General features: G+C 72.0%; 54 protein-coding genes (1 of these 54 only partly in view). 26 read left to right on the plus strand and 28 right to left on the minus strand.

Annotated features, from left to right (window positions below):
- The 5 genes from FJ658_RS08920 to msuE form a co-directional block, all read left to right on the plus strand.
- Positions 1-446: iron-containing alcohol dehydrogenase (locus FJ658_RS08920; RefSeq protein WP_141145046.1), on the plus strand; the 446-nt coding region annotated here is incomplete at its 5' end.
- Between the two features lie 241 nt (positions 447-687).
- Entirely contained in the window at positions 688-1,893 is a 1,206-nt protein-coding gene (locus FJ658_RS08925) for a methyltransferase domain-containing protein (protein ID WP_141145047.1), read from the plus strand.
- Between the two features lie 122 nt (positions 1,894-2,015).
- Positions 2,016-4,046, plus strand: a complete 2,031-nt coding sequence (gene acs, locus FJ658_RS08930; protein WP_141145048.1) for an acetate--CoA ligase — start codon at positions 2,016-2,018, stop codon at positions 4,044-4,046.
- Positions 4,047-4,148: 102 nt separating this feature from the next.
- Positions 4,149-5,564, plus strand: a complete 1,416-nt coding sequence (locus tag FJ658_RS08935) for an LLM class flavin-dependent oxidoreductase (RefSeq protein ID WP_141145049.1) — start codon at positions 4,149-4,151, stop codon at positions 5,562-5,564.
- A 56-nt stretch (positions 5,565-5,620) separates the two neighbouring features.
- Positions 5,621-6,205 carry an FMN reductase gene (msuE, locus tag FJ658_RS08940; RefSeq protein ID WP_141145050.1) on the plus strand — a complete coding sequence of 195 codons (585 nt, stop codon included), beginning with the start codon at positions 5,621-5,623 and terminating at the stop codon, positions 6,203-6,205.
- 259 nt (positions 6,206-6,464) lie between these two features.
- On the opposite strand, the gene FJ658_RS08945 is transcribed toward msuE, so the two are convergent.
- Positions 6,465-7,193 (minus strand): glutamine amidotransferase, encoded by a 729-nt coding sequence (locus FJ658_RS08945; protein ID WP_141145051.1) that lies wholly within the window; start codon positions 7,191-7,193, stop codon positions 6,465-6,467.
- A gap of 153 nt (positions 7,194-7,346) precedes the next feature.
- Between FJ658_RS08945 and FJ658_RS08950 the strand changes: the two genes are divergently transcribed.
- Entirely contained in the window at positions 7,347-7,946 is a 600-nt protein-coding gene (locus tag FJ658_RS08950; protein WP_141145052.1) for a hypothetical protein, read from the plus strand.
- A 213-nt stretch (positions 7,947-8,159) separates the two neighbouring features.
- Here the strand turns inward: FJ658_RS08950 and FJ658_RS08955 are convergent, their stop codons facing one another.
- Genes FJ658_RS08955 through FJ658_RS16835 form a run of 3 tightly spaced genes read right to left on the minus strand, consistent with a single transcriptional unit; the run spans position 8,160 to position 12,194 of the window.
- On the minus strand, positions 8,160-9,002 hold the full coding sequence (locus FJ658_RS08955) for a ferritin-like domain-containing protein (RefSeq protein WP_141145053.1): 843 nt from the start codon (positions 9,000-9,002) through the stop codon (positions 8,160-8,162).
- Between the two features lie 16 nt (positions 9,003-9,018).
- Positions 9,019-11,376, minus strand: coding sequence for an SDR family oxidoreductase (locus FJ658_RS08960; RefSeq protein WP_141145054.1), 2,358 nt, complete (start codon positions 11,374-11,376; stop codon positions 9,019-9,021).
- Positions 11,373-12,194, minus strand: a complete 822-nt coding sequence (locus FJ658_RS16835) for a hypothetical protein (protein ID WP_141145055.1) — start codon at positions 12,192-12,194, stop codon at positions 11,373-11,375. Before FJ658_RS16835 ends, FJ658_RS08960 begins: the two co-directional genes overlap by 4 nt.
- A 68-nt stretch (positions 12,195-12,262) precedes the next feature.
- On the opposite strand from FJ658_RS16835, the gene FJ658_RS08970 reads away from it, so the two are divergent.
- The 5 genes from FJ658_RS08970 to FJ658_RS08990 all read left to right on the plus strand — a co-directional run bounded on the left by FJ658_RS08970 (position 12,263) and on the right by FJ658_RS08990 (position 18,712).
- Positions 12,263-13,042: an SDR family oxidoreductase gene (locus tag FJ658_RS08970; protein WP_141145056.1), complete on the plus strand. Its 780-nt coding sequence runs from the start codon at positions 12,263-12,265 to the stop codon at positions 13,040-13,042.
- Between the two features lie 38 nt (positions 13,043-13,080).
- Positions 13,081-13,944, plus strand: coding sequence for a 1-acyl-sn-glycerol-3-phosphate acyltransferase (locus FJ658_RS08975; protein WP_141145057.1), 864 nt, complete (start codon positions 13,081-13,083; stop codon positions 13,942-13,944).
- Complete coding sequence (locus FJ658_RS08980) at positions 13,941-15,605, plus strand: FAD-binding oxidoreductase (protein WP_141145058.1); 1,665 nt, start codon at positions 13,941-13,943, stop codon at positions 15,603-15,605. Before FJ658_RS08975 ends, FJ658_RS08980 begins: the two co-directional genes overlap by 4 nt.
- 198 nt (positions 15,606-15,803) lie before the next feature.
- Positions 15,804-16,694: a carbohydrate kinase family protein gene (locus tag FJ658_RS08985; protein ID WP_141145059.1), complete on the plus strand. Its 891-nt coding sequence runs from the start codon at positions 15,804-15,806 to the stop codon at positions 16,692-16,694.
- A gap of 239 nt (positions 16,695-16,933) precedes the next feature.
- On the plus strand, positions 16,934-18,712 hold the full coding sequence (locus FJ658_RS08990) for a hypothetical protein (protein ID WP_141145060.1): 1,779 nt from the start codon (positions 16,934-16,936) through the stop codon (positions 18,710-18,712).
- Positions 18,713-18,799: 87 nt separating this feature from the next.
- Here FJ658_RS08990 and FJ658_RS08995 read toward each other — a convergent pair whose 3' ends face one another.
- The 3 genes from FJ658_RS08995 to FJ658_RS09005 all read right to left on the minus strand — a co-directional run bounded on the left by FJ658_RS08995 (position 18,800) and on the right by FJ658_RS09005 (position 21,685).
- On the minus strand, positions 18,800-20,155 hold the full coding sequence (locus FJ658_RS08995; RefSeq protein WP_141145061.1) for a deoxyribodipyrimidine photo-lyase: 1,356 nt from the start codon (positions 20,153-20,155) through the stop codon (positions 18,800-18,802).
- A complete protein-coding gene (locus FJ658_RS16990; protein WP_141145062.1) occupies positions 20,152-20,757 on the minus strand; it encodes a MarR family winged helix-turn-helix transcriptional regulator in 606 nt (201 codons plus the stop codon). The genes FJ658_RS08995 and FJ658_RS16990 overlap by 4 nt, the downstream gene beginning before the upstream one ends.
- 253 nt (positions 20,758-21,010) lie before the next feature.
- Positions 21,011-21,685 carry a TetR/AcrR family transcriptional regulator gene (locus FJ658_RS09005; protein WP_141145063.1) on the minus strand — a complete coding sequence of 225 codons (675 nt, stop codon included), beginning with the start codon at positions 21,683-21,685 and terminating at the stop codon, positions 21,011-21,013.
- A 132-nt stretch (positions 21,686-21,817) separates the two neighbouring features.
- On the opposite strand from FJ658_RS09005, the gene FJ658_RS09010 reads away from it, so the two are divergent.
- Positions 21,818-22,420 carry a hypothetical protein gene (locus FJ658_RS09010; protein WP_141145064.1) on the plus strand — a complete coding sequence of 201 codons (603 nt, stop codon included), beginning with the start codon at positions 21,818-21,820 and terminating at the stop codon, positions 22,418-22,420.
- A 79-nt stretch (positions 22,421-22,499) separates the two neighbouring features.
- On the opposite strand, the gene FJ658_RS09015 is transcribed toward FJ658_RS09010, so the two are convergent.
- The gene (locus FJ658_RS09015; RefSeq protein WP_141145065.1) at positions 22,500-22,916 is read right to left on the minus strand and encodes a pyridoxamine 5'-phosphate oxidase family protein; all 417 of its coding nucleotides are present in this window, start codon (positions 22,914-22,916) and stop codon (positions 22,500-22,502) included.
- A 119-nt stretch (positions 22,917-23,035) separates the two neighbouring features.
- Here FJ658_RS09015 and FJ658_RS09020 point away from each other — a divergent pair, with 119 nt between their 5' ends.
- On the plus strand, positions 23,036-25,198 hold the full coding sequence (locus tag FJ658_RS09020; RefSeq protein ID WP_141145066.1) for an ATP-dependent DNA helicase RecQ: 2,163 nt from the start codon (positions 23,036-23,038) through the stop codon (positions 25,196-25,198).
- A gap of 290 nt (positions 25,199-25,488) precedes the next feature.
- Here FJ658_RS09020 and FJ658_RS09025 read toward each other — a convergent pair whose 3' ends face one another.
- The 10 genes from FJ658_RS09025 to upp all read right to left on the minus strand — a co-directional run bounded on the left by FJ658_RS09025 (position 25,489) and on the right by upp (position 35,125).
- On the minus strand, positions 25,489-26,691 hold the full coding sequence (locus tag FJ658_RS09025) for a hydroxymethylglutaryl-CoA synthase (RefSeq protein ID WP_255447648.1): 1,203 nt from the start codon (positions 26,689-26,691) through the stop codon (positions 25,489-25,491).
- 20 nt (positions 26,692-26,711) lie between these two features.
- Positions 26,712-27,845: a hydroxymethylglutaryl-CoA reductase gene (locus FJ658_RS09030; RefSeq protein ID WP_141145067.1), complete on the minus strand. Its 1,134-nt coding sequence runs from the start codon at positions 27,843-27,845 to the stop codon at positions 26,712-26,714.
- Positions 27,838-28,926 (minus strand): phosphomevalonate kinase, encoded by a 1,089-nt coding sequence (locus FJ658_RS09035; protein ID WP_141145068.1) that lies wholly within the window; start codon positions 28,924-28,926, stop codon positions 27,838-27,840. Before FJ658_RS09035 ends, FJ658_RS09030 begins: the two co-directional genes overlap by 8 nt.
- Positions 28,923-29,978, minus strand: coding sequence for a diphosphomevalonate decarboxylase (mvaD, locus tag FJ658_RS09040; RefSeq protein WP_141145069.1), 1,056 nt, complete (start codon positions 29,976-29,978; stop codon positions 28,923-28,925). Before mvaD ends, FJ658_RS09035 begins: the two co-directional genes overlap by 4 nt.
- The gene (mvk, locus tag FJ658_RS09045; RefSeq protein WP_141145070.1) at positions 29,975-31,105 is read right to left on the minus strand and encodes a mevalonate kinase; all 1,131 of its coding nucleotides are present in this window, start codon (positions 31,103-31,105) and stop codon (positions 29,975-29,977) included. The genes mvaD and mvk overlap by 4 nt, the downstream gene beginning before the upstream one ends.
- Before the next feature lie 168 nt (positions 31,106-31,273).
- A complete protein-coding gene (locus FJ658_RS09050) occupies positions 31,274-31,759 on the minus strand; it encodes a hypothetical protein (protein ID WP_141145071.1) in 486 nt (161 codons plus the stop codon).
- Between the two features lie 109 nt (positions 31,760-31,868).
- Positions 31,869-32,816 carry an NADP-dependent oxidoreductase gene (locus tag FJ658_RS09055; protein WP_141145072.1) on the minus strand — a complete coding sequence of 316 codons (948 nt, stop codon included), beginning with the start codon at positions 32,814-32,816 and terminating at the stop codon, positions 31,869-31,871.
- A gap of 60 nt (positions 32,817-32,876) precedes the next feature.
- On the minus strand, positions 32,877-33,215 hold the full coding sequence (locus tag FJ658_RS09060) for a hypothetical protein (protein ID WP_141145073.1): 339 nt from the start codon (positions 33,213-33,215) through the stop codon (positions 32,877-32,879).
- Between the two features lie 83 nt (positions 33,216-33,298).
- Entirely contained in the window at positions 33,299-34,042 is a 744-nt protein-coding gene (locus FJ658_RS09065; RefSeq protein WP_141145074.1) for a winged helix-turn-helix domain-containing protein, read from the minus strand.
- A gap of 450 nt (positions 34,043-34,492) precedes the next feature.
- Positions 34,493-35,125, minus strand: a complete 633-nt coding sequence (upp, locus tag FJ658_RS09070; RefSeq protein WP_141145075.1) for a uracil phosphoribosyltransferase — start codon at positions 35,123-35,125, stop codon at positions 34,493-34,495.
- Positions 35,126-35,286: 161 nt separating this feature from the next.
- On the opposite strand from upp, the gene tadA reads away from it, so the two are divergent.
- Positions 35,287-35,718: a tRNA adenosine(34) deaminase TadA gene (tadA, locus tag FJ658_RS09075; protein ID WP_219995759.1), complete on the plus strand. Its 432-nt coding sequence runs from the start codon at positions 35,287-35,289 to the stop codon at positions 35,716-35,718.
- 77 nt (positions 35,719-35,795) lie between these two features.
- Here tadA and FJ658_RS09080 read toward each other — a convergent pair whose 3' ends face one another.
- Both FJ658_RS09080 and FJ658_RS09085 read right to left on the minus strand, forming a co-directional pair.
- On the minus strand, positions 35,796-37,046 hold the full coding sequence (locus FJ658_RS09080) for an LCP family protein (RefSeq protein WP_255447649.1): 1,251 nt from the start codon (positions 37,044-37,046) through the stop codon (positions 35,796-35,798).
- A gap of 81 nt (positions 37,047-37,127) precedes the next feature.
- Positions 37,128-38,090 (minus strand): cation diffusion facilitator family transporter, encoded by a 963-nt coding sequence (locus tag FJ658_RS09085; protein ID WP_141145077.1) that lies wholly within the window; start codon positions 38,088-38,090, stop codon positions 37,128-37,130.
- Between the two features lie 52 nt (positions 38,091-38,142).
- On the opposite strand from FJ658_RS09085, the gene proC reads away from it, so the two are divergent.
- Positions 38,143-38,976, plus strand: a complete 834-nt coding sequence (proC, locus tag FJ658_RS09090; RefSeq protein ID WP_255447650.1) for a pyrroline-5-carboxylate reductase — start codon at positions 38,143-38,145, stop codon at positions 38,974-38,976.
- Between the two features lie 27 nt (positions 38,977-39,003).
- On the opposite strand, the gene FJ658_RS09095 is transcribed toward proC, so the two are convergent.
- Both FJ658_RS09095 and FJ658_RS09100 read right to left on the minus strand, forming a co-directional pair.
- Complete coding sequence (locus FJ658_RS09095; protein ID WP_141145078.1) at positions 39,004-39,672, minus strand: TrkA family potassium uptake protein; 669 nt, start codon at positions 39,670-39,672, stop codon at positions 39,004-39,006.
- Positions 39,665-41,092: a TrkH family potassium uptake protein gene (locus FJ658_RS09100; protein WP_141145367.1), complete on the minus strand. Its 1,428-nt coding sequence runs from the start codon at positions 41,090-41,092 to the stop codon at positions 39,665-39,667. Before FJ658_RS09100 ends, FJ658_RS09095 begins: the two co-directional genes overlap by 8 nt.
- 86 nt (positions 41,093-41,178) lie before the next feature.
- Here FJ658_RS09100 and FJ658_RS16115 point away from each other — a divergent pair, with 86 nt between their 5' ends.
- The 3 genes from FJ658_RS16115 to FJ658_RS09115 all read left to right on the plus strand — a co-directional run bounded on the left by FJ658_RS16115 (position 41,179) and on the right by FJ658_RS09115 (position 42,414).
- Positions 41,179-41,652: a helix-turn-helix transcriptional regulator gene (locus tag FJ658_RS16115; protein WP_181408395.1), complete on the plus strand. Its 474-nt coding sequence runs from the start codon at positions 41,179-41,181 to the stop codon at positions 41,650-41,652.
- 308 nt (positions 41,653-41,960) lie between these two features.
- Positions 41,961-42,155: a helix-turn-helix domain-containing protein gene (locus tag FJ658_RS09110; protein ID WP_141145079.1), complete on the plus strand. Its 195-nt coding sequence runs from the start codon at positions 41,961-41,963 to the stop codon at positions 42,153-42,155.
- A 160-nt stretch (positions 42,156-42,315) separates the two neighbouring features.
- Complete coding sequence (locus tag FJ658_RS09115) at positions 42,316-42,414, plus strand: 30S ribosomal protein bS22 (RefSeq protein ID WP_003792170.1); 99 nt, start codon at positions 42,316-42,318, stop codon at positions 42,412-42,414.
- 68 nt (positions 42,415-42,482) lie between these two features.
- Here FJ658_RS09115 and FJ658_RS09120 read toward each other — a convergent pair whose 3' ends face one another.
- On the minus strand, positions 42,483-43,340 hold the full coding sequence (locus FJ658_RS09120) for an HAD family phosphatase (protein WP_141145080.1): 858 nt from the start codon (positions 43,338-43,340) through the stop codon (positions 42,483-42,485).
- A gap of 20 nt (positions 43,341-43,360) precedes the next feature.
- On the opposite strand from FJ658_RS09120, the gene FJ658_RS09125 reads away from it, so the two are divergent.
- Positions 43,361-43,612 carry a glutaredoxin family protein gene (locus tag FJ658_RS09125; protein WP_141145081.1) on the plus strand — a complete coding sequence of 84 codons (252 nt, stop codon included), beginning with the start codon at positions 43,361-43,363 and terminating at the stop codon, positions 43,610-43,612.
- A 429-nt stretch (positions 43,613-44,041) separates the two neighbouring features.
- On the opposite strand, the gene FJ658_RS09130 is transcribed toward FJ658_RS09125, so the two are convergent.
- Entirely contained in the window at positions 44,042-44,758 is a 717-nt protein-coding gene (locus FJ658_RS09130; RefSeq protein WP_141145082.1) for a DUF1345 domain-containing protein, read from the minus strand.
- Between the two features lie 83 nt (positions 44,759-44,841).
- Here FJ658_RS09130 and FJ658_RS09135 point away from each other — a divergent pair, with 83 nt between their 5' ends.
- Positions 44,842-46,125, plus strand: coding sequence for an amidohydrolase (locus FJ658_RS09135; protein ID WP_141145083.1), 1,284 nt, complete (start codon positions 44,842-44,844; stop codon positions 46,123-46,125).
- 220 nt (positions 46,126-46,345) lie between these two features.
- Here the strand turns inward: FJ658_RS09135 and aspS are convergent, their stop codons facing one another.
- Together aspS and FJ658_RS09145 are read right to left on the minus strand one after the other, a co-directional pair.
- On the minus strand, positions 46,346-47,671 hold the full coding sequence (gene aspS / locus FJ658_RS09140) for an aspartate--tRNA(Asn) ligase (protein WP_141145084.1): 1,326 nt from the start codon (positions 47,669-47,671) through the stop codon (positions 46,346-46,348).
- Positions 47,672-47,742: 71 nt separating this feature from the next.
- Positions 47,743-48,162, minus strand: a complete 420-nt coding sequence (locus FJ658_RS09145; RefSeq protein WP_141145085.1) for a MerR family transcriptional regulator — start codon at positions 48,160-48,162, stop codon at positions 47,743-47,745.
- A 34-nt stretch (positions 48,163-48,196) separates the two neighbouring features.
- On the opposite strand from FJ658_RS09145, the gene FJ658_RS09150 reads away from it, so the two are divergent.
- From FJ658_RS09150 to ccsB, 6 genes are all read left to right on the plus strand, one after another.
- On the plus strand, positions 48,197-49,771 hold the full coding sequence (locus FJ658_RS09150; protein WP_141145086.1) for a SulP family inorganic anion transporter: 1,575 nt from the start codon (positions 48,197-48,199) through the stop codon (positions 49,769-49,771).
- A gap of 69 nt (positions 49,772-49,840) precedes the next feature.
- Entirely contained in the window at positions 49,841-50,470 is a 630-nt protein-coding gene (locus FJ658_RS09155; protein ID WP_141145087.1) for a histidine phosphatase family protein, read from the plus strand.
- Entirely contained in the window at positions 50,467-51,084 is a 618-nt protein-coding gene (locus FJ658_RS09160) for a TlpA disulfide reductase family protein (RefSeq protein ID WP_255447652.1), read from the plus strand. Before FJ658_RS09155 ends, FJ658_RS09160 begins: the two co-directional genes overlap by 4 nt.
- Complete coding sequence (locus tag FJ658_RS09165; RefSeq protein WP_141145088.1) at positions 51,084-51,821, plus strand: cytochrome c biogenesis CcdA family protein; 738 nt, start codon at positions 51,084-51,086, stop codon at positions 51,819-51,821. Before FJ658_RS09160 ends, FJ658_RS09165 begins: the two co-directional genes overlap by 1 nt.
- Positions 51,805-53,544: a cytochrome c biogenesis protein ResB gene (locus FJ658_RS09170; RefSeq protein WP_141145089.1), complete on the plus strand. Its 1,740-nt coding sequence runs from the start codon at positions 51,805-51,807 to the stop codon at positions 53,542-53,544. The genes FJ658_RS09165 and FJ658_RS09170 overlap by 17 nt, the downstream gene beginning before the upstream one ends.
- Before the next feature lie 176 nt (positions 53,545-53,720).
- Positions 53,721-54,833: a c-type cytochrome biogenesis protein CcsB gene (gene ccsB / locus FJ658_RS09175; protein ID WP_181408396.1), complete on the plus strand. Its 1,113-nt coding sequence runs from the start codon at positions 53,721-53,723 to the stop codon at positions 54,831-54,833.
- A 27-nt stretch (positions 54,834-54,860) separates the two neighbouring features.
- On the opposite strand, the gene FJ658_RS09180 is transcribed toward ccsB, so the two are convergent.
- Both FJ658_RS09180 and FJ658_RS09185 read right to left on the minus strand, forming a co-directional pair.
- Positions 54,861-55,085: a hypothetical protein gene (locus tag FJ658_RS09180; RefSeq protein ID WP_141145091.1), complete on the minus strand. Its 225-nt coding sequence runs from the start codon at positions 55,083-55,085 to the stop codon at positions 54,861-54,863.
- On the minus strand, positions 55,082-55,674 hold the 3' portion of the coding sequence (locus FJ658_RS09185) for an o-succinylbenzoate synthase (RefSeq protein ID WP_141145092.1). 529 nt of this gene lie beyond the right edge of the window; only the last 593 of its 1,122 coding nucleotides appear in the window; the start codon falls outside the window, past its right edge; the stop codon is at positions 55,082-55,084. The genes FJ658_RS09180 and FJ658_RS09185 overlap by 4 nt, the downstream gene beginning before the upstream one ends.

Here is a 55,674-nt window from a genome sequence, read left to right on the forward strand (position 1 = left end):
AGAAGGTCGTCGAGGCGAACACGCTGCTCTCGGGGCTCGGCTTCGAGTCGGGCGGTCTCGCCGCCGCGCACGCGATCCACAACGGACTCACCGCCGTGCCGCAGACCCACGGACTCGCGCACGGCCAGAAGGTCAACATCGGCTCGCTCACCCAGCTCGTGCTCGAGGGCGCGCCGACCAGCGAGATCCGCGACTTCGTCGAGTTCACGACCCGCGTCGGGCTGCCGACGACCCTCACCGAGGTCGGGCTCAAGCCGAGCGACGCCGACGAGCTCGCCGCGGTCGCGGCCGCCGCGACCGTGCCGACCGAGACCATCCACTCGATGCCGTTCGAGGTGCGCGCCGCGGACGTCGCGAGCGCCCTCGCGTCGATCGAGGGCTTCGCGCGCCGCGTGCGCGCCGAGGCGGGGCTGCCCGAGCCGGTGGAGTTCCACGCGAAGCACTGAGCGCGCATCCACCTGCGAGGGTGGCCACGAACGCACGCGACACGCCGCGGCAGGCGCGCATTCGTGGCCACCCTCGGGCCCGTGGGTTTCGGGGGTGGCCAGAGATGCCCGCGACGCGCCGGTGGCGGTGTGCATTCGTGGCCACCCTCGGGAGGTTGACGTGGGCGACGGCCGCGCGAGGGGCGGGCGGCATGAGCCGGCGGATGCGGGCGCGGCGGGCATCCCCGCGTAGCCTTCCGGGGTGCGGTGCGACTACTTCGATGCGGGGCTGTGCCGCGCGTGCTCGCTCATGGGCGTGCCCTACGCGCAGCAGCTCGCCGACAAGCAGCGCGCCGCCGAGTCGACCCTCGCCGAGCACACCGGCCTCGCCTGGCTCGACCCGGTCGCGAGCCCCGAGAGCGGCTACCGCAACAAGGCCAAGATGGTCGTCGGCGGCAGCGTCGCGAAGCCGACCCTCGGCATCCTGGATGCGGCGCAGCGCGGCATCGACCTGCGCGGCTGCGGGCTGCACGACGCGAGGCTGACCGGCGTCATGCCGGTGCTGGCGGACTTCGTGGGAACCGCGCGCCTCGAGCCCTACGACGTCGTCGCCCGCCGCGGCGAGCTGAAGCTGCTGCTCGCCACCGTCTCGCCCGACGGCGAGCTGCTGCTGCGATTCGTGCTGCGTTCGCAGGAGTCGGTGGCGCGCATCCGCAAGCACCTGCCCGCCCTGCGCACCGCGCTGCCGCAGCTGCGCGTCGTGTCGGCGAACCTGCTGCCCGAGCACCGCGCCGCGATCGAGGGCGAGACCGAGATCCTGCTCGGCGACGAGCAGGTGCTGCCGATGCGCCTCGGATCGCTCGAGCTGCATCTGCGCCCGCAGGGCTTCTTCCAGACCAACTCGCACGTGGCCGAGCGCCTCTACGCGCACGCGGGGGAGTGGATCGCCGAGCTCGACCCGGCGAGCGTGTGGGACCTCTACTGCGGCGTCGGCGGCTTCGCGCTCAGCGCGGCGGCCCCGGGGCGCGACGTCGTCGGCATCGAGCTCAGCGGCGAAGCGATCGCGGCGGCGCAGTCGGCGGCCCGGGCGAGCGGCGTCGACGGGGTGCGCTTCGAGGCGGCGGATGCGACCACCTGGGCCCCGGGAACCGCGGGGAGCGGCGTGGGCGCGCGCGCCGGCGCCGGCGCGGGCGTGGGCGCGCACGGCGACGCGGGCACCCGCGCATCCACCGCCCTCACCCTGCCCGAGACGGTGATCGTGAACCCGCCGCGGCGGGGGATCGGCCCGCTCGCCGACTGGCTGGAGCGCACGCCCGAGGTGCGCTCGGTCGTCTACTCGAGCTGCAACGTCGACTCGCTCGCCCGCGACCTGCGCGCGATGCCGTCGTTCACGGCGCGCGCGGCGCGGGTGCTCGACATGTTCCCGCAGACCCCGCACAGCGAGGTGCTCGTGCGACTCGAGCGCTGAGGCGGCGCTGCGCGCGCTCGCCGATCGCCCCGACGCCCGAACCGTGGATGCGCGTCCACCGCTGTTACGCCCGGTTGCGCCCCCGACCGGCCGCATCGCCGGTCGCGGCTAGCGTCGAGGCGATGCCCACGCCCGACAGCACCGCAGCGCCCGACAGCACCGCCGCGCCCGCCCGCGCCCACGACGACACGATCGTCGGCCTCGCGACCGAGACCCGCCGTTTCGCGCCGAGCCCCGAGTTCGCCGCGGCCGCCAACGTGACCGCCGCCGACGCCGCGGCGCTGCGCGCGTTCCACGCCGCCGATCCGGTCGGGTTCTGGGAGCAGCACGCCGCCCGCCTCGACTGGCACACGCCGTGGACGACCGCACACCGTCACGAGCCGACCGATGGCACGAGCATCCCGAGCACGACCTGGTTCGAGGGCGGGCGGCTCAATGTCGCCGTGAACGCGGTCGACCGCCACGTGGATGCCGGCCACGGAGACCGCGTCGCCTTCCACTTCGAGGGCGAGCCGGGCGACCGCCGCAGCCTCACCTACGCCGAGCTGCAGCGCGAGGTCGCGAAGGCTGCGAACGCGCTGACCGCCCTGGGCGTCTCCACGGGCGACCGCGTCGTCGTCTACCTGCCGGTGCTGCTCGAGACCGTGATCATCACGCTCGCGATCGCCCGCATCGGCGCCATCCACTCGCTCGTGTTCGGCGGGTTCTCGGCGGATGCGCTGCGCTTCCGCGTCGAGGACACGGCGGCGAAGCTCGTGGTCACGACCGACGGGCAGTTCCGGCGCGGCAAGGCGGTTCCGGTGAAGGCGGCCGTCGACGAGGCCGTGGCGGGCGTCGACTCGGTCGAGCACGTGCTCGTGCTGCGCCGCACGGGCGATCAGACTCCGGACATCCCGTGGACCCCCGGCCGCGACGTCTGGTGGCACGACACCGTCGACGTCGCCTCCGACATCCACGAGCCGGAGTTCTTCGACGCCGAGACGCCGCTGTTCATCATCTACACGAGCGGCACGACCGGGAAGCCGAAGGGCCTCGTGCACACGAGCGGCGGCTACCTGACGCACGCGAGCTGGTCGTACTGGGCCGTGTTCGACGCGAAGCCCGAGACCGACGTCTACTGGTGCACGGCCGACCTCGCCTGGGTCACGGCGCACAGCTACGTGCTCTACGGCCCGCTGACGAACGGCGTCACGAGCGTGATCTACGAGGGCACCCCCGACACCCCCGACCGCGAACGGCACCTCGAGATCATCGAGCGCTACGGCGTCACGACGTACTACACGGCGCCCACGCTCATCCGCACCTTCATGACCTGGTTCCCCGAGGGCCTGCCGGCGGCGCGCGACCTCGGCAGCATCCGCCTGCTCGGCTCGGTCGGCGAGGCGATCAACCCCGAGGCGTGGGTGTGGTTCCGCGAGCAGTTCGGCGGCGGCCATGCGCCGATCGTCGACACCTGGTGGCAGTCGGAGACGGGCGCCGCGATCCAGGCGCCGCTGCCGGGCGTCGACGTGCTCAAGCCCGGATCGTCGCTGCGGGCGCTGCCCGGCTTCCGCACCAAGATCGTGGATGCGGACGGCGTCGAGGTGCCGCACGGCTCCGGCGGCCTGCTCGTGGTCGAGGGCACCTGGCCGGGCATGTCGCGCACGGTGTGGGGCAACCCCGAGCGCTACCGCGACTCGTACTGGTCGCGCTTCGCCGCGCACGGCTACTTCCTCTCCGGCGACGGCGCCAAGTACGACGACGGCGGGGACGTGTGGGTGCTCGGCCGCGTCGACGACGTCATCAACGTCTCGGGCCACCGCCTCTCGACGATCGAGATCGAGTCGGCGCTGGTCGCGCATCCGCGGGTCGGCGAAGCCGCGGTCGTCGGGGTCGCCGACAGCGTCACGGGCGAGGCGATCGCCGCGTTCGTGATCGCGAACGGGGATGTCGACCCGGCCGAGCTGCGCGCCCATGTGCGTCGTGCGATCGGCCCGGTCGCGACGCCGAAGCATCTGTTCCTCGTGCCCGACCTGCCGAAAACCCGCAGCGGCAAGATCATGCGGCGGCTGCTGGTCGACATCGCCGACGGACGCCCGCTCGGCGACACGACGTCGTTGCAGGACGAGACGGCGCCGGCGCGCATCCAGGAGGTCGTCGCCGCCGCACGCTGACGCGACGACGGGCCGTGGATGCGCGGGCCGATGCCCGTCGCAGTGTTGCGTCGTGTTGCGCAGGGATTCGCGCGAGTCGCCGAGGGCGCGGAACATGGCCGCATGACCTCCGCTGACCCGAACGGCGCGCCCAAGCAGATCCGCTTCAACGCGTTCGACATGAACTGCGTCGCCCACCAGTCCTCGGGACTCTGGCGCCACCCGCAGGATCGCTCGTCGACCTACAACACCCTCGAGTACTGGACCGAGCTGGCGAAGCTGCTCGAGCGCGGCACCTTCGACGGCATCTTCATCGCCGACGTGCTCGGCACCTACGACGTCTACGGATCGAGCAACGTCGCCGCGATCCGCAACGGCGCCCAGGTGCCCGTCAACGACCCGCTCATGCTGGTCAGTGCGATGGCGCTCGTGACCGAGCACCTCGGCTTCGGCGTCACCGCCGGAACCGCCTACGAGCACCCGTACCCCTTCGCGCGCCGCCTCACGACGCTCGACCACCTCACCAAGGGGCGTGTCGGCTGGAACGTCGTCACCGGCTACCTGCCCAGCGCCGCCCGCAACATGGGCCACGACGACCAGCTCGAGCACGACGACCGCTACGACCACGCCGACGAGTACCTCGAAGTGCTCTACAAGCTGTGGGAGGGCTCGTGGGAAGACGACGCCGTCGTCAAGGACCGCGAGTCGGGCGTCTTCACCGACCCGGCGAAGGTGCACGACATCCAGCACCAGGGCAAGCACTTCAGCGTGCCCGGCATCCACATCTCCGAGCCGTCGCCGCAGCGCACGCCGGTGATCTACCAGGCGGGCGCGTCGTCGCGCGGCATCGCCTTCGCGGCCGGCAACGCCGAGGCGATCTTCATCGCCGGCCCCTCGAAGGAGGTGCTGAAGTCGACGGTCGGCAAGATCCGGGATGCGCTCGAGGCCGCCGGCCGGCCGCGCGACTCGGCGAAGATCTACGCCCTGCTGACGATCATCACTGACGAGACCAGCGAGAAGGCCCAGGCCAAGTACCAGGACTACCTGAGCTACACGAGCGCCGAGGGCGCCCTGACGTTCATGTCGGGCTGGATGGGCGTCGATCTGTCGAAGTACGAGCTCGACGAGCCCGTCGGCAACGTCAAGTCGAACGCGATCCAGTCGGTGCTCTCGAACCTCGAGCACGAGAAGGAGCTCGGCCGCGAGTGGACCGTCGGCGACCTCGCCCGCGAGGGCGCGATCGGCGGCCTCGGGCCCTACGTCGTCGGCTCGGGCGAGGAGATCGCCGACCTGCTGCAGGAGTGGGTGGCCGAGACCGACATCGACGGCTTCAACCTCGCCTACGCGATCACGCCCGGCACCTTCGAGGACGTCGTCGAGCACGTCATCCCGATCCTGCGCGAGCGCGGCGTCTACCCGACCTCCTACGCCGAGGGCACGCTGCGCGAGAAGCTGCACGGTCGCGGCGACCGCCTGCCCGCCGAGCACAAGGGCGCCGGCTACCGCTGGGGCGCGGCGAACTCGACCGCGCAGGCCTGACCCACCGGGCCGGGCGTCGACCGCCCGGCCCGCCCCGAGCATCCAGGAGCTGAAGCATGTCCCGTCTGAAGATCGTCGCCGTGAGCGGGAGCCCCACGGCCCCCTCGCGAACCACGGCGCTCGTCGACGACGTGGCGCGCTCGCTCGCCGAGCAGGTCGACGGCGAGGCGCAGCTCATCGAGCTGGCCCCGCTGCTCGGCCAGCTCGCGCAGGGCGTGTGGCGCACCGAGCTCGGCGCCGCCGCGCAGGCCGCGCTCGACGAGGTCGAGCAGGCGGACGTGCTGGTCGTCGGCTCGCCCGCCTACCGCGCCAGCTACACGGGCCTGTTCAAGCTGTTCTTCGACCACATCGGGCAGTACGCCCTGGTCGACAAGCCCATCCTGCTGACCGCGACCGGCGGCAGCGACCGGCACGCGCTGCTCGTCGAGCACCAGATGCGGCCGCTGTTCGGGTTCTTCCAGTCGCACACGCTGCCGCTGGGCATCTTCGCCAGCGAGGGCGACTTCGAGAACTACCGCGTGACGAGCGACGACCTGCGCGCGCGCATCGACCTGTCGATCCGCCGGGCGCTGCCGTTCATCCGCGCGAGCGCCGCCGACCGCGACGCGCTCGCCGTCGGAGCCCGCCCCGACGCGTTCTGACCCCGCCCGCCGGTATCGCACCACCCCGCTCCCGCTCCCTGAACGCAATTCAGCACGGATCACGGGCCCGCGCCGACGCGGGCTCACCACGCGCATCCGTGCTGAGTTGCGTGCGAGGCTGGCGACGCAATTCAGCATGGATCGCGGTCACGCGCCGACGTGGGGTGATCACGCGCATCCGTGCTGAGTTGCGTCAGAGTGGGGTTCGTCAGGGGGCGTTCGGGATCGGAGGCGCTGACAGGTCGCGCGGCGCGCCCGCTCAGAGGTAGCGCTCGAGGAACGCGCGCAGCAGGTCGTGAGATGCGCTGACGTCGCGGCTCGCGGCGCGGGCGATCACCGCATCCACCTCGTCGGGCTCGAAGTAGCCGTTCTCGCGGTAGATGCGCACCCGGTGCGCCAGGTCGTCGAGCGTCAGCTCGGGGTGGAACTGCGTCGCATAGGCGTGCTCGCCCACCCGGAACGCCTGCACAGGCGCGTCGTCGCCGCTCGCCAGCAGCACGGCGTGCGGCGGAAGGGCGCTGATCGCCTCCTTGTGGCCGACGAAGGCGTGGAAGGTGTCGGGCATCGCGCCGAACACCGGGTCGGCGCGGCCGGCGTCGGTCAGGTGGATGGGCACCGGCCCGACCGCCTCGCCGTACTGCCGGTCGATCACCGCGCCGACGTAGCGGCCGAGCGTGCCGACGCCGTAGCAGGCGCCGAAGAACGGCACCTCGCGCTCGAGCACGCGGTCGAGCATCCGCTGCAGCTCGCCCTCGACCCGCCGCTGCGTGGGCGACTTCGACTCCTCGGGGTCGGTGACCGTGTAGGGGCTGCCGGTGACGACGACGGCCGCGAAGTCGGCCGCATCCAGGCCGGCGAGGCTCGCGCGCTCGGCCCGGTGATGGTGGATGCGCTGCTCAGGCACCCCGCCGAACCGCGAGATCGCCCGCACCTCCGCAGCGACCGCCGTCTCGTCGTCGCGCGACGTGATCACGAGCACCTTCGGCATATGCCGAGCCTAGAGCGGTGCTCGGCAGGAAACAGTGCGATAACAGTGGCGCTCTCCGGGCCTGCACCCCTCGACCGGTCGTTCCGCCGTCGGGTAATATCACGAGGCTTGCGTCATCCGCGCAGCAACCGCCGTCATCCCACGAAGAAGAGCATGGCCGACGACTCGATCCACCTCAGCCGCGACGCGGCACCCCGCCCCGATGGTCCGTCGTGGTGGTACCCCGGCGCACCCGGAGCCCGTCAGGCCGAGCCCGAAGAGGCCCGCGAAGTCGAGGGATCCACGCGGTATCCTCGCGGAATGGATGCTCGGGCGGTCGCCTCGGAGCTCACCGCACGTCTCGCGCAGCTCGGCATCGGGCACAGCGTCGAGGTCGTGCAGGGCGCTCAGGCCGACGGCGTGCTCGTGCGCAGCCCCTACGCCGACGCGGTGACCGTGGTCGACAACGATGGCAAGTACACGCTCGTCGCCCGCGGCGGTGACGGCGGCGCGAAGCTGGTCGACACCGAGCTCGCCTCCGAGGCGCCGGTCGAGCTGCTCGCCCTCTACCTCGCGTTCCACTCGCTCTGGGCGATGAAGCGCACCGTCGACCGCCACGGCGCCGAGGCCGTCGCGCGTCGCATGCCGAACCTGCTCACGCACCAGCAGCTCGTGATCACCTTCATCGCGGCGTCGCTCACCTCGCCCGAAGACGGCATCCGCACCTACGCCACGGGCCTCATGACCACGGCGACGAACATGCTGCGCGCCTGACCTCGGCACCGCCGACCAGCACGACGCACGAGAGCCCCGCACCGGATGGTGCGGGGCTCTCGTCGCGTCAGCCGGCGACTCGATCGCCGCTGGTGCGAACCGTGTCAAGGAGTTGCTGTGCCTGCTGTGGCGGATGCGCAACACCAGCATCAGGAGTTGCAGCAACTCCTTGAGATGGTTCGGCCGCGCGGCGACGTCACGCGTGCAGCGGCCTCAGGCCGCCGCGACCTCCGGCTCGGGGGTCGGCTCGCGGTCTTCGCCGGTGATGCCGCGCGCCTCGAGCGAGTTCTCGACGATCGTGAGGCCCTCGAGGCCGGGCAGGCGGGCGATGTGCGCGTCGATGCCGCGCACGAGCTTGCGGCCCTCGGAGCCCTGGAACAGGTGGCCCATCACGTGGGTGACCTCGTCGGGCTCGGCGATGGTCGAGCCGACCGGGCCCCAGAACTTGCGCAGCGCGAAGCGGGCGATGACGCGGGCCTTCTTGCTCTTGGCGAGGCGCTCGCGGGCCTGCGTGGCGTAGAAGGCGACGTGCTTGGTCTCCTGCTGGGCGATGCGCTTCAGCAGCTCGGCGAGCACCGGGTGGTCGGCGCCCTCGAGCGCGGCGAGGCGGTGGTAGGCGGCGTTGGCCGACCACTCGTTCGCGGCGCCCCAGGCCATGTGCACGGCGGCGAAGTCGATGCCGATGAGGTTCGAGCCGAACGACTGCTTGATCGGGTCGAGGCGGTCCTTGAAGCCGAGCTTGAGGCGCTTGGCCTTGAGGGCGCTGTAGTCGACGTGGATGCCGTGGCGCTCGAGCACGGCCGACAGGGCCTCGCCGTGCCAGAACTCCTCGCGGTTCCACATCGTCATGAACGCCGCGATCTCGGGCTCCTTGTGCGACGGCGTGGTGAGCATGTCGCGCAGGTAGCAGACCGTGTGGTACTCGACGTCGCACATGTAGCGCAGGCTGCGCAGCACGTGGTCGGGGAGGGGGTTGCGCTCGAACTCGTCGAAGTCGAGGTCGCTCCAGCCGACGGCGTCGGAGGCCCGGGTGTACTTGACGATGTCGAATGCCATGCGCGATCGCGGATCCCTAGCTGGGGGTCCGCTCTCCTTCCTCGACGGTGCTCTCAGGTGCGGTGCTGTCGGATGCCGGCGCGGCGGGCGATGCCGACGAAGCCATCACATCACGCTTCGCCTCGGAGCCGCCCGACTTCCACTTGACGATCCTCCATGCTCTTCGGAGCGCCTCGCGGGAGAGTTCGGCATCCGGGTTCACGGCGGTGACGTTGCCGACCAGTCCGAGCCATCCGAGGTCGGAGTGGTTGTCGCCGTAGCCGTACGACTGGCTCAGGTTGATGTCGTGCTCTTCGGCGTAGCGGCGCAGCCAGGCGCCGCGCGCCTCATCCACCAGCGGGGGCTTGGCGAGGTAGCCGGTGAGCACGCCGTCGCGCTCGTGCATGGTCGAGCCGACGACCTCGTCGAAGAGGTGCGCGAGCGGCGCGGCGAGCAGGCCGATGGAGCCGGTGACGAGCACGGTGCGGTGCCCGGCCTCGCGGTGCTCCTTGATGCGGGCGATCGCCTCGGCGCTCGCGTGGCGGCGCATGGTGTCGGCGTAGTCGCGGCGCACGATCTTCTCGAGGCGCTCGACCGGCATCCCGGAGTAGCGGCGCAGGAAGGCGCGGATGAACTCGCCGCGGTCACGGCGCTCGGCGCGCAGGTAGCCGGGCACCGAGGCGAGCAGGCGGGCGGCCTCGCCCGGCCAGGCGGCCTTGCGGAAGCCGGAGGAGCGCACCCAGAGGTACTGCTCGACGATGTTCGAGTCGACGACGGTGCCCTCGAGGTCGAACACGGCGACGACGTCGCTGCGCTGCGGCAGCGCCTTCGGCGTCTGCGGGCGGTTCGCGATGCGCGTGGCCGCCTGCTTGCGCCGGCGGTAGGCGTTGGTCATCTCGGTGATCGCCGGGAAGTGCACGTTCTGCAGGTAGTCGTCCCAGTCGATGCGCTCGACGTCGAAGCCGCGGTCGTCGCGCAGCTTCGCCGGCAGGGCGGCGTTGAGGGCGCGGGTGTTGCGGTCGTCGAAGATGATCTCCGACTGCACGTAGGCGCGGTACAGGTCGGTGAAGTTCTGCAGCGTCTCGATGCCGGCCTTGGTCTTGGCTAGCTCCGACTGCCAGGCGCGCGTGCGCTCGTTCGAGGGGATGCGCGACAGGGCCAGCTCCTGCAGGCCCGTCCAGCGCTTCGCGAGGGCGAGGTCGCGGGCGACCTTGCGCTCGCCGGGGAACTTCCAGTTCGGCACCGTCACGTGCCCGTCGCCCTTCGGCATCGGGTGCTCGGTGTAGTAGTGGCGCACGTTCTCGAACATCCGGTGGAACGGGATGGGGTTCGAGGCGCCCGAGGCGACGTGGAAGTACTCGGGCTCGTTCTTCGCCGAGGGGTTAGCGGCGGCCGCGATGATCGCGTTCACGACGAAGTCGACGGGGATGAGGTCGAGGATGCTGTCGGGCAGGCCCGGGAACTCGGGCAGCTGGCCGCGGCCGTAGGCGAGGATCAGCGGGTCGGCGACCTTGAAGCCGTCGATCCAGCCCGGGAACGGGTGCTGGAAGGCGCTCTCGATGATGGTCGGGCGCACGATCGACAGCGAGTGGCCGGCCTGGCCCCACACGGTCTCAGCGGCGCGCTCGGCGAAGGCCTTGGTGAGCGTGTAGACGTCGGTCCACCCGAGGCTCTGGGCGCGCATCCGGCCGGCCGAGACGAGCTCGTCGTTGACCCACTCGACGCGGGCGGCCTCGGCGGCGGTGGCGACGGCGTTGGGGCCCTGCTTGCCGTGCTTGGCGCGGGCGGCGGCGATGAAGCCGCCGAGCACCTCGGGGCGGCGCGAGGCGAGCTCGACCTCCTTGGCGGTGGCCTGCGCGGCCTCGTACTCGGCGCGCCAGTCGACGTCGTGCTGCAGGCTCGCCTCGGGCGCGATGCCCTTGCGCAGTCCGCCGACATAGCAGGTGCTGACGTGCACGACGTGCGGGTCGCTGCCGCTCGCGAGCAGGGCCTCGTAGAGGCCGAGGGCGCCGCCGACGTTGTCGCGGAAGCCGTGGTGGATGGGCGGGTCGAACGAGACCGACGCGGCCGAGTGGATGACCACATCCAGGTCGCTGGGCAGCGGCGGCACCGAGGTGAGCCCGCCGTCGAGCACGTTCACGCGCTCCGCGAACGCGGCGGCAGCGGCCTCCTCGCCGATGGCCTCGCGCCACTTCGAGAAGACGGGCTTCTTCAGCAGCTGACGCAGGCGGGCCTCGGCCGTCAGGCTGCCCTTGCCGCGCACCAGCACCGAGATGCGGGTCTCGGGATGCTGCGACAGCAGACGCTCGAGCACCGCCTGACCGACGAAGCCGGTCGCGCCGGTGAGGAAGACGTGCGCGGGGCCGAGATCGGTCTTGGCGCGTTTGGGGGTCACGGAACCAGCCTTGCTTCGATGGTGCTGCCGACGGCGGTCATGCCGGGCAGCGCCGAGATGAGGGCGCCGATGCCGCGAGCCTCCTCGCGGCCCTCCGCGCCGCCGAACACGATGCGCTCGAAGAAGCTGCGCTCCTCCGCGGGCCGCTCGACCGACCCGATGGGCCAGGCCGTTCCGAGCAGCTCCTTGCGCGTGATGCGCCGCGCCTTGGGGGATTCGCCGAGGCGACGCTCCGCTTCCTCCTGGAAGAAGCGGATGTGGCGGTCTTTGACCTCGAGAACGGTCTCGACCACCGACGACAGCGACTCGGCGATGCCGGCGAGACGGCGATATGCCGCGTGCGTGATCCACTCGTCGGCGAGGCCGGCGGTGACGTGCGCGGCGACGATCTGCGGGCCGGCGAAGTTCGCCGAGATGGCGCGGCGGATGGTTCCGCGGCGGTCGCGGCGCTCGCTCACCGTCAGGCGGTGGTGGCCCTCGTCGGCAGGCAGGTCCTCTTCGGCCCTGCTCGCCTCGAGCACGGCGTCGAGGGCGTCGGCCAGCCAGAACTTCTCGTAGGCCCAGGTGGTGAGGAAGGCGGTCACTCGCGCGTCCTTGTGCGTCGCGGTCACCAGGAGGTTGCGCATCCGGGCCATCGTCGAGCGCTCCAGGTCGCGCAGCACGCGCAGCAGTCGGGCGGCGTCGGGCTCGAGCCCGTGCTGCTCGAACTGCTCGAGGTCGAGCTCGTCGCGGTGGAAGCCCTTGGCCGTGCGGGCGAACTCGCTCACGTCGAAGGCGGTCGCCGCCGGGGCGATCGTCGTCTCGTCGTTCGTCGTCATGATTCCGTTCGCTCTCCCGCGCGCAGGCGCGTGCGCGCGCAATCGGCCCGCACCGTATCGTAACGGGCATGGTCACTGCTCTGGTCACCGGCGGCACCTCGGGTATCGGAGCCGCCTTCGCTCGCGCCCTCGCTCAGCGGGGCGACGATCTGGTTCTGGTCGCGCGCGATGCCGCGCGCCTGGAGGAGGTCGCGAACGAGCTCCGCGCTCTCGGCCGGCAGGTCGAGGTGCTTCCCGCCGACCTGGCGAACCGCGCCGACGTCGACCGGGTCGCCACCCGCATCGAGGATGCGGAGCGCCCGATCGACCTGCTGGTCAACAACGCCGGCTTCAGCGTGCACACCAAGCTCACGTCGCGCTCGATCGAGGATCACGACCGCGCCTTCGAGGTCATGGTGCGCGCGGTGCTGGTGCTCGGCGGCGCCGCCGGGCGCGCGATGCGCGCGCGGGGTCGCGGGGCGATCGTCAACGTCTCGAGCACGGCCGGCTTCATCACGATGGGGGCATACAGCTCCATCAAGGCGTGGGTCACCTCGTACACCGAGGGGCTCGCGAACGAGCTCCACGGCACCGGCGTCACGGCCACGGCGCTCTGCCCCGGGTGGGTGCACACCGAATTCCATGAGCGTGCGGGCATTCCCAAGTCCAGCATCCCGAACTTCCTCTGGCTCGACGCCGAACCCCTCGTCGCGACGTGCCTGCGCGACGTGGAGCGCGGTCGGGTGATCTCTCTGCCGAGTGTTCGGTACAAGGTGCTCATCTGGTTGCTCCGCCACCTGCCGAAGGCCGCCGTGCGGGCGATCTCGCGGAAGATTTCGTCCGGCCGCCGCGATAGTCTGAAGGAATGACCGCAGGCGGATCAGCGATCCGTCGAGAAGGGATGCCGATGGCAGCGATGAAGCGCGATCGCTTCACCTCGCGACCCCAGGCGGCGGCCCGCTTCGTGGCCCAGCGCCTCATCCTGAAGCCCGTCGTGTGGACGGTGACGAAGGTCACGGTCATCGGTCGCGAGAAGGTCAAGAAGCTCGACGGCTCGTTCGTCGTGGTCGCCAACCACTCCAGCCACCTGGATGCGCCGCTCATCATGGGCGGTCTGCCCTGGAAGCAGGCGCGCACCCTCTCGACCGGCGTCGCGGCCGACTACTTCTTCGACGTGTGGTGGCGCCGCGGCCTCACGAAGCTCTTCTTCAACGCCTTCGCGGTGGAGCGCAGCGGCGGCCAGCGTCGCGGCGAGAGCGCGAAGGTGCTCGTGCAGCGCGGCGTCTCGCTGCTGGTGTTCCCCGAGGCGACCCGCTCGCGTGACGGCGGCCGCTCGCTCGGCGCCTTCAACCCGGGTGCGGCGGCGATCGCCCGCTCGGTGGGGGCCCCGTGCGTGCCGATCGCGCTGATCGGGGCCGGGCTCGCGCATCCCCGCGGCTCGAAGTGGCCGGGGCCCGGCCGCATGCCGGTCGGCATGGTGATCGGCGACCCGATGCGTCCCGGTGACGACGAGAGCGCCGCCGACTTCATGGAGCGCGTGCGCGACGAGATCGCCCGCATGATCGTGGCCGAGCGCGACGGCATCCTCGGCGCCGAGGTGGCGGCCGAGCTGCACGGCATCGCGCCCGGCATCCCGCCGAAGCCCCTGCCGCCGCGCGGGCCCAAGCCGCCGAAGAAGCCCAAGGAATCCCGCCTCCGCTCGCGCAAGAAGCCCGAGACCCCGAAGCCCGAGACCCCGACCTCCGAGACACCCGAAGGGACCGCTCGATGACCGACGTCAAGCACATGAAGTGGTGGGGATGGGGCGTCGACGGCGTCGCGTTCCACCACGAGGACAAGCCCGGCTTCGCGCCCTTCGTGCTGAAGGCGGTGGGGCTCGACCTGAACACGGCCGAGCGCACCGAGAAGCCCGACTTCGCCGATGTGCAGGTGGCCGACTCGGTCGCCCCCGCCGCGCTGATCACCGCTCTGAAGAAGGCCGTCGGCGACGAGAACGTCACGACCGACAAGCTCGACCGCGTCGTGCACACCTTCGGCAAGAGCCTGCGCGACCTGGTGCGCATCCGGGCTCTGAAGATCGATCGCGCGCCCGACGTCGTGGTCTATCCGGCCGACGAGGATGCGGTGGCCGGCGTGGTCGCCGCGGCGGTGAAGTCCGGCGCGGTGCTGATCCCCTTCGGCGGCGGCAGCAACATCGCCGGCAGCCTCGAGCCGCACGCCGACGAGACGCGCCCCGTGATCTCGCTCGACCTCGGCCGTCTGCGCCAGCTCATCGACATCGACGAGGAGTCGGGCCTGGCTCGCATCCAGGCCGGAGCCCTCGGCCCCGACCTCGAGGCGCAGCTGGCCGAGCGCGGCTGGACGCTGGGGCACTTCCCCGACAGCTTCACGCACTCGACCCTCGGCGGCTGGATCGCGACCCGCTCGAGCGGCATGCAGTCGGACAAGTACGGCGACATCGCCGACATCGTGCGCGGCTTCCGCGTGGTGCGCCCGAACGGCACCCTGGTGATCCGGGCGATCCCCAGCGCATCCACCGGACCGAGCGTGCGCGAGATGATCGTCGGCAGCGAGGGTCGCCTCGGCGTGATCACCGAGGCGACCGTGCAGGTGCACCGCGTGCCCGAGAAGCGCGTCATCCACGCCTACTTCTTCAAGAACTGGAATCACGCCATCGAGGCGATGCGCCAGATCTCCGAGAGCGACGCCGCGCCGAGCGTCACGCGCGTCTCCGACGGCAACGAGACCGGCTTCTCGCTCGCGACGAGCAAGGAGTCGAAGGGCGTCTCGAAGTTCGTGCAGGACTCGCTGTTCTCGTTCCTCGAGGGCCGCGGCTGGAAGCCGGGCGAGGTCTGCCTCTCGTTCATCGGCTTCGAGGGCTCGCCCGAGCACGTGAAGCGCACCAAGGCGATCGTCGACAGGATCGTGAAGAAGAACTCGGGGCTCGGCGTCGGAACCGGCCCGGGCGTGCTCTACGACCAGAAGAAGTTCGACACCCCCTACCTGCGCGACTTCCTGCTCGACATGGGCGCCGCGGGCGACGTGTCGGAGACGGCGGCGCCGTGGTCGAAGCTCATCGGCGTGCACGACGCCGTCTACGCGGCGGCCAACGGCGCCTACGAGCAGATCGGCCGCCAGGGCTGGATCATGTCGCACCTCTCGCACTCGTACCACTCGGGCGCGTGCCTCTACTTCACCTTCGCGTTCGTGATGGGCGACGACCCGCTGGGCGAGTACGACATCGTCAAGCAGGCGATCCAGCAGGCGTTCATCGACGCCGGCGGCACGATCTCGCACCACCACGGCGTCGGCCTCGAGCACGCGCCGTGGCTCGAGCAGGACATCTCGACCGAGGGCGTCGCGGTCATGAGCGGGCTGTTCTCGTCGGCCGATCCCGACGGGCTGTTCAACCCGCGCAAGATCGTCGTCTGATCCGCGGTCGGCCCGGATGCGCGACCGCACGATCCGTCGCCGCCGTACCCGCGCCCGGGCCTGGGCCCTCTCCGCCGCGTCACCCGCTGGGGTTACGCGGCGGAGGCGTGTCGCGGCCGTTCGGTCTGTCCTCCATCGCATCCGGCCCGATAGCGTTCTCGGGATGCACCAGTTCTCACCCCTGAGTCACCCTCGGCAATGACGCGCCGGGTGATCGCGGTCGGCGATGTCAATCACGACATCCTCGTCTCACCGCACCACAGCGTCCGGCCGAGCTCCGACACGCCCTCGACCGTGCGCTTCCGCCCCGGTGGCAGCGCCGCCAACACCGCGGCGTGGCTCGCCTCGCTCGGCGTCGGCGTCGACCTGGTCGGCGCGATCGGCTCGGCCGACTACGACCGCTACGTCGCCGAGCTCGAGGATGCCGGGGTCACGCCGCGCCTGCAGCGCGAGGTCGGCATGACCACCGGCACGATCATCATCATCGTCGAGCGCGGCCAGGACCCGACGATGTTCACCGAGCGCGGGGCGAACGCGCTGCTCTCGCCGGCGGCCGTGACGCCCGAGCTGCTCGCCGAGGCCGCGGCCGTGCATCTCAGCGCCTACAGCTTCGTCGACGGCTTCGGCGTCTCGGGCGCCCGCGACGTGATCGACCGCTCGACCGCCGCCGGCGTGCCGGTCGTGGTCAATCCGAGCTCGCCCGACTACATGCGCGACTTCGGCGTCGAGGCGTTCCTCGAGGCCTCCCGCGGCGCCTCGGTGATCTTCCCGAACCTCGAAGAGGGCGAGCTGCTGACGGGCGAGTCGAGCCCCGAGCGGATGATCGCGGCCTTCCACGACATCGCCGAGACGGTCGTGCTGACCCTCGGCGCCGAGGGGGCGATGGGCCAGCACCGCTCGGGCTCGCCGATCGTGCGCGTGCCGGCCCCCTCCGTGCGCGTCGTCGATCCCACGGGCGCCGGCGACGCCTTCGCCGCCGGGTTCCTCAGCACGTGGATCGACGATCAGCGGCTCGAGCCGGCGATGCAGTCGGCTGTGCAGGCGGCGGCCCGAGCGATCATGCTCATCGGCGGCCGCCCGGGCGTCTGAGCGCCCGTCGCGATTCGCAATTCAGCATCCGGCGCCCCTGCCGGCCGAAGCCGGCTGTCTGCGGCGTCTCGTGCTGAGTTGCGACGGCCTCGTCGCACAACCCTGTCCGAATAACCCCTGAATGACCCCCATTCGGGGGTCGTGCGTCCCCTAGGGTGTCAGGGCGGCAACGGAGCCGCGGCAGCGACGGAGCTGCCACGAGAAGGGGAGACCTCGTGAATCAGACCAGAAGAAGAAGCATGCCCACGCGGCGGCTCGCGCTCGTCGCGGCCGCGGCGGTCGGCCTGGCGGGCGCCATCACGCCCGCCCTTTCGGCGCAGGCGGTCGACACCAGCGACACGCCCGATTTCGGCAGCAGCGTCAAGATCTACGACCCGTCGACGCCGGCGGCGACGATCCAGGGCGACGTGGATGCGGCCTTCAACGCCCAGCTGCTGAACCCGGATGCGCAGTTCGGCTCGCAGCGCTACGCCTTCCTGTTCAAGCCCGGCGACTACGGCCGCGTCTGGGCGAACCTGGGCTTCTACACCTCGGTCGCCGGACTCGGCAAGAACCCCGACGACGTCAAGCTCACCGGCGCGGTCAACGTCGACTCGGGCTGGAACTACGGCGACCAGTCGAACGCCACCCAGAACTTCTGGCGCTCGGTCGAGAACATCGCGATCATCCCCGACGGCGGCACCGACCGCTGGGCGGTCTCGCAGGCCGCGCCGATGCGCCGTGTGCACATCCAGGGCGACCTGACGATGGGGCCCTCGAACCAGGACAACGGCCAGGGCTACTCGTCGGGCGGCTACATCGCCGACAGCAAGGTCGACGGCACCGTCACCTCCGGCTCGCAGCAGCAGTGGTACACCCGCGACTCGTCGCTCGGCGCGTGGCAGGGCGGCAACTGGAACATGGTCTTCTCGGGCGTGAACGGCGCCCCGGCGAACGACTTCTCGAAGAGCTACACGACCCTCGACAGCACCCCGACGGTGCGCGAGAAGCCGTACCTCTACATCGACGACGCCGGCAAGTACCACGTCTTCGTGCCCTCGCTGCAGCACGACCGCAGCGGCGTCTCGTGGCCGAACACGCCGGGCACCGACATCCCGATGCGCGACTTCTACGTCGCGCACCCGGGTGACAGCGCATCCACGCTCAACGCGGCGCTCGACCAGGGTCTGAACCTGTTCTTCACCCCGGGCACCTACCAGCTGGATGCGCCCATCGACGTGACCCGCCCGGGCACCGTCGTGACGGGTATCGGCTTCCCGACGCTCACGCCGACCAACGGCAACGCGGTGCTCACGACCGCCGACGTCGACGGCGTGAACATCTCGAGCCTCGTCGTGGATGCGGGACAGCAGAACAGCGACCAGCTGATCCGCCTCGGCACCGCCGGATCGCACACCGACCACGCGGCCGACCCGCAGACGATCCAGGACGTGTTCGTGCGCATCGGATCGAGCATCCAGGGCAACGCGACCACGACCCTGCAGGTCAACGCCGACGACACGGTCATCGACCACATCTGGGCCTGGCGCGCCGACCACGGCGGCGCCCCGACCGGCTGGAACGTCAACCAGGGCGCGACCGGCGTGCAGGTCGACGGCGACGACGTGCTCGCCACCGGACTGTTCGTCGAGCACTACCAGAAGCACGAGGTGATCTGGAACGGCGAGCGCGGTCGCACGATCTTCTTCCAGAACGAGCTGCCCTACGACGTGCCCGACAATGCGTCGTGGCAGAGCCCGACGGGCGCCGGCTATGCGGCCTACAAGGTCGCCGACGGCGTGACCAGCCACGAGATCTGGGGCGGCGGGGTGTACTCGTTCTTCAACGTGAACCCCTCGGTCGTCGCCGACCGCGGCTTCGAGTTCCCGAACGCCGCGGGCGTGCGCGGACACAACCTGTTCACGGTGTCGCTCGGCGATGTCGGCACGATCAACCACGTCGTGAACGACGTCGGAGGTCCCGTGCCGAACCCGGCGGGCAACACGACGCCGAGCCGGGTCGTCAGCTACCCGGGATGATCTGATCCGGATGCGGTCACCCCGCGTCCGTCGCGTCTGATCGCGCCCCCGTCGGCCTCGGCCGGCGGGGGCGCGATCACGCCCGGGTCAGCTGTTGCGCAGGTGCGCGTAGGCGTCGAGGGCGGCCTGGCGCGACTGCTTGAGGTCGACGATCGGCTCGGGGTACTCGTCGGTGCCGAGTTCGGGCACCCACCGCTTCACGTAACGGTCGTGCTTGTCGAACTTCTCGCGCTGCAGCTCGGGATTGAACACGCGGAAGTAGGGTGCCGCATCCGCCCCGCTGCCGGCCACCCACTGCCAGTTGCCGGGATTGCTGGCCTCGTCGGCGTCGACGAGCGTGTCCCAGAACCACTGCTCGCCCACGCGCCAGTCGATCAGCAGGTTCTTCACGAGCAGGCTCGCGACGACCATGCGCACGCGGTTGTGCATGTATCCGGTGTGCCAGAGCTCGCGCATCCCGGCGTCGACGAGGGGGATGCCGGTGCGCCCCTGCTGCCAGGCCTCGAGCTCGGCCGGGTGCGGCTTCTCCCAGGGGAAGGCATCCCAGTCGGGGCGGTAGTTGTCGGTGTGCAGCTTCGGCTGCTGGAACAGGATGCTGTGGTTGAACTCGCGCCAGCCGAGCTCGCTGAGGAACTTGGCCCGGTTGCGGCGGGCGGCGTCGTCGAGCTCGCCGTGCAGTCGATCCCAGATCTGGATGGGGCTGATCTCGCCGAAGCGCAGGTGCGGGCTGAGTCCGCTGGTCGCCTCGACGGCGGGCTCGTCGCGGCGGTGGTAGTCGGCGAGGCGGTCCTCGACGAACGCCTCGAGGCGGTGGCGGGCGCCGAGCTCGCCGGGCTCCCAGGTCTCGCGCAGGCCGCCGGCCCAGTCGGGATGCGTCGGCAGCAGCCCCCAGCCGTCGAGGCGGTCGCCGTCGGCGCGCCGCCCATCGATCTGCCGCGGCTCGGGCACCGCGTCGCGGAACGGGCGCTCCTGCGCGGCCTTCCAGAACGGCGTGAATACCTTGAAGGGCTCGCCCTGCCCGGTCGTGACCTCCCACGGCTCGACCAGCAGATTCGCGCCGAAGCTCGCGACCTCGAGGCCGTCGTCGCGCAGGCGGGTCTTCAGGCGGGCGTCGATCTCGCGGGCCGCGCCGTAGCGGCGGTTCCAGAACACCGCCTCGGCGTGCGTCTCGGCGACGACGGCCGGCACGACGTCCTCGGCCTTGCCGCGGCGGAGCGTGAGCGAGCCGCCGCGGTCCTCGAGCCGCTGCTGCAGCGCCGCGAGGCTGTGGTGCAGCCACCAGCGGCTCGCCCCGCCGAGCGGACGCACCTCGCGGCTGTCGTCGTCGAGCACGAACAGCACGACGACCGGACGGTCGGAGTCGACCGCGGCGCGCAGGGCCGGGTTGTCGGCCAGGCGCAGGTCGTCGCGCAGCCAGACGAGGGCGGGATGGCGCGGGCTCACGCGGCTCCGGAGTCGGCCGTCGCGGGCGGCGGGGGCACCGCATCCACGTCGTCGGGTCGCTCGGGCGAGCTGGAGCCGCGCAGCTTGTCGCTGAGGCGCCGCAGCTCGGCGAGCTCGTCGTCGTCGAGCGAGGTGAGCATGCGGTCCGCGATATCGCGGCCGTGCTCGGCCCCGACGCGACGGAACAGCGTGTAGCCCTCGTCGGTGAGGGTCGCGATCGTGCCGCGCGCGTCATCCGGGTCGGTGCACTTGCTGACCAGGCCGCGGGCGACCAGGCGGTCGAGCAGGCGGCTGACGCTCGGCTGGGTCAGTAGCAGGTGGCGGTTCAGATCCCGGATGCGCAGGGCCCGGCCGGGCGCCCGGGAGAGCGTGAACAGCACGTCGTACTCGGTGAAGCTGACGCCCTCGGGGAAGCGGGAGCGGATGTGTCGCAGCACGCTGACCTGGGCGCGGTAGAGGCTCTCCCACGCGGCGACCGCGTCGGTGCGGCGCGAGGTGGCGGCGGGGGCCGCGGCAGCGGCGGCCGCGGGGTCGGCGTTCGAGGTCGTGGCCGGCGCCGTCGTCGGCGCGTCGGCCGAGGCGGAGTCGGGTCGCTCGGACATGCGACAACCCTACGGCTGACGGGTGACGCGAGGGCGGGCGATCAGCGCTCGGACAGGTGCCGGAAGGTCGTCACGGTGAATCCGTTGACCTGCCCCGGGCAGATTCGAGGGCCGGCCGCAGAGGCGAGCGGCCGGCCCTCTTCCCTTGCACCAAGAGTGTCCTGCAATCACATTCGCTCCGGCTGCCACAGCAAACAACCGGCGCTGCTTGAAATGTATAACGGCGAGGTAACGACGTCTAGTTATCTGTTCGTTATTTTTCCTGGGTGTTCGCCGAGCGTGCGGAATCGTGTCCGGATGCGCGGGCGAGCACGGCGGTGAACGCGGCGTCGAGTGCGCCGGCGATCGCCGCGGGGTCGCTCAGGTAGCCGTTGACCATGGCGCCATCGCGCAGCAGCTGCAGCTGGCCGGCGACCGCTTCGGGGTCGTCGACGTCGGCCTCGGTCGCGATCGCGGCGAACTCCTCGGCTGTCCAGCGGCGATGCTCCTCGACGGCCGCGCGCACCGGGTCGTCGGCGTCGGCGAACTCGGCCGCCGCGTTGATGAAGGGGCAGCCGCGGAACCCCGGACGGCAGCTCGCCGCGCCGATCCCGGCGGCGAGAGCGTGCAGCGAGGCGACGGGGTCCCCGTCGGAGCGGGCGGTGCGCATCCACTCGCGCTCGCCCTCGGCCTGCCGCTGCAGGTAGGCGACGACGAGGTCGCTCTTGGTGCGGAAGTGGCGGTAGAAGGTGACCTTCGTGATGCCGACGTCGTCGATCACGCGGTCGGCGCTCGTCGCCCGGATGCCCTGCTCGTAGAAGCGCGCGGTGGCCGCGTCGAGGATGCGCTCGCGGGTCGAGGCGGCGCGGGGGCCGGGCGTCGTCGCCGCGTCGGTCGCGCGGGCGGCGCTGGCGGTGCGGGCGGCGCTGGCGGCGCTGTCGGCGGGCATCGGATGCTCCAGGTCTCGGGTGCTGGGGGATCGCCGCCGACCGTGCTGCTTGCGGCGGGGCTCGGCGTCAGCCTAGGATGCATAGGTAGACGTACTAGTAACTATACATCCCCCATCGGACAAGGACCCCTCATGACGACCGACACCCCGACTGCCGCCGCCGCCTCGGCGACGGCCCTCGCCCCGGCGCTCCGCCGCCTCTACTTCGTGCGCTTCGGCTTCGCCGTCGTGTGGGCCGCCGTGCTCATCGCGATCTCCGCCGCGGGTGCCGCACCCGACATCCTGCTCGGCGTGCTCGTGGTCGTGTACCCGCTCGTCGACGCCGCCGCCGTGCTCTGGCAGCTGCGGGCAGGCGGGGCAGAGGACGCGGGCGCAGGTGCCGCTTCACCGCACCTCGCGGAGTGGCTCAACGTCGTGATGAGCGTCGTCGCCGCGATCGCGCTCGGGATCGCCGCCGCCTCGTCGGTCGGCGCGGTGCTCGCCGTCTGGGGCGTCTGGGCCGTGCTGTCGGGCGTGACCCAGCTGGTCACCGCGGTGCTGCGGCGGCGCTCCGGCGGGCAGGTGCCGCTCATCCTCAGCGGGGGCATCTCGGTGCTCGCGGGAACCGGCTTCCTCGTGCAGGGTCTCGGTGGCGCGGCGAGCGCGACGGGGATCGGAGGCTACGCCCTGGTCGGCGGCGTGTTCTTCCTGATCGCGGCGATCCGGCTCAGCGTGCTGCTGCGTCGGGCGCGCTGAGCCGGGACGGGCACGCGGGCGTCGGCGCCCCGCGGGCCCCTCCGGATCGGCGCGGGCGCGCCGGCTGGGGCGCCGCGCGTCAGTCGGCCGAGCGCTTCACCGCGGTCGGGTGGATCACGATGCGCACCCACTCGAGGCCGCGCCACTCGTCGAGCACCGCCTGGTGCTCGGGTGCGAGCTCGTCGCCCCAGTAGCGGTGCGCGAGCGTCTCGGCCAGCTCGAGCGCTCCCTCGGAGTGCAGGGTCACGTCGCCCTCGACCGCGACCCAGCGCTCGGGCTCGCCCGTCGGCGCGGCCACGACGGCCGTGGCGCGCGGCACGGCGCGCAGCCGGGCGACCCGCGCCGTCGACGGCGACGAGAACAGCTGGATGTCGCCCCCGGCCGTCAGGTCGAACCAGACCGGGCGCGGCGCCGGCAACCGGTCGGGCTTCGCCACGGTCGCGACGAAGGCGTGCAGCGGGCGGGAGAGCAGGGCGCGGTCGACGTCGGTGAGCATGCTCCACGGTAGGCGGCGGAGGCGGCGGGGCGCTGGGCTCGCGGAGTTGCTGGGCGGCGTCGGACGCGGGGTGGACGCGCATCCAGGCCGATGTCGCCGGCGTCTGCCACGCTCGAGGCGTGACCGAGACCGCCGCGCCCTCCGCGCCCGACACGACCGCGTCCACGACCTCCGACACCCGTGCCGCCGCGCTCGCGACGCTGCGCGCGCTCGTCGGGTCGCCCGACGCCGACTTCCACGACGGGCAGTTCGAGGCGATCTCGGCGATCGTCGACGAGTCGCGCCGTGCACTCGTGGTGCAGCGCACCGGATGGGGCAAGTCGGCCGTCTACTTCGTCGCCACCCGGCTGCTGCGCGATCGCGGCGCCGGACCGACCCTGCTCGTGTCGCCGCTGCTCGCGCTCATGCGCGACCAGGTCGCCGCGGCCGCGCGGGCCGGGGTGCGGGCGGCATCCATCGACTCCAGCAACCAGCACGACTGGGATGCGATCCGCGAGCGCCTCGCGGCCGACGAGATCGACGTGCTGCTGGTGTCGCCCGAGCGGCTCAACAACCCCGACTTCCGCGACACCCAGCTGCCCGCGCTCGCGGCGCGCACGGGACTGCTCGTGATCGACGAGGCGCACTGCATCTCCGACTGGGGGCACGACTTCCGCCCCGACTACCGGCGGCTGCGCGACCTCGTGGTCGAGCTCGGCGACACCCCGGTGCTCGCGACCACGGCGACGGCGAACGGCCGCGTCGTCGACGACGTCACCGAGCAGCTGGGCGGGACGGATGCAGTGCTCACCATCCGCGGGCCGCTCGCCCGCGCATCCCTGCGCCTCGGGGTGCTGCGCACGCCCGACCAGCGCAGCCGACTCGGCTGGCTCGTGGAGCACCTGCGCGAGCTGCCGGGCAGCGGCATCGTCTACGCGCTCACCGTCAGCGCCGCCGCCGACACGACCCGGCTGCTGCGCGAGGCCGGCTACGACGTGCTCGCCTACACGGGGCAGACCGAGAACGCCGAGCGCGAGGAGGCGGAGCTCGCGCTGAAGCAGAACCGGGTCAAGGCGCTCGTCGCGACCAGCGCGCTCGGCATGGGCTTCGACAAGCCCGACCTCGGGTTCGTGGTGCATCTCGGGGCGCCGTCGTCGCCGGTCGCCTACTACCAGCAGGTCGGCCGCGCCGGCCGGGCCACCGCATCCGCCGACGTGCTGCTGCTGCCGGGCACCGAAGACGAGGCGATCTGGGAGTACTTCGCGACCGCGAGCATGCCGACCCGGGCCAGCGCCGACGCCGTGCTGGCCGCGCTCGAGCCCGAGCGGCCGACCTCGACGCCCGCGCTCGAGGCGCTCGTCGACGTGAAGCGCAGCCGGCTCGAGCTGCTGCTCAAGGTGCTCGATGTCGACGGAGCTGTCGACCGGGTGCGCGGGGGCTGGGTCAGCACGGGCCGCCCGTGGACCTACGACGCCGAGCGCTACGAGCGCATCGCGGTCGCGCGCCGGGCCGAGCAGCAGCACATGCTCGACTACGAGGCGCTGCCCGCCGGCCAGTGCCGCATGGAGTTCCTGCAGCGCGCGCTCGACGACGAGAGCGCCGCGCCGTGCGGTCGCTGCGACAGCTGCACGGGCGCGTGGTTCGCGAGCGAGGTGTCCTCGGCGTCGACCGCCGCCGCGACCGCCGCGCTCGACCAGGTCGGGGTCGCCCTCGAGGCGCGCAAGCAGTGGCCGACCGGCGCGGCCAGCCGCGGCATCCCGGTCAAGGGCAACATCCCGCCGACCGAGCGCCCCGAGGAGGGGCGCGCGGTCGCCCGGCTCACCGACCTCGGCTGGGGCGGACCGCTGCGCGAGCTCTTCGCACCGGGCGTCGCCGACGGGCCGGTGCCGCGCACCCTGGTGGATGCCGCGGTCGCGGTGCTCAAAGACTGGGACTGGGCCGAGCGCCCGGTGGGCGTCGTCGCCATGCCGAGCGCCGCGCATCCGCAGCTCGTCGGGTCGCTCGCACACGCGATCTCGGAGCTCGGCCGGCTGCCGCTGCTCGGCGCGCTCGAGTCGACGTCGCCCGACCCGACGCAGTCACCCGCCGGCGCGGGCGGACCGAGCGTCGGGCGGCTCGCCGGGGTGTGGTCGGCGTTCCGCGTCGGCGAGGAGCTGCGCGCGGCGCTCGCCGACACCGCCGGGCCCGTGCTGCTGGTCGACGACCTCGCCGACAGCCGCTGGACCTTCACCGTCGCCGCACGCCTCCTCCGCGAGGCGGGCGCGGACGCCGTGCTGCCGTTCGCGCTGGCGCTGCGCGCCTGAGGAGCGCGCGAAGCGCAGCGACGCTGATGGCAGCGCGCCGCGGCGCGTGCCCGACGTGATGAGTCGCGGCGGCCGGCGCCACCCATCCGTGCTGTCGTCACGCAATTCAGCACGGATGCGCCGCCGCGGCCCGCGCGGGCCATGCCGCCGCCCGGGTGCTGAGTTGCGTTGCGCGCCTTCGAATCCCCGGTTCGCAATTCAGCAGGGATGCGCCGTCTCGACCGGCACGGGTCATCGGGCGTCGTCGGTGCTGAATTGCGTCACGACAGCGTGGCGCGCCGCGCGGAGCGTCAGGCCGTGCGCTCGTAGCGGCGGGCGCCGCCCGTCACGCCGGCGAAGCGGAACGGCCCGGTCGTCACGCGCGGGTTCTCGCGGTCGAGGCTCGACGCCGATCCGGGGCCCGAGTGCGAGGCGTGCAGCGCACGGTAGTCGCCGACGGCGATCGGGGTGCGCGCATCCAGGGTCGCGGCGACCGAGCCGGCGTCCGTGCGGCGCAGCGTGCGGTAGCCCGGCTTCACGATGCCGGTCAGCAGCTCGCCGACGCTGCCCGAGCCGTAGCTGAACAGCGCGAGGCGGCGGCCGTCGAGGTCGTCGTCGAGGTCGAGCAGCGCCGCGAGCGCCAGGAACACCGACGCCGTGTACGAGTTGCCCGTGCGCCGGTTGTAGGTGAAGCCCGTCGCGAGGTCGTCGTCGGAGGTCTCCGCACCCGCGTGCTTGCCCCAGGCGCGGTGCGCCTTGAGCGCCATCTTCGTGAAGGGCTGGTGGTGCAGCCAGCGGTCGATCTCGTGCGGGGCGGGGCCGCCGCGGGCAGCGAGGTCGTCCCACGAGCCGAGCAGTGCATCCACGTAGGCGGTCACCGACAGGCGCCCGTCGACGAGCGCGGTCGAGCGGTCGTTGGGTCGCCAGAAGTCGTCGACGTCGGCCGAGAACAGTCCCGACGCGGGCTCGATCTCGACGAGCTCCGGATGCGCCCCCACGAGGAACGCGACGGCGCCCGCACCCTGCGTCGGCTCGGCAGCCGAGTCGAGGTCGTAGCGGGCGACGTCGCTCGCGATGACGAGCACGCGCTCGCGCGGGTCGCGGGCGACGATGCCGAGCGCCGCGACGAGCGCCGCGGTGCCGCCGTAGCAGGCCTGCTTCAGCTCGACGGCGCGCACGGTCGACGGCAGGCCGAGCAGCCCGTGCGCCACGACCGCGGCCGACTTCGACTGGTCGACGCCCGACTCGGTCGCGAACAGCACCGTGCGGATGCCCTCGACGCCGTGCCGCTCGATCAGCGGCAGCGCGGCGGCGGCGCCCATCGTGACGATGTCCTCGTCGGGGGCGGGCACGCTGAACGCGTCCTGCCCGAGCCCCACGTGGTACTTCGCCGGGTCGACGCCGTTGTGCGCCGCCAGGTCGTCGAGGTCGAGCACGTGGTGCCCGGTCGCGACGGCGAGATCCAGGATGCCGACAGGCACCGGTCCGGGAAGCGCCGACGTCGCTTCGCTCACGCCGCCACCCACGCCGCCGCTCACGCCTGGCCCCGCTTCGCGCCGCGCTCCATGGCCACGTGCGCGGCCATGAGCTCGCCGGGGTTCGTCTGCGCCGCGAGCAGCGAGATCTCTCCGCACAGCACGCTCGCCGCGATCAGCGCGGCCAGGCGGCGGGCGTTCGCTCCGGGCTCGCGGTCCTCCCGGCATCCCAGTCGCTCGAGGGCGGCGTTCACGCCGACGAGGTGCTTGCCGTTGCCGACGGTGCCGACGATGAGATGCGGCAGCGTCGTCGAGAAGTACAGGTCGCCGTCGCGGTTCTCGGCGAAGGTGATGCCCTGCGAGCCCTCGACGATGTTCGCCGCATCCTGACCCGTCGCCAGGTAGAAGGCGAGCAGCATGTTCGCGTAGTGCGCGTTGGCCGAGCGCAGGGCGCCGGCGATGGTCGAGCCGACGAGGTTCTTGCCCGTGTTGAGGTCGACGATGCGCTGGGTCGAGCTGCGCAGGGTGGTCTCGACGAGCTCGGCCGGGATGAGCATCTCGGCGACGACGCTGCGCCCGCGACCGAGGATGCCGTTGACGGCGGTGGCCTTCTTGTCGCTGCAGTAGTTGCCCGAGATCGAGCCGTACTCGAGCTCGGGATGCCACTGCAGGATCACCCCGAGCAGCGCCTCGGAGGCGGCGGTGACCATGTTGTGGCCCGAGGCGTCGCCGGTCGTGAACGCGAAGCGCAGGAACAGCAGGTCGCCGACGATCTCGGGGTGCATCTCGACCAGCTGCGCGAAGCGGCTCTGCGCCGCCACGACGGCGGCGAGCTCGTCGAAGCGCTGCTGCAGGTCGAGACTCGCGAGGTGCGCGGCGCCGGCTCCGGATGCGCGCAGCAGCACCGAGCGCGTCATCCGCTCGCCGACGACCGTGGCGACGATGCCGCCCTCGACCTGGCGCGAGAGGCGCGCGCCGCGGCCGACCGAGGGCCAGAGCGGGCTCTCGTAGGTCGCCAGCGGCACCTCGATCTCGCCCTCGACGGCGTTGCCGCTCACGCGGATCGGGCCGACCCAGCGAGTCGGGATGGGCGTGATGCGCTCGTCGTATTCGGGGGCGGCGGGCGCGGCGGCGGGTGCCGCGGCGGTGCCGGGCGCGTCGGCGGGCGTCGCGCCCGCGGTGCTGTCAGTCATCGACGGATCCTTCCGGAGGATGCACGGAGATCGTGAGGTGGCGGATGTCGTGCGACTCCCACGAGCGCAGCATCCCGGTGAGGTCGGCGTCGGCCGGCGCGAGCACGATCCCGCAGTCGCCGCCGCCCGCGCCCGAGGGCTTGCCCGCGGCTCCGGCGGCCTCGGCCGTGTCGCACAGTCGGGCCAGGCGGTCGGTCTCGATCGCGGTGCCCGACTGGGCCCCGAGGCGCTGGAGCAGCCGCCGCGACCGGCGCAGCGCATCCAGGGCCAGGGTGTCGTCGCCGTCGTCGAGTCCCGTGACGAGGTCGTCGACGCAGGCGCGGCTCTCGAGCAGGAACGCGGGGTAGTCGAGGTCGGCGCCGATGCGTCGGCGGCGCACCCCGCCGACGAGGCGCTCGGTGGATGCGGGAGATCCCGTCCACCCGACCAGCAGCCGCAGCCCGTGCGGCGGCGCGAGGCGCGCCATGTCGAAGCCGGCCCAGCCGTCGCCGTTCAGCACGGCCGAGACGGAGCGGTCGCCGAGCTGCTCGCGCAGCACCGAGCGGTCGGGGGCGCTGTAGCGGATCCAGCCGCCGAAGGTGCTGGCGGCGACGTCACCGCCCGAGGCGTTCGGGCTGACCTGGATCGTCGCCAGCAGGCCCAGCTTGAAGCGCTCGCGGCGCGTCAGCCCGAGGCCGTAGAAGCGGTCGAGCGCGTGCACGGTCGCGACCACGACGGCGGCCGACGAGCCGAGGCCGAACTTGCGTCCGCTCGCGTCGTCGAGCTCGCTCTGCACGCGCAGGTCGTAGAAGCGGGCCGGGATGCCGAGCTCGCCGCGCAGCTGCTCGACCGTCGCGAGCACCGACATCACGTAGTCGTAGGGGTGGTGCTCGCGGTCGAGGGTGAGCCCGTCGTCGTCGCGGCGCCAGACGAGCGGGATCTGCCCGTACTCGGGCGAGTGCACGCTGCCCGCATCCCGGCTCTCGGTGAGCGTGACGGTCAGGTAGCGGTCGACGGCGATGAGCACCGACGGCTGGCCGGGCTCGACCACCGCGTACTCGCCGGCGATGAAGAGCTTGCCGGGGGCGCGCATCTCGATCATGCGGGGGCCCCGGCTCCGGGGGCGGTACCGGCTCCGGATGCGGCGGGCCCGGTCGCGTCGGCCCCGCCGCCGCTCTCGAGGCGCGCGGCCGGTCCCGGCAGGGTCGTGACGGGCTGCGCGATCCCCGCGTTCGCGCTCAGCTCGGCGGCGACCGCCTCGCGGTCGTCGGGGCGCGTCAGCACGACGACGTTGGGCCCCGCATCGGCGGTGGCGTAGGCCTCGAGGCCGGCGACGCGCATCCCGGCGACCGCATCGAACACGCGCGTCGACGCGGCCGTGAGGTAGCGGATGGGCGGCTCGGCGCTCTGGATCGTGGCGTGCATGCGCAGCGCGTTGCTCTCGGTCAGCTCGCCGATGCGCGTGAAGTCGCCGGCGGCGCAGGCCTCGACCATGCGCTCCAGGCTCGCGGCGGTCGAGGTGACCCAGGCCGGGAAGAACGGCGAGGTGGCGATCGTGCGGCGCATGGCCTCGCGACTCGACACGTGCTTCTCGCCGGCATCCACGGTCGCGATGACCATCGCGAGCGGGGGAGCGGCGACGGTCTCGCTGAACGACGCGGCGTCGTCGCCGGCGTGCCAGATCGCGACGCCGCCCGGGATGCTGCGCGACGCCGACCCCGACCCGCGGCGGGCGAGGCGGCTGAGCGCGCGGACGTCGAGGTCGAGACCGTAGGCGGCCGCCGCGGCGGTGGCGAGGGCGGCGAAGCCGGACGCCGAGGAGGCGAGTCCGGCGCCGGTCGGCACGGTGTTCGTGCTGACGACCGCGGCGGGCCGCTCGTCGCCGGCGAGCTCGCGCACGAGGTCGAGGAAGCGGGTGACCCGGCCGAGCTCGGCGTCGGTCGCCGGGCGGTCGTTGAGGGTGAGGGTGTCGGGAGCGGTGGCGTTGCTGCCCGCGCCCGCGCCCTCGCCGACCGTGACGGTCGTGCGCGTCGGGAACACGTCGAGCGTCATCGACAGGCTCCCCGTCGCCGGCAGCGACATCGCCTCGTCGGCCTTGCCCCAGTACTTGATCAGCGCGATGTTCGGGTGGGCGATCGCCGTGGCGGTGGTCACGTCCGGTCCTCCCTGGTGCTGGTGCTGGTGCTGGTGCTGGTGCTGGTGCTGGTGTCGGCGGCGGTGGATGCGGGCGGTGCGTCCGCCGGCCCGGCCGGTGTCGGCGGCAGGCGCACGGTCCAGGTGGATGCCGCCCCCGCGCCGCGCAGAGCGCCCGCGATCCGCGCCGCGCCGTCCGCGTCGGCGGCGAGTGCGAGCAGGCATCCGCCGCGTCCGCCGCCCGTCAGTTTCGCACCCAGGGCGCCCGCCGCGCGCGCCGCGGTGGCCAGGGTCTCGAGCTCGGGGCCGCTGACGCCGAGCTCGCGCAGCTCGGAGTGCACCGCATCCATGTCGCTCCCGAGCGTGGCGGCGTCGCCCTCAGCCAGGTGGATGCGCCCCGCGCGCGTGCGCTCGGCGATGCGCCGCACGGCCGCGTCGACCGCCGCGGGGTCGGCGTCATGGCGGGCGCGCACGCCGGCGACCGCTCCGCGCGTGCCGCTGGCGACGCCGGTGTCGGCGATCACGAAGCGGAGTTCGGCGCCGACCGCGGCGGGGATGGCCTCGCCGTTCTCGAGCCAGATCGGGGCGCTGCTGACGGTCGTGCGCGCATCCAGGCCGCTCGCGCTGCCGTGCGCGATGCGCTCGCTGCCCTGCACGAGGTCGAAGCGGGTCTGCGCGTCGAAGGTCGCGCCGAGGGCGTCGGCGACCGCGTCGATCACGGCGCCGGCCGAGGCCGCGCTCGAGCCGAGCCCGCGGGCGACCGGGATGCCGCTCTCGATCCGGATGCGCAGGGTCGCCTCGGGTGCACCGGCGGCACGACGTGCGGAGTCGAGCCCGGCGACGATCGGGGCGAGCTCGTCGGGGGCCGAGCGCAGCGGACCGGCGTAGACGCTGGAATCGAGCCAGTCCTCGTCGTGCGCGGTCGCGGTCGCGACGACCGCGAGCTCCGGGATCGGCAGAGCGAACGCGGGAGCGCCGTAGAGCACGGCATGCTCGCCGAGCAGGATCGTCTTGCCGTGCGTGCGGCCGACGCCGACGCGCGCTTCTCCGGCCGTCGAGCTGCCTCCCGGGGTCGCCGACGATGCGGCGGAGTCGCTGCTGGGAGCGGCGCTTTTCGGCGCGCTGACCTGGTCGGAATTCTGCTGCATGGCGGGTTAGGCAAGCCTAATCGCCCACGGCGGGCCCTCGCCGCGCGGTCACCTCGCGCTCAGGAAGGGATCAGGCGAGGTGTCTGCGGGAGGGGTTTTCGGCGACACGCCGTCGGCCCGTCCCGTCAGCACGGCGTGTCGTCGAAAACCCCTCCCGCAGAGAGACGCTCAGCGCGCATCCCAGGCGTACCAGTGCCCGTCGTCGTGGAAGACGTGCCAGTTGCCGCAGACGAGTCCGTCGTCGGGCACCTCGTCGGGCCACCAGCTCGCGTCCGATCCGCCGTCGCCGCGCATCGACCCGGCCGCGCAGTAGTCGGCGGTCGGTCCCGTCTCGCTGTCGAAGCGGAACCACGCGCCCGTCGTCTGCAGGTCGTAGCGCAGCCGGATGTCGGTCGCGTCGTCGGGCACGAGCATCGGCACGCGGTAGCCGTCGTCGCTCTTCTTCGCGGTGTCGTAGTCGTTCCAGCTCACGTTCGCGCGGCCGACCGGGTTGAGCGACATGCCGCATCCGCTCAGCAGCAGGGTCGCGCCGACGGTTGCCGCCAGCGCGGCGACGAGGGCGAGGGCCGGGATGCGGCGGGCGCGAGCGGCAGGGCGCGTACCGGCGGTGCGGGATGCGGTGGTGGTGCGGGATGCGGCGGTGCGGTGCGTCATGCTCCCAGCACAGCGGCTCGCGCGGCCTCGGGCGTCGGTCGCAGGAGGGGTGCGCGTCGTCCGCGCGGCTGATTCCCGCGCATCCCGTGTCTCGGCTGAGCCCCTCGGGTCAGGGCAGCAGCACGAGCTTGCCGCGCACGTGCCCGGCATCGCTCTCGCGGTGGGCGTCGGCGGCCTCGCCCAGCGGGTAGGTGCCGGCGATCTCGATGTCGAAGCCGCCCTCGGCCGCGAGCTCGGAGGCGAGCACGATCCCGGCGAGGCGCAGCGCCTGCTCCTCGTCGGTGAGCGGGATCGGGCTGCCGCCGCTCCACGCGCGGATGCCCCAACCGGCCGCCTCGCCACCGCGCACGATCGTGCCGATGCGGTCGCGGTCGGCGACCAGCTCGAGCGACACCGCGATGGCCTCGTCACTGCCCGCCGCATCCAGGGCGACCGTGACGCCGTCGGGCGCGAGCGCGCGCACGCGGTCGGCCAGCCCCGCGCCGTAGGCCACGGGCGTCGCGCCGAGCGCGGCGAGACGCTCGTGATTGCGTTCGCTCGCGGTCGCGATCACCCGGGCGCCGGCGCGCACGGCGAACTGGATCGCGGCCTGCCCGACCGCGCCCGCGCCTCCGTGCAGCAGCAGGGTGTCGCCCGCGGTGACGCCGAGCGAGGTGACCGACTGATACGCCGTGCCGGTCGGGATGCCGAGGGCGGCCGCGCGGGTCCAGTCCAGCTCGGCGGGCTTCGGCAGCAGCTTGGGTCCGGCCTTGGCGACGACCTCGGTCGCGTAGGCGCCGGCCGCGCTGACCACGATGACCTCGTCGCCGACCGCGACACTGTCGACGCCCGCGCCGACCGCAGTCACGACGCCGGCGGCGTCGCTGCCGATGCGACGCGCGCTGCCGTCGGTCGGCGCCGGACGCATGCCCGAGCGCAGCTTGCCGTCGATCGGGTTCACGCCGGCGGCGCGCACGGCGACCACCACCTGACCCTCACCGGGAGTCGCATCCGGGATCTCGACGAACTCGAGCACCTCGGGTCCGCCGTTGGAGCGGTAGACGATCGCGTGGGCCATGGGTGTCTCCTTCGGATGCGGACGGAGGGCGGGAGAGGACGGAGCGGGAAGGGAGGCGCGTCAGCGCGCGGCGATCGGCAGCGGCTCGCCGTCGGTCGACGCGATCACGACGATCGTCGCGCCGTCGACGCTGCGCAGCTCGGCGTGCTCGCCGGCATCCCACAGGATCGCGGCGCCCGCCGCGACCTCGACGCCCTCGGCGCCCGCGACGACATCGCCGGCCACGACGATCGAGAGGCGCTCACCGGGCTCGACCGCACCCGACCAGCTGCCGCCGGCATCCAGCCGCACCAGCCGGGCGCGGGTGCCGGTCTCGGCCAGCCGGCCCTCCTGCACCCCCTGGGCGCCGGGATGCGCGCTGTCGCGCTCGAGCAGATCGTGAAGGCGGATGAGTCGCACGGTGTCGACCCTAGGCCGCGGCGCGCGCGACCGGAACCGGCCGGCGCGGTCTGAGTGCCGGACCGGACAGAGCCGGCGCGGCCTCAGAAGATGTCGGGCGAGGGCGTCGACGCCCAGCGGATCGCGACGTCGGCGTGGCGGTCGAAGCGGTATCCCGAGCCGCGCACCGTGCGAACGATGTCCTCGAACGCGCCGAGCTTCGAGCGCAGGCGGCGCACGTGCACGTCGATCGTGCGCTCGTTCGGCACGTCCTCGTCGGTGCCCTCCGACCACAGGCTCGAGAGGATCTCGGCGCGCTCGACGGTGCGGCCCTCGCGCAGCACCAGGAACTGCAGCAGCTCGAACTCCTTGTAGGTGAGCGGGGCGGTCTCGCCGTCGAGCACGACGCGCTTGCGCGAGATGTCGATCACGACGCCGCTGCGCGGCTCGGGCGCCGCCTCGGGCTCGACGCGCGCCTTCGGCTGGGCCGACGGGTCCTGCAGGGCGCGACGCACCACATCCACGTCGCGGCCGCCGGCGCCGGCCGGGGCGAGGGCGACGGCGGCGTAGCTCTCGGCGTCGGGAACGAGCTCGCCCACGAGCTCCTTGAGCGCGCGCACGACGGCGCCGAGGTCGGTGCCGGCGGCGAGGGCCTTGGCCTCGTCGATGCCGATGTAGAGAGCGAATCCGCGGGCCTCGGTGCCCTCGGGCACGGCGCGGATGCGGCTGGGGGCGCCGGCCGGTGCGGCGGGCGCGACCGGGGCGAGCGGCTCGGCGGCCGGCTGCGGCACGGCGCGGAGACGGGGAGCGGTGGTCGGGCGGAAGTCGTCGAGAGCGGCGATGGACATGGTGTCGAATCCTTCGGAAGCCTGAGGCGCTGCCGGGGTGTCGAAGTCAGACATGAGCCTCAGAGGGTGTGCGGTGCTGGTGCGGGAGACGGGTCCATCCGATGAGGACGGAGAACCCGGGGGTCCGCGGGCCGGACGCCGTCTCGACGAGCGGGATGCTCGGAATCGAGAGGCTGGTCATCGGCAGGACCCGGCGATGGTCTCGCTGGTCAGGCACACATTCGACAGCACATGACCGCACGCGCCGGCATCATCATGCCGGCATCCCCGAAGGCCTCGAAGGAGGTCTGGGCGTGCACGTTCGCGGTCATGCACGCAAGTTTCATGCACGCACGCAACATTCGTCAACATCCGGTCGGCTCGGATGCGACCGGGCGCGTCACACGGCGTCACATTGCGCGACGCGCACAGCGCGCAACGCGCAGCAGGTGGAGCGGGTACGCGCTCGGGCTACACCACGCCGTAGAGGCGGTCGCCCGCGTCGCCGAGGCCCGGGATGATGTAGCCGTTCTCGTTGAGGTGGTCGTCGACCGCACCGAGCACGACCGTCACGTTGCGGCCGGCGGTCGCCTTCTCGACGGCCTCGAGGCCCTCGGGGGCGGCGAGCAGGCAGACGGCCGTGACGTCGACCGCGCCGCGGTCGAGCAGGTAGTCGATCGCCGCGATGAGCGAGCCGCCCGTGGCGAGCATCGGGTCGAGCACGAAGCACTGGCGGTCGCTGAGGTCGTCGGGCAGGCGCTCGGCGTAGATGTCGGGCTGCAGCGTCTCCTCATTGCGCACCATGCCGAGGAAGCCGACCTCGGCTGTCGGCACGAGCTTCACCATGCCCTCGAGCATGCCGAGACCGGCGCGCAGGATCGGCACCACCAGCGGCCGCGGCGTCGCGATCGCGAGACCCGTGGTCTCGGCGACGGGCGTCTGCACCGGAACCTCGACGACGCGCACGTTGCGGGTCGCCTCGTAGGCCAGCAGCGTGACGAGCTCCTCGGCCAGCGCGCGGAACGTCGGCGACGGGGTGCGGTGGTCGCGCAGCACGGTCAGCTTGTGGGTGATGAGCGGATGGTCGGCGACGTGCACTCGCATAGGCTTCAGGCTACCCGGCGCGCGGCCGGCGCCGAGACGGCGTCGCGCATCCACCGGGCGTCAGGATGCGCGGCGCGTGCGACGCGCGGAGTGGTTGCCGAGCAGCTCGAGTCGAAGGGCGGACCCGCGTGGAGTCGTCGCTCGCGATCTGGGAGCCGTGGATGCGCCGGGCCCTCGCCGAGGCCGACCTGGCCGAGCGCGGCGGCGATGTGCCGGTCGGCGCGGTGCTGCTCGACGGCGCGGGCGAGCTGCTCGCGACCGGGCGCAACGAGCGCGAGCTCAACCAGGATCCGACGGCGCACGCCGAGGTCGTCGCGATCCGGCGCGCGGCCGCGCTGACCCGCGACTGGCACCTGGCCGACACGACGCTCGTGGTCACGCTCGAGCCGTGCGTGCTCTGCGCCGGCGCGATCGTCGCGGCGCGCATCCCGCGGGTCGTCTTCGGGGCCTGGGATGCGAAGGCGGGCGCCGCCGGCAGCCAGCACGATCTGCTGCGCGACCGCCGGCAGAACCACCGCGTCGAGGTCGTGCCGGGCGTGCTCGAGGCCGAGTGCGGGGCCGTGCTCGAGCGGTTCTTCGACGCGAAGCGCTAGCGGAGCGCCGGCGAGGCGCTGGCGGAGCGCTGGCGGAGCGCTGCGGGGCGCGGGCGACGTGCTGTCGGGAGACCCGCTCAGCCGGTCTGACCGCGCGAGCAGGTCTGCTGCGCCGCCGACTGGCCGGTGATGCTGCTCGGCAGCTCGACGGGGGTGTTCGGGTCGGCGGATGCCGCCCCCGAGGGGTCGCCCGACGCGCTCGCGCCCGGCGACGCGGTCTGCGTGGGATCCGCCGAGGCGCCGCTGTCGACCGCAGCCCCGCCCAGCTTGCCGGCCGTGACGGCCTGGTCGGCGGCGATGGCGTCGGTGAGGATCGTCGCGTCGCGCTTGTTGGCGATCGTCACGCTGACTCCGTTGATGTAGGTCGGCGTCGACGGGTACTGCACGAACGAGATGCGGTCGGCCGGGATGTCCTTCAGCGCGACGGCGATCGAGATCATCGTCTCGTTGTTCGCGAGCTCGGTGCTGAGCTGCATGTTGTCGGCGGCGGCCGTGGCCAGGTTGTAGAGCGTGACCGGGTTGGTGAGCGTATCGGCGCTCCTGATCTTGCGGATCAGCGCCGACATGAAGACCTGCTGGTTGCCGATGCGCATGAGGTCGCTGCCGTCGGGCAGGCCGTGGCGGGTGCGCAGGAACGCGAGCGCCTGAGCGCCCTGGATCGTGCTCGACCCCGCCGGCAGGTCGAGGCCCGACTTGGGGTCGTCGATCGGGGTGGCGAGGCAGACCTCGACACCGCCGACCGCATCCGACATGGCGACGACGCCGTCGAACTCGATCTTGGCGGCGTAGTCGACGTTCAGGCCCGTGAGGCCGGTGACGGCGGCGGCGACGCAGCCGAGCCCGCCGCGCGAGAGCGCCTCGTTGAACTTGACCTGGCTGACGGCCGAGGCCTTGCTGCCGTTGTCGCGGGTGCAGGCGGCCTGGGGGCCGTAGAGGTCGCGCGGGATGCTGAGGGCCGTGACCGACTTCGACACCGGCGAGATGTGCACCAGGATCGTGACGTCGTTGAGGTTCTCGCCGCGGTCGCCGTAGCTGCTGTTGCCGCCACCGGAGTCGCTGCCGACGAGCAGCAGGTTGACGGGGCCCGAGATCGCGCCGACCTTGGGCGGCTTCTGGCCCTCCTGCGTGATGCTGACGGCGTTCTTCGAGATCGTGTTCGAGATGCGGTAGACCGCGAAGGCGGCGACCGATCCGGCGCTGATCACGCCGACCGCGAGGGTCAGGGCGAGCACGCCGGCGATGGTGCGCGCGGCGCCGCGGCGTCGCTGGCGCCCGTGCCGGGCGCGGGTCGCGGGCACGGTCGTGTCGCGTTCGCTCCGGCCCGGCATGCGGTCACGCTAGCAACGCGCGACCCCGAGCGACCTGGAAGCGCGCCGGATTCCGGGCCCTCGTGCCGTGGACTGGGGGCGTCAGTCGGCCGACTTGATGATGATGCGGTCGGTCGAGGGCGCATCCGCCGCCGACGGGATGTAGATGTCGGGCTCGATGTAGATCACGCGCGCCTGCGGCACGGCCTCGCGGATGTCGGACTCGATCGTGTTGATCGCCGAGGCGATCTCGGGCAGGCGCGTCGCCCGCGGCAGGGCGACCTTGGCGGCGACGAGCAGCTCGTCGGGGCCGAGGTAGAGCGTCTTCATGTGGATGAGCGCTTCGACCTGCTGGTGGGCGTTGAAGGCGTCGCGGATGCGCACGGTCTCCTCGGGGCTCGCGCCCTCGCCGATCAGCAGGCTCTTGGTCTCGATGCCCAGGATGATCGCCACGAGCACCAGCAGGATGCCGATGAGCAGGGTCCCGATCGCGTCGAATGCGGCGTTGCCCGTGATCGCGGTGAGTCCGACGCCGAGTGCGGCGAAGACGAGGCCGGTGAGCGCCGCCGTGTCCTCGAGCAGCACGACCGGCAGCTCGGGCGCCTTCGCGCGCCGCACGAACTGCACCCAGGTGCCGTCGCCCTTGAACGGACGCGACTCGTTGATCGCGGTGCGCAGCGAGAAGCCCTCGAGCACGATCGCGATGCCCAGCACGACGAGCGGCAGCCACACGTTCTCGAGCTCGTGCGGGTGCTGCAGCTTCTCGATGCCCTCATAGATCGAGAACACGCCGCCGATCGTGAACAGGATGATCGAGACGATGAAGGCGTAGAGGTAGCGCACGCGACCGTAGCCGAACGGGTGCTCCGCATCCGCCGCCTTCTTCGCGCGCCGGCCGCCGATCAGCAGCAGCACCTGGTTGGCGGTGTCGGCGAGCGAGTGCACGCTCTCGGCGAGCATCGAGCTCGAGCCGGAGAAGAGGAACGCGATGAACTTCGTGATCGCGATGCCGAGGTTGGCTCCCATCGCCGCCAGGATCGCCTTGCTGCCACCGCTCGCGCTCACGAACCGCACCTCGTCTCGTCTCGACAGTGCCCCCAAACCTACACTTGCGAGAGTGACTGATCTTCCTGCCATCGCGATCCTCGGAGCCGGCTCGATGGGAGGGGCGATCCTCAGCGGTCTGCGCTCGCCCGACGTGCATGTCGACGGCGGCATCCGCGTCACCAACCGCACGGTCGCGAAGGCGGATGCGCTGGCCGGCGACGGCGTGACCTCCTACGCCCTCGAGCGCGACGCCGAGGGCAGCGCGCTCGCGCTGACGGGCGCGAAGATCGTGCTGATCGGCGTGAAGCCCTACATGGTCGCCGATCTGCTCGACGACATCCGCGACCACCTCGAGCCCGATGCGATCGTCGTCAGCCTCGCCGCCGGCGTCACGGCGGCGAGCATGGAGGAGCGCATTCCGAACGTCGTCGTGCGCTCGATGCCGAACACGCCGTCGACCGTCGGGCTCGGTGTGACCGGCGTCGCGGGCGGCTCGCGCGCCTCCGACGACGACGTGGCGCTCGTCGCCCGCCTGTTCGAGACCGTCGGCTCGGTCGTCGTCGTCGAGGAGGACCAGATCGCCGCGCTCTCGACGATATCGGGCTCGGGCCCGGCGTTCGTGTTCCTCTTCATCGAGAAGTACATCGAGGTCGCCCGCGGTCTCGGCTTCGACGCCGAGCAGGCGAGGACCATGGTCGAGGGCACGTTCCGCGGCGCGAGCGAGCTGCTCGCCGCCGCCGGCGACGACGTGGATGCGGCCGAGCTGCGCCGTCGCGTCACCAGCCCGAAGGGCACCACCGAGAAGGCCGTCGAGGTGCTCGAGTCGGGCGACCTGGCCGGACTCTTCGCCCGCGCATCCCAGGCCGCGATCCAGCGCACGCAGGAGATCGCCGAGGGGCGCTGAGCGCGCATCCCGGCTGGAGAGCTCGCCTCAGGAGCTCTGGGCGAAGCGCTCGATGTCCTTCGAGTTGCCGCTGGCGATGATCAGATCGTGGTTCGAGACGACGGTCTCGGGCGTCGCGTAGGTGAAGTCCTTGCCGGGGCTCTTGACGCCCACGACCGTCACGCCGAACTTCTTGCGCACCTGCGAGTCGGCGAGCGACATGCCGCGGATCGGCTTCGGCGGGTACATCTTGACGACCGCGAAGTCGTCGTCGAACTCGATGAAGTCGATCATGCGGCCGTTGACCAGGTGCGCGACGCGCTCGCCGGCCTCGGCCTCGGGGTAGATCACGTGGTTCGCGCCGATGCGCGACAGGATCTTGCCGTGCGACTGACTGATCGCCTTCGCCCAGATCTGCGGGATCTTGAGGTCGACCAGGTTCGCCGTGATCAGCACGCTCGCCTCGATCGACGAGCCCACCGCGACCACCGCGATCGGGAAGTCGCCGGCGCCGATCTGGCGCAGGGCGTCGATCGAGCGCGCATCCGCCTGCACGGCGTGGGTGACGCGCTCCGACCACTTCTGCACGAGGCCGGCGTCCTCGTCGACGACGAGCACGTCGCGGTCGAGCCGCTCGAGCTGACCGGCGGTGGCGGCGCCGAAGCGGCCGAGTCCGATGACGAGCACCGGCGCATCCGCGGGGATCCTGTCAACCAACGATGGGCCTCTCTTCCGGTCGCCTGAACAGCTGCCGCCGGGTCGACGACGCGAGCGCGGCGGCCAGGGTCACCGTGCCGATGCGCCCGAAGAACATGGTGGCCGCCAGGATCCACTGTGCCGGTTCCGAGGCGGATGCGGTGAATCCGGTCGACAGTCCGCAGGTCGCGAACGCGCTGATCGCGTCGAACAGGATGTAGTCCAGCCGCTCATCGGGGGTGATCCACAGCAGCAGCACCGATGACACCGCGACCGTCGTGGCGCCCCACAGCACCACGCTCACCGCCAGCCGCAGCACATCGGGCGGGATGCGGCGCTCGAAGGCCTCCATGTCATCCACGCCCTTGGCCTCGGCGAACGCCGCGAGGAACAGGATCGCCAGCGTCGTGACCTTGATGCCGCCGGCGGTCGACGCCGAGCCGCCGCCGACGAACATCAGCATGTCGATGACCATCAGGCTCGACCCGTCGAACTGGTGCATGTCGAGGGTCGCGAATCCGCCCGACCTCGCCATCGATGAGATGAAGAAGCTCTGCAGGATGCGCTGGCCCGGGTCCATGCCCTTCATCGACGCCGCATTGTCGAACTCGAGCACGAAGAACACGACGGCGCCGGCCACTAGCAGGAACAGCGAGGTGACCAGCGACAGCTTCACGTGCAGCGACCACTGGCGCGGATGCAGCAGATGCCTGCTCAGCACGTAGATCACCGGGAAGCCGATCGCGCCGAGGAACACCCCGATCATCAGCACCGTCAGAAACCACGGGTCGGTCGCGTAGGGGTCGAGGCCCTCGGAGGTCGGCAGGAATCCGGTGTTCGTGAACGCCATCGCCGAGATGTAGACCGACTGCCAGGCGGCGCTGAGCGGGTCGACGCCCTGGATGAGCATGCGCGGGAACAGCAGCGCCGCGACGCCCGCCTCGATCACCAGCACGCTCAGCGCGACCGTGCGCAGCAGGCTTCCGGTCTCGCCGAGCCGCACGGCCTGCCCCTCGGAGACCGGGCCCTTGCGCAGTCGCAGCGGGTTCGCATCCCCGGCCGCGATCAGCCGAGTGCGCAGGCCCAGCTTGCGGCTGATCACGAGCCCGAGGATCGACGCCAGCGTGAGCACGCCGATGCCGCCGATCTCGACGCCGATGAACACGAACAGATGGCCCCAGCCCGACCAGTAGGTCGCCATGTCGACGGTCGAGAGGCCCGTCACGCAGATGACCGACACCGCCGTGAACGCGGCGTCGATGAGGTTCGGCACCTCGCCCGAGGTCGTCGAGATCGGCAGCAGGAACAGGCCGGTGAAGAGCAGGATCAGGATGCCGAACACCGTGAGCGCGAAGCGCGCCGGGGTCGAGCCAGCGAAATCCTCGACGCCCTCGCGCAGGCGGTAGAGCAGGGGGTCGCGCTGCACGGGCTTCGTGCGCATCGCCACCCCCGGGTCTCGTGCGGCCGGGCGCATCCCGACGACGCGGGCCATGGTATCCCCGAGGGATGCCCGACTAGGTTTGAGGAATGGCGGACATCTTCGACGTGGTCGCAGACCCCACCCGACGACAGCTGCTCGGGCGGCTCCTGCAGCTCGCACCCCGCCCCGGCGTGGCCGGCGAGATCAGCGTGGGTCAGCTCGTCATCGAGCTCGGCATCAGCCAGCCCACCGTGTCGAAGCACCTCAAGACGCTGCGCGAGCACGGACTCGTGACCGTGCGCGAAGAGGGGCAGCACCGCTACTACCGGCTCGACCCGGAGCCGCTCATCGAGGTCGAGCAGTTCATCGGCCCCTTCGCCGAGGCCGCGGGCGTGACCGCCGCCGACCGCGAACCCGACCCCCTCGCCCCCGTCTACGCCGCCTGGGCCGGCACCGAGGTCGGCAGCCGGCTCGGCCGCGCCGCCGCCACGACCGCCTTCGGCGCGCGCTCGGCGCTGGCCGGCGCGCAGGAGCGGCTCGGCGAGCTGGGCGAGGCGCTGCCCTGGGCGAAGCGCGGCTGAACCCCGCGCTCGCGGCGTTCGCGGGACGCGCGTGCTCGCGCACCGCGCTTCGACGACGCAACTCAGCAGGGATCGCGCTCGGCGACCGACGCGGGTCACGTGGGCGGGCTCGTGCTGAGTTGCGTCACGGCGCCCGCGCGACGGCACCTGCACTGGGGGCGGATGCGCACAGCAGGTGCTGAGGGAACCCCTAGACGCGCATCCACATCTGCCCCTATGCTCACGCTCGAGCACTCCAGTCACACTGGTCACAGCGTGCTCGTGGACTGGATCGCACCGCACTCGCGTGCTGGAACTCAGGGGCTCGAATGGCAGGGGAACTCTCCGACGTGCGCTTTCTCACCGTCGCCGAGGTGGCGGAGATGATGCGCGTGTCGACCATGACCGTGTACCGGATGGTGCACGCGGGCGAGCTGCCGGCCGTGCGCTTCGGGCGGTCGTACCGCATCCCCGAGTCGGCGGTCTCGTCGGCCATCGGGCTCGGCGACAGCCAGGTCGGCTGAGCGCTCGCACGTCGTCCGCGGGCCTCACGACCTGGTCGTGAACGGTCCGCATCCGGGGCGGAAACGCTCCCGGCCAGCCTCGGCTAGAATGTCGCGGTTGGCTTTTCCGAGGTTCGGCACGGACCCGGGTGTCCGCGAACCGAACGATTCGAGGTGAACTATGGGTTCCGTCATCAAGAAGCGCCGCAAGCGCATGGCGAAGAAGAAGCACCGCAAGCTGCTTCGCAAGACGCGTCACCAGCGTCGCAACAAGAAGTGACGACCGACTAGGTCGTTTCGAGAGCCCCGGGCCGTCAGGTCCGGGGCTCTTCTTCGTTCCTGGGCCTCTTAGGCCTCGTCGGCTTCGGAGCGGTGCTGCAGGGGAGCGGTGGGGGATGCGCGCCGCGCGCTCTTGCGCACCGCCCGCGCCTCGCGCTTCACCCGCTTCTGCGCCTCGCGCAGGCTCGAGCTCTTGAGCTGCAGCACCGGCCAGCCGTGCTCGCTCGCGTGACGCTCGAGCAGCGCATCCGGGTTCACCACGACGCGGTTGCCGACCAGGTTGAGCAGCGGCAGGTCGTTGCGGCTGTCGGAGTAGGCCCAGCAGTCCTCGAGTCGGGCGCCGATCGCGCCGACCAGCTCGCGTGCGGCGACGGCCTTGCGCTCGCCGTGCATGACGTGGCCGACGAGCTTGCCCGTGTACTGCCCGTCGACGACCTCGACGCGGGTGCCCAGTGCCCCCGTGAGTCCGAGGCGACGGGCGATCACGTCGCCGACCTCCCACGGAGTCGCCGAGATGAGCCAGACCTCGTGGCCCTTGGCGATGTGCTCCTGGGCCAGGGCGACGGTCTCGGGCCAGAGCCGGGGGTGGATGCGGTCCTCCCAGATCGACTCGGCCAGGTGCGCGATCTCGTCGGGCGTCTTGCCGGCGACGAGCTCGAGGGCGCGCTCGCGGGCGGAGGCCAGGTGGGCGTCGTTCTCGCCGACACGGGTGAAGCGCATCTGGTGCCAGGCGAACGGGGCGATGTCGCGCCAGGTGATGACCTTGCGACGGAACGCCTCGACGCCCACGTGGAACAGGCTCGTGCCGCGCATGAGCGTGTTGTCGACGTCGAAGAAGGCGACGATCGGGCGGTCGCTCGAGGATCCGCCCGCGACCGGATCCGCGTCCGCGTCACCGCGCGGGGTCTCGCCGGTGACGTCGCTCATCGTCGGCCTAGTCTAGGCGAGTGCCGCGTCTCACCCTCATCGGAAAGCCGGGCTGTCACCTCTGCGACGACGCCCGTTCGGTGATCGAGGGCGTGCTGCCCGAGTTCCCCGGAGTCGAGCTCGGCGAGCTGTCGATCCTCGACGACGCCGAGCTGCACGAGAAGTACGTCGAGGAGATCCCGGTCGTGCTGGTCGACGACCGCGTGCACACGATCTGGCGCGTCGACGCCGACCGGCTGCGCACGGCGCTCGCCGCCGCCGCGACGCGCTGAGCGGGCCGACCGATTCCATCCCGCCCCCTCAACGGGGACGTAGACCGGGGTAGACCGATCGGGTGACCATGGCCTGGTCATCCGATCGGAGGGGGAATCGGGATGCGTCGCTCACGTCTGCTCGCCGCGGTCGGCTTCGGCCTCGGCATCCTGCTGGCCCTCGCCGGCGTCGCGGTCACGCTGTCGCTCGTCGGCATCGGCGTGTGGCTCGAGACGCCCTCGGCGCCCAAGCCCGACGTGACGGTGGCGACGATCGGCCTGCTGCTCGTCGGCGGCGCCGGCTACCTCGTGTTCCGGGGCGGATGGCAGATGCTGCGCGCCGCGCGCGTCGCGCTGCGCGCCCCCGGCCGGCCCCGCCGGGTCGCCGCTCGCCGACTGAGGTCGGGGCTCCCGGCCGCGCGGGACCGCGCATCCCGGGTCGTCGACGACTCAGTCGATCCCGCCGACCAGCAGGCTCACGCCCAGCGCCACGACCACCGTGTTGAAGGTGAACGACAGGATGCTGTGCACCGTCACGATCTTGCGCATCGCCGTCGAGCGCACCTGCACGTCGGAGCCGGCGAACGTGGTCGACACCTGCGCGGCGAAGTAGACGAAGTCGGCGAAGCGCGGCTCGGCGCCGCCCGGGAACTCGAGTCCGCCCTCCTCGGCGTAGGCGCGGGCGTAGCGCACGGCGTAGGACACGATGTTGGCCGCGAAGCTGGTCGCGATCGTGATGACGCCGCCGAGCAGCAGCAGGCCGGGTGACGTGACGATGCCGCCGAGCACGGCGATCGCGAGCAGCGCGATCAGGGTCGTCGCGGTGCCGCCGCCGGCCCAGTAGATCGCACCGCCGCCGTTGAACCCCCACCACAGCCGCCAGAGCCGGCCGCGCCGCGGATTCGTCGCGCGCAGCCCGCGCATCAGCTCGCCCGAGGTGGCCCGGCCGAAGGCGACCGTGGCGAGCACGATCATCACGACGGCCATGACGGCCCACAGCGCCAGGATGATCACGAGCGACACGCTGACCGGGTCGCGGCGGGCGAGCCCGACCGCCCCGAGCGCCCAGCCGAGCGGCAGCGACAGCACGAACATCGTGCCGAGCGCGATGTAGTGCCGCACCACATCCGAGGCGAGAACCGGGGCGTCGCGCGTCCGTCGGGCCATCCGTCGAGTGTAGGCAGGGGCCTCGCGCGGGGGAGCGGATCATCCACAGCGCTCGCCGCCGCCCCCGCAATAGCGTGGAGCCCATGAGCTCCGACACGTCGACCCCCGCTCCGCTCCCGCACCGCCCGGCCTCCACGGCGGGCCGACCCCCGCTGGCGATCGTCAACGCGCGCCTGATTCCGGTGACCGCCGAGCCGATCGCCGACGGCGCGATCGTCGTCGAGCACGGCCGCATCACGGCGCTCGGCCCGGTCGCCGAGGTCGGCATCCCCGAGGGCGCGACGGTCGTGGATGCGGGCGGCCGCTGGGTGCTGCCCGGCTTCCTCGAGGCGCACGGCCACGTCGGCATCCACGAGGAGGGCATCGGCGTCGAGGGCAACGACACGAATGAGATGACCGGGCCGAACATGGCGGGCGTGCGCGCGGTGGATGCGATCGACGTCGACGACGAGGGATTCCGCGACGCCCTGCGCGGCGGCATCACGAGCGTCGTCGTCAAGCCGGGCAGCGGCAACGTGATCGGCGGCCGCACTGTGGCGATCAAGACCTGGGGCGGCCGCACGATCGACGAGCAGCTGCTGCGCCCCGAGGTGAGTGTGAAGTCGGCGCTCGGCGAGAACCCGAAGCGCGTCTACGCCGCCAAGTCGCAGACGCCGTCGACCCGGCTCGGCGTCGCCTACGTGCTGCGCCAGGCCTTCGAGGATGCGCGGCACTACGCCGCCACCCGCGCCGAGGCCGCGACCGAGGGCAAGGCCTTCAAGCGCGACCTCGCGCTCGAGACGCTCGCCGCCGTGCTCGACGGCGACCTGGTCTGGGACCAGCACGTGCACCGTCACGACGACATCGCCACGGCCGTCCGCCTGGCCGAGGAGTTCGGCTACAAGCTCGTGATCAACCACGGCACCGAGGGCGACAAGGTCGCCGACGTGCTCGCCGAGAAGGGCATCCCGGTCATCTTCGGGCCCATGTTCACGAGCCGCTCGAAGGTCGAGCTGAAGGACCGCGCGATCAAGAACCTCGCCGCGCTCGCCCGCGCCGGCGTGCAGGTCGCGATCACGACCGACCACCCGGTCGTGCCGATCGACTTCCTCGTGCACCAGGCGTCGCTCGCCGTGAAGGAGGGGCTGCCCACGCAGACCGCCCTCGAGGCGCTGACGATCAACCCGGCGCGGATGCTCGGCCTCGACGACCGCATCGGCGCCCTGGCCGTGGGGCTCGACGGCGACCTCGTGCTCTGGTCGGGCGATCCGCTCGACGTGAATTCGCGCGCCGAGCGCGTGTTCGTCGAGGGCGCGGAGGTCTACGCCTGGGACGCGTCGGCGGGAGCGGGCCGTACGGTCGAGCGCGCATCCCGTTTCGACACCTGACGCCTTCGGCGAACCATCTCAAGGAGTTGCTGTGACTCCCGGGGCGCATGAGCAACATCCGCCCCACCTGTTGCAGCAACTCCTTGAGACGGTCACCTCCGCACTCTGCGGGAAGGGTTTCTCGCGACACGCCGCCGCCTGCACGCGAGAACTCGGCGTGTCAGCGAAAAGCCCTCCGCCAGAGATCTGACGGAGGGCTTTCGCGTGCGGGATGCGGCGCTTACGGCTGCAGGCGGTTCGGCCCGCGGAAGAGGTAGATGACCTCGCGGATCGACGGCAGGCCGAGCATCAGCATGATCACGCGGGCGAGACCCATGCCGAAGCCGCCGTGCGGCGGCACGCCGTGGCGGAAGAAGTCGAGGTAGAACTCGAGCTCCTCGGGGTCGAGGCCCTTCTCCTTCGCCTGCTCGATCAGCACGTCGACGCGGTGCTCGCGCTGGGCTCCGGTCGAGATCTCGGCGCCGTTGTAGATGAGGTCGTAGCTCTTGGTGATCGAGCCGTCGCCCTCATGACGCTGGTGGTAGAAGGGGCGGATGCTCGAGTCGTAGTCGGTGACGAAGACGAAGTCGGAGCCGTGGTTGGCCTTGACCCACTCGCTGATGCGGCGCTCGGCCTCGGGGTCGAGGTCGCCGTCGGCGCGCGGGATCTCGTAGCCGCCCTCGGCGACGATGCGGCGCACCTCGGCGAGCGGGATGCGCGGGAACGGCGCCGTCGGAACCTGCAGGTCGATGCCGAACAGCTCCTGGATCGCCTCGCCGTGCTTGGCCTCGACCGCAGTGAGCCCGGCGACGAGCAGCTGCTCGTGCACGGCCATGACGTCCTCGTGCGAGTCGATCCAGCTGAACTCGCTGTCGACGCTGATGAACTCGGTCGCGTGACGGCTCGTGAACGACGGGTCGGCGCGGAACGCCGGCGCGATCTCGAACACCTTGCCGAAGCCGGCCGGCTGGGCCATCTGCTTGAAGAACTGCGGGCTCTGTGCGAGGTAGGCGGTGGTCTCGAAGTAGCCGACCTCGAACAGCTCGGCGCGGCTCTCCGAGGCGCTCGCCATGAGCTTCGGGGTGTGGATCTCGAGGAAGTCGTTGTCGATCCACCAGGTGCGCAGCGCGTGCTCGAACGTGGTCTGCACGCGCGCGATGAGGTTCTGCTCGGGGCGGCGCAGGTCGAGGAAGCGCCAGTCGAGGCGCTTGTCGATCGACGACTCGGCCGTGATCGGGGGCTCGGGGAAGGCGGCTCCGGCGACATCCAGCGACTGGATCTTGACCTCGAGTCCGCCGAGCTTGACGCGCTCGTCGGCCTTGAGGTCGCCCTCGACGCTGAGGAAGGTGCCGTGCGTGAGGGCCGAGATCTCGGCGGCGATCGGGTCGTCGACCGGGTTCTCGCCGACGTCGGTGCGCGGGTGCACGAGCTGCACCGCGCCGGACTCGTCGCGCAGCACGATGAACTGCACCTTCTTCTGATCGCGCACCGTCTCGACCCATCCGGCCACGCGGACGGGACCGTCGGGGGTGGAGGCGAGCTGCTGGACGAGAGTGCGTTCGGTCACGGGGGCCGAGTCTACTGAGCGCGCGCCGCGCCCGCGCCCGGGGCTGTCAGGCCGCCGGCCCAGGCCGGGCGTCAGACCGACGCGTCGGCGGCGACCCCGGCCAGTCGCTCGACGAACTCGTCGGCCATGCCCGCCTTGCGGTGCAGGTCCTCCTGCCGGGTGCGGGCGTCGTCGAGCCAGGTCGCCAGCGTGGATGCGCGGCCCGGCGCATCCACGTCGTCGACGACCGCGAGCAGCTCGCCCATCTGCTCGAGCGTGTAGCCGAGGGGCTTCATGCGACGGATGAGCAGCAGGCGCTCGAGGTCGGCGTCGGTGTACTCGCGGAATCCGCCGGCGGTGCGGCCGCTCGGGGTGAGCAGGCCGACCTCGTCCCAGTGGCGCAGCGAACGCAGCGAGAGCCCGTTCGCCTCGGCGACCTCGCCGATGCGGTGGGTGCGCGGCGCGGGGGCGCTGGCGGCGATCGCCTCGCTGGGCTCGCTCAGCTCGCTCATGGCTCAAACCTCACGTTACGTAACGGTAGAGTGGATGCGCGGCGCAACGGAGCGCGGCCCATCCGCCGTCACCGTACCGAACGGAGCATCCGTGTCCGCCGCCCCCGCCCGCGTGCTCGACGCCCTGCGCTCGCCGCGCCTGCTGACCCGCGAGGCGCTCGCCGGTCTCGTCGTGGCCCTCGCCCTCATCCCCGAGGCCATCTCGTTCTCGATCATCGCGGGCGTCGACCCGCGCGTCGGCTTGTTCGCGAGCTTCACGATGGCCGTCACGATCGCGATCGTCGGCGGACGCCCCGCCATGATCTCGGCCGCGACCGGCGCCGTCGCCCTGGTCATCGCGCCGCTCGTGAAGTCGCACGGCGTCGACTACCTGGTCGCGGCCGTGCTGCTGGGCGGCGTCATCCAGATCGTGCTCGGCCTCGCCGGCTTCGCCAAGCTCATGCGCTTCGTCCCGCGCAGCGTCATGGTCGGCTTCGTGAACGCGCTCGCGATCCTCATCTTCATCGCCCAGCTGCCGCACCTCATCGACGTGCCATGGATGGTCTACCCGCTCGTCGCCGTCGGCATCGCCGTGATCGTGCTGCTGCCCAAGCTCACGAAGGCGGTGCCCTCGCCGCTCGTCGCGATCGTGCTCGTCACGGCCGCCGTGCTGATCGCCGGGATCGCCGTGCCGACCGTCGGCGACGAGGGGGCGCTGCCGCACGGACTGCCCGTGCCGGGCATCCCGCAGGTGCCGTTCACGCTCGAGACGCTCGGCATCATCGCGCCCTACGCGCTCGGTCTGGCGGTCGTCGGACTGCTCGAGTCGCTCATGACCGCGCGCCTCGTCGACGAGATCACCGAGACCCGTTCCTCGGCGACCCGTGAGGCGTGGGGACAGGGCGTGGCCAACCTGGTCACGGGTGTCTTCGGCGGCATGGGCGGCTGCGCCATGATCGGCCAGACGATGATCAACGTGCGCGCCTCGGGCGCCCGCACGCGCATCTCGACCTTCCTGGCAGGGGTGTTCCTGCTCATCCTCGTGGTCGTGCTCGGCGACGTCGTCGCGATCATCCCGATGGCCGCGCTCGTGGCGGTCATGGTGATGGTGTCGGTCGGCACCTTCGACTGGCACAGCATCCGGCCCTCGGTTCTGAGGCGGATGCCGCTCGGCGAGACCACGGTCATGGTCGTCACGGTCGCGGTGGTCGTCGCGACGAGCAACCTCGCGATCGGCGTGGGCGTCGGCGTGCTGGTGGCCGCGGTGATCTTCGCCCGCCGGGTCGCGCGCTTCGCGACCGTGCACCGTGAGGCCGTCGAGCCCGCCGGCGATGCCGTGCTCGTGCGCTACCGGGTCGAGGGGGAGCTGTTCTTCGCCTCGAGCAACGACCTCGTGAGCCGCTTCGACTACGCGGCCGACGAGGCGGCCGGAGGCGCCGCGGGCGGTGCGGGCGTCGACGTCGAGATCGATCTCAGCGCTTCGCACATCTGGGATGCGTCGACGGTCGTCGCGCTCGACGCGGTCACCCGCCGCTACGCCCAGCACGGCATCGAGCCGCGCGTGGTCGGCCTCAACGCGCCGAGCGCGGCGCTGCGCGAGCGCCTCGGCGGAGTGCTCGCCGGCCACTGAGCCGTCGATGGACCGTCGCAGAGCGGATGCCGGGGTGGGCGTCCAGCGCCGAGCGCGTAGGATTCCCGCGTGCCTGCCGACCGCATCCATCTCGTGCGTCATGGCGAAGTGCACAATCCCGACCGGGTGCTCTACGGCCGCATCCCCGGCTACCGGCTGAGCGAGCTGGGCGAGCGGATGGCGGATGCCGCCGCTGCGTCGCACGCCGCGCATCCGCCCGTGCGGCTCGTCGCGAGCCCGCTGCAGCGCACGCAGGAGAGCGCCGCGCCCTGGGCCGAGCGCTACGGCCTCGAGATCGTGGCCGACGCCGACCTGATCGAGCCGCACAACCGCTTCGAGGGCACGCACGTGCGCACCGCGATCCGCGACGTGCGCAACTGGCCCTACCTGGTGAACCCCTGGCGTCCGAGCTGGGGCGAGGCGTTCTCGTCGATCGCCGAGCGCATGATGCGCGCCGTCGACACCGCCTGGAACTCGGTCGACACGGGCGAGGTCGTGCTGGTCAGCCACCAGCTGCCGATCTGGATGGTCGCCCGCACCGTCGCCCGCCAGCGCCTGGCCCACGACCCGCGCGCGCGCCGCTGCACCCTCTCGAGCATCACGAGCCTCGAGCGCCGCGACGGCCGCTTCGTGGAGGTCGACTATCAGGAACCCGCGCGAGACTTGCTGGCGCAGTCGACCGATCTGGGAGCCGTGTGAACGCCCGAACCCGCCCCGCCTTCGCGGCGCGCGCCGCCGCGATCGCCGCGGTCGCCGCGCTGGCCCTCGCCGGATGCACGGCGCAGGCCGACACCCTGTCGAAGGACTACCGCGACAACGCCGGCAAGAACTACGTCTCCTCCGACGGCTCGACGCAGACCTTCGCCCCCGACGACCGCAAGGCCGCGGTCGAGTACGGCGGCGAGACGCCCGAGGGCGACACCATCACGAGCACGAGCCTCAAGGGCAAGGTCGTGGTGATGAACTTCTGGTACGCCTCGTGCGGGCCGTGCCGCATCGAGGCGCCCGACCTCAAGGACCTCTCCGACGAGCTCGCCGGCGACGACGTCAGCTTCCTCGGGGTGAACGTGCGCGACGACGGCGCGACGGCGCAGACCTTCGAGAAGAAGTACGACCTCGCCTACCCGACCCTGCTCGACGCGGGCGACAACGAGGTGCAGCTCGCCTTCGCCGGCGCCGTCTCGGCGAACGCCGTGCCGACGACCCTGGTGATCGACCAGGAGGGCCGGGTGGCCGCCCGCTTCAGTGGACGCATCCAGAGCCCGGATGTGCTGAAGCAGGTCATCGAAGACACCCTCGCCGAGGCGAAGTAGTGGGCTCTCCCGGCGAGATCGTCTACAGCGGCGGTCTCTGGCTCGCCCTGCCGATCGCGCTCGCCGCGGGCATGATCTCGTTCCTCTCGCCGTGCGTGCTGCCGCTCGTGCCGGGCTACCTCGGCTTCGTCAGCGGCGTCACCAGCGGGGCCCCGCGCTCGCGCAAGCGCATGGTCGCGGGGGCCGGGTTGTTCGTGCTCGGCTTCTCGGTCGTGTTCCTGCTCGCCTTCCTGGTGCTCGGCTCGTTCGGCACGTTCCTGCTGCGCTGGCAGGACATGATCCTGCGCGTCGCGGGGGTCGTCGTCATCCTGCTCGGCATCGTCTTCATCGGGCAGATCAGCTTCCTGCAGCGCTCGATCAAGTCGACCTGGCAGCCCCGCACCGGCCTGATCGGCGCCCCGCTGCTCGGCGTCGTCTTCGCCGTCGGCTGGACCCCGTGCATCGGCCCGACCCTCGTGGCCGCGCAGTCGCTCGCGCTCAACACCGGGGATGTCGGGCGCTCGCTGCTGATCGGCGTCGCCTACTGCGTCGGGCTCGGGCTGCCGTTCGTGCTCGTCGCGCTCGGCTTCGGCTGGGTCGGGTCGAGCGTGCGCTGGGTGCGCCGCCACATCCGCCTGGTCAACATCATCGGCGGGGTGCTGCTGATCGCGATCGGCCTGCTCATGGTGACCGGACTCTGGCTGCAGTTCACGACGAGCCTGGGGGCGGTGATCGACGACTATGTCCCCACGCTCTGACGAGGACGGCGCGGCGAAGAAGGCCAAGCCCGCCAAGGTCGCGGCGAGCGACCCGCTGCGCCCCGACGACTACATCGGCAGCCCCGACCCCGTGGATGCGCGCCCCGCCCGCACCGCGAAGGGCTCTGCCGCGGCATCCAGCGAGGCCCCCGTGGCCGCCAAGCTCGGCCCGGTCGGCTGGGTGCGCTTCGTGTGGCGTCAGCTCACGAGCATGCGCACGGCGCTCGTGCTGCTGCTCCTGCTGGCGCTCGCGGCCGTTCCCGGATCGCTCGTGCCGCAGAACAGCGCCGACCCGAACGGCGTCATCCAGTACCAGCAGCAGAACCCCGAGCTCTACAAGGTGCTCGACGCGCTGCAGGTGTTCGACACCTACACCTCGTTCTGGTTCTCGGCCATCTACCTGCTGCTGTTCGTCTCGCTCATCGGCTGCATCATCCCGCGCACCGTGCACCACCTGAAGGCGCTGCGGGCGAAGCCGCCGACCACGCCGGCGCGGCTGTCGCGTCTGCCCGGACACCTGGTCTCGTCGACCGGGGCCGACGCCGAGACGGCCATCGCCGAGGCGACCCGCGTGCTCAAGCGCCAGGGCTACCGGGTCGAGCGCTACGACCGCCGGGGTCGCGTCACCGTGTCGGCCGAGCGCGGCTACCTGCGCGAGACCGGCAACCTGATCTTCCACACGGGGCTCCTCGCGATCCTGGTGCTCGTCGCGACCGGCGGCGGCTTCATCTACACGGGCGAGAAGCTGCTCGTGCAGGGCCAGAGCTTCACGAACGCGCTCGCCGGCTACGACACCTTCAGCCCCGGCCGCTTCTTCGACGAGGCCCAGCTGAGCCCCTACTCGCTGCGGCTCGATGACTTCGACGACGAGTACTCGGTCGACAAGCTCACCGGCCAGTCGCATCCCGAGGACTACACGGCCAAGGTCAGCACCCGCACCCTCGGCGGCGAGTGGGAGAAGCACGACATCAAGGTCAACTCGCCGCTCTCGATCGGCGGCACGCAGGTCTACCTGCTCGGCAACGGCTACGCGCCCGAGCTGACGGTGCGCGACGCCGACGGGAACATCGTGTTCCAGGATGCGGTGCCCTTCCGCAGCCAGAACAGCAATCTGACGGGGCTCGGCGTGCTCAAGATCCCCGACGGGCTGAAGGAGCAGGCGGGCTTCATCGGCTACTTCTATCCGACCCCGGCCGAGAGCGCCGACGGCCTGTTCACGTCGGTGTACCCGGGCACGAGCTCGTCGAGCCTGATCAGTCTGCAGATGTACACGGGCGACCTCGGCCTCGACACCGGCGAGGCGGTCAACGCCTACAACCTGGACATCGACGACCTCACGCAGGTCGCCGGCGCCGACTCGGCGACGAAGTCGCTGCAGCTGCGCGTCGGCGAGAAGGTCGACCTGCCCGACGGGCTCGGCTCGCTCGAGTTCACCGGCATCAAGCGCTACGTCGGCATCTCGATCCACCACGATCCGACGCAGGGCTTCGTGCTGCTGCTCGCGGTGCTCGCGATCGTCGGACTGCTCGTGAGCCTGTTCATCCCGCGCCGACGGCTCTGGGTGGCGGCGACGTCGGCCGACGGCGGGGGAGCCGCGCTCGAGTTCGCGGCGCTGGCCCGCGGCGACGATCCGCGTCTCGACGACGCGGTGCTCGCGGTCGAGCGCGAGCTCGCGAAGCGGCTGCGCGCGTCGGCTCCGGCGCCGGCTTCGCCCTCCGAGTAGCCGGCGTCCGCGAGTTGCCCGGTTCGGTCGGGTTGCGGCGCCCGAACCCGGCAGAAGTGGGCAACTCGCGCCAACAGACGCGGGCGTTCGGCGCACAGGCCGCAGACGCAGGGTGACGGCGGTGCGGGGTGCGGCATTCCGTTCCCGAGCGAGAGCCCACAGGCCGCAGACGTAGGATGACGCCCGTGGATTCCGACTCCCTCGCGACGCTGTCGCTCGTCGCCGTGTACTCGGCGATCGCGGTCTACGTGCTCGCCTTCATCGCGTTCGTGCTCGACCTCTCGGCGCGCAGCGCGCGCGGCCTGAAGCTCGACGCCGAACGCGAGCGCGACGCGGCCGCCTCCGGCGACGTGGATGCGCGGCGCGGCCAGCTCGCGGGTGCCTCCGCGGCGGCCCGCGGTGCGGTCGCCGGCGCGACCGCGACGGCCGCCGGGGTGCTCGAGCGTGCGTCGAGCATCGGGGGCGCATCCACCGGCTCGAACGGCGCCGGCTCGACCGCGACCGTCGACGACGAGGTCAACATCGGCAGCCGCTGGCAGCGCACCGGCCTCGCGCTGACCGTGATCGCCTGGCTGATCCACGTCGCCGCGATCGTGATGCGCGGCCTCGCCGCCGGCCGCGTGCCGTGGGCGAACATGTTCGAGTTCGCGATGACCGGCACCGGCGTGATCGTGACCGTGTTCCTGATCGTGCAGTTCTGGCGCGACCTGCGCTTCCTCGGCGCCTACGTCACGGGCATCGTCGCCCTGCTGCTCGGCCTCGCGACCGTCAACTTCTACGTGGCCGTGACCCCGCTGCCGCCGCCCCTGCAGTCGGCCTGGCTCGTCATCCACGTCTTCGTCGCCACGCTCGGCACGGGCTTCTTCGCGGTCGGCGCGGGCCTGTCGATCCTGCAGCTCATGCAGGTGCGCCGCGAGGCCGGCGGCATGCAGCGCGTTCCGCTGCTGCGCACGCTGCCCTCGTCGGAGGCGCTCGAGAGCATGGCCTACCGCGTGATCGTGGTCGGCTTCGCGTTCTGGACCTTCACCCTCATCGCCGGCGCCATCTGGGCCGAGCGCGCCTGGGGCCGCTACTGGGGCTGGGACACGAAGGAGGTCTGGACCTTCGTGATCTGGGTCGTCTTCGCCGGCTACATCCACGCCCGCGCGACGAAGGGCTGGCGCGGCTCGCGCGCGGCCTACCTCGCGGTGATCGGCTTCACGGCGGTGCTGTTCAACTTCACGATCGTGAACCTGTTCTTCAAGGGCCTGCACTCGTACTCGGGGCTGGATCTCGACACCGGGATGTGACCGGAGGCGCGGCCGTCGCCCCGCGCCTCAGCTGCTCGGCTTCTCGCTGAGGTCGTCGTGCGGCGCGAGCATCCGGATGCGGTGCTCACGCAGGCTCGCCAGCAGCCGTCGCACGCACAGCACCAGCAGCACGGCTCCGCCCAGGGCGAGCAGGAAGGCGTAGACCGCTCCGCCAGCGGTGAGGGCGATGCCGCCGACCAGGGCGACGGCGCTGACGAGCAGCCCGAGCAGGGGCGGCACGTCGCTCTTCACGAGCGGCTCGGTCCGTCGGGGGTCGGCTGCGCGGCGTCCGCGGGGGCCGCGGCGCCTGCGGCGTTCGTGGTGCTTGCGACGTTCCGGGTGCCCCCGGTGCCCGCGGCCAGCAGCGCGTGGCACCGGGCCAGACGCGCGCGCCACCAGGCGTCGCGCTCGGGCGACGCGGCGTGCGCATCCAGCAGCTCGGCGTCAGGATCGACGCGGCGCACCGCGATCGAGCCGCGCTCGGCGCGCAGCGGGGTCGAGGTCACGTCGGCCGCCAGCAGGGATGCGGTGCCGAGCCCGCAGTCGAAGTCGAGCTCGGGCAGGGCGGCGGCCAGTCGGGCGCCCATCGCGAGGCCCACGCTCGTGTCGATCGCGCTCGAGACGACCGCCGGAACCCCCGCCTCGGCCACGATCCGCAGCGCCGCCGCGACCCCGCCGAGGGGCTGCGCCTTCACGACCACGAGGTCGGCGGCGCCCTCGCGCACGACCGCGATCGGATCGCTCGCCTTGCGCACGCTCTCGTCGGCGGCGATCGGCAGATCCCAGTCGTGCAGCCGCTGGCGCAGCTCGGCCAGCTCGGGAACGGTCGCGCAGGGCTGCT

Origin of the sequence: Schumannella sp. 10F1B-5-1 (genome assembly GCF_006517535.1) — a bacterium.
In the GTDB taxonomy this organism is placed as follows: Bacteria; Actinomycetota; Actinomycetes; order Actinomycetales; family Microbacteriaceae; genus Schumannella.

Excerpts from the sequence above, each read along its gene's own strand:
- FJ658_RS09050 (WP_141145071.1), bottom strand. The coding sequence starts at position 31,759 with ATGACGCACCGCACCGCCGCATCCCGCACCACCACCGCATCCCGCACC.
- FJ658_RS09150 (WP_141145086.1), top strand. The coding sequence starts at position 48,197 with ATGCGCGGCGCAACGGAGCGCGGCCCATCCGCCGTCACCGTACCGAAC.
- ccsB (WP_181408396.1), top strand. The coding sequence starts at position 53,721 with ATGACGCCCGTGGATTCCGACTCCCTCGCGACGCTGTCGCTCGTCGCC.
- FJ658_RS08980 (WP_141145058.1), top strand. The coding sequence starts at position 13,941 with ATGACCGACGTCAAGCACATGAAGTGGTGGGGATGGGGCGTCGACGGC.
- FJ658_RS16835 (WP_141145055.1), bottom strand. The coding sequence starts at position 12,194 with ATGACGACGAACGACGAGACGACGATCGCCCCGGCGGCGACCGCCTTC.
- FJ658_RS09115 (WP_003792170.1), top strand. The coding sequence starts at position 42,316 with ATGGGTTCCGTCATCAAGAAGCGCCGCAAGCGCATGGCGAAGAAGAAG.
- FJ658_RS09120 (WP_141145080.1), bottom strand. The coding sequence starts at position 43,340 with ATGAGCGACGTCACCGGCGAGACCCCGCGCGGTGACGCGGACGCGGAT.
- FJ658_RS08985 (WP_141145059.1), top strand. The coding sequence starts at position 15,804 with ATGACGCGCCGGGTGATCGCGGTCGGCGATGTCAATCACGACATCCTC.
- FJ658_RS16990 (WP_141145062.1), bottom strand. The coding sequence starts at position 20,757 with ATGTCCGAGCGACCCGACTCCGCCTCGGCCGACGCGCCGACGACGGCG.
- FJ658_RS09135 (WP_141145083.1), top strand. The coding sequence starts at position 44,842 with ATGAGCTCCGACACGTCGACCCCCGCTCCGCTCCCGCACCGCCCGGCC.
- msuE (WP_141145050.1), top strand. The coding sequence starts at position 5,621 with ATGTCCCGTCTGAAGATCGTCGCCGTGAGCGGGAGCCCCACGGCCCCC.
- FJ658_RS09110 (WP_141145079.1), top strand. The coding sequence starts at position 41,961 with ATGGCAGGGGAACTCTCCGACGTGCGCTTTCTCACCGTCGCCGAGGTG.
- FJ658_RS08945 (WP_141145051.1), bottom strand. The coding sequence starts at position 7,193 with ATGCCGAAGGTGCTCGTGATCACGTCGCGCGACGACGAGACGGCGGTC.
- upp (WP_141145075.1), bottom strand. The coding sequence starts at position 35,125 with ATGCGAGTGCACGTCGCCGACCATCCGCTCATCACCCACAAGCTGACC.
- FJ658_RS09145 (WP_141145085.1), bottom strand. The coding sequence starts at position 48,162 with ATGAGCGAGCTGAGCGAGCCCAGCGAGGCGATCGCCGCCAGCGCCCCC.
- FJ658_RS09065 (WP_141145074.1), bottom strand. The coding sequence starts at position 34,042 with ATGTCCATCGCCGCTCTCGACGACTTCCGCCCGACCACCGCTCCCCGT.
- FJ658_RS08975 (WP_141145057.1), top strand. The coding sequence starts at position 13,081 with ATGGCAGCGATGAAGCGCGATCGCTTCACCTCGCGACCCCAGGCGGCG.
- FJ658_RS09010 (WP_141145064.1), top strand. The coding sequence starts at position 21,818 with ATGACGACCGACACCCCGACTGCCGCCGCCGCCTCGGCGACGGCCCTC.
- FJ658_RS08990 (WP_141145060.1), top strand. The coding sequence starts at position 16,934 with ATGCCCACGCGGCGGCTCGCGCTCGTCGCGGCCGCGGCGGTCGGCCTG.
- FJ658_RS09170 (WP_141145089.1), top strand. The coding sequence starts at position 51,805 with ATGTCCCCACGCTCTGACGAGGACGGCGCGGCGAAGAAGGCCAAGCCC.
- FJ658_RS08970 (WP_141145056.1), top strand. The coding sequence starts at position 12,263 with ATGGTCACTGCTCTGGTCACCGGCGGCACCTCGGGTATCGGAGCCGCC.
- FJ658_RS09015 (WP_141145065.1), bottom strand. The coding sequence starts at position 22,916 with ATGCTCACCGACGTCGACCGCGCCCTGCTCTCCCGCCCGCTGCACGCC.
- FJ658_RS09055 (WP_141145072.1), bottom strand. The coding sequence starts at position 32,816 with ATGGCCCACGCGATCGTCTACCGCTCCAACGGCGGACCCGAGGTGCTC.
- FJ658_RS16115 (WP_181408395.1), top strand. The coding sequence starts at position 41,179 with ATGGCGGACATCTTCGACGTGGTCGCAGACCCCACCCGACGACAGCTG.
- FJ658_RS09035 (WP_141145068.1), bottom strand. The coding sequence starts at position 28,926 with ATGATCGAGATGCGCGCCCCCGGCAAGCTCTTCATCGCCGGCGAGTAC.
- FJ658_RS08950 (WP_141145052.1), top strand. The coding sequence starts at position 7,347 with ATGGCCGACGACTCGATCCACCTCAGCCGCGACGCGGCACCCCGCCCC.
- FJ658_RS08935 (WP_141145049.1), top strand. The coding sequence starts at position 4,149 with ATGACCTCCGCTGACCCGAACGGCGCGCCCAAGCAGATCCGCTTCAAC.
- acs (WP_141145048.1), top strand. The coding sequence starts at position 2,016 with ATGCCCACGCCCGACAGCACCGCAGCGCCCGACAGCACCGCCGCGCCC.
- FJ658_RS09130 (WP_141145082.1), bottom strand. The coding sequence starts at position 44,758 with ATGGCCCGACGGACGCGCGACGCCCCGGTTCTCGCCTCGGATGTGGTG.
- FJ658_RS09030 (WP_141145067.1), bottom strand. The coding sequence starts at position 27,845 with ATGACTGACAGCACCGCGGGCGCGACGCCCGCCGACGCGCCCGGCACC.
- FJ658_RS09080 (WP_255447649.1), bottom strand. The coding sequence starts at position 37,046 with ATGCCGGGCCGGAGCGAACGCGACACGACCGTGCCCGCGACCCGCGCC.
- FJ658_RS09100 (WP_141145367.1), bottom strand. The coding sequence starts at position 41,092 with ATGCGCACGAAGCCCGTGCAGCGCGACCCCCTGCTCTACCGCCTGCGC.
- FJ658_RS09005 (WP_141145063.1), bottom strand. The coding sequence starts at position 21,685 with ATGCCCGCCGACAGCGCCGCCAGCGCCGCCCGCACCGCCAGCGCCGCC.
- tadA (WP_219995759.1), top strand. The coding sequence starts at position 35,287 with ATGCGCCGGGCCCTCGCCGAGGCCGACCTGGCCGAGCGCGGCGGCGAT.
- mvk (WP_141145070.1), bottom strand. The coding sequence starts at position 31,105 with ATGCAGCAGAATTCCGACCAGGTCAGCGCGCCGAAAAGCGCCGCTCCC.
- FJ658_RS08955 (WP_141145053.1), bottom strand. The coding sequence starts at position 9,002 with ATGGCATTCGACATCGTCAAGTACACCCGGGCCTCCGACGCCGTCGGC.